This is a genomic window from Nostoc sp. S13, from assembly GCF_029379315.1.
Classification (GTDB): domain Bacteria; phylum Cyanobacteriota; class Cyanobacteriia; order Cyanobacteriales; family Nostocaceae; genus Nostoc.
Map to the genome: position 1 here is coordinate 57,378 of NZ_JAQYWQ010000010.1, position 49,552 is coordinate 106,929.

The window sequence follows — 49,552 nt, forward strand, 5'->3', positions numbered from 1 at the left end:
GATTACTCCACCATGCCCGTTTACTTTTCGCTGAATTAGGCAAAGTATCTTTTATTAAAGTTTCGATTTCAGCAAATGATAGAGTTATTTCATTTTGATCACTGCCACGTAAAAACTCAAGGATTGGCTGATATTTACTGCCCTCCTTCATGTCACTTCTTCTTCTCCTAATATCATCCGTTCTACATAAGCTTTAGCTTCAGTGAGTAAGTTTTCAGCATCCACATACAAACACTTGGCTTGTATATAAGTATCCTGCATAACTAGCGCTATATGATCTTCAGCTTTAAATAACTCCTGTAGATTTATATGGTGGCGATAGTTCTGTGGTATGTTAGCCGGATTTTGGTAAGGATTAGTGAAATCGGAGAAAGGCATGAAGTTATTGCTATGCAAGACAGGTTACACAGTAAATAAATGATATGCGATCGCGGGCAATCGCGCTTTCTCTATTAAAAAGCGAAGACAAGTTATGGAAGTTGACTTTTGCGTTGTCGATTGTGCCGTTAACCTCACAAGCTTTTTCACCATTGTTAACGGTGAAGGTCTGAAGTACGTAGAAAACGGTCGCGCTCAATTCTATGGCTTAATTGTGTTTGGGGCAGTTTTGGGCTTAGTGATTGTCTAGGAGACGAAGATGATGAGATGCGTAATTTGTCAGCATGGAGAAACTAAACCAGGTTTAGTAACTGTGACATTAGAAAGAGATGAATGTATTATTGTATTAAAAAAAGTTCCCGCAGAAATTTGTGATAACTGCGGTGAATATTATTTAAGCGATGCAGTTACGGAACAGGTTTTAGAAAAAGTAGAATCAGCTATTAATAATGGAGCAGAATTGGAGATTATTAAATATGCAGCTTAGTGTTATTATTTGCTTCTCTGTTACCATTCATGAAGCTGATGGTATAGATATTGTTTAATCAGAATTTTGAGACGGCGTTTGAAGGGAGGTGTAAAACGAACTTCTGCTATAAATCTAGGCTTCGATATCGTCCCAAAGCTCTGAAACTGGAAAAGTTTGTCCTACTGCTGCTTGTCGCATGGATTCTTGCAAATCAGCTAATATTTGTGATTTTGGCTCTTGTTCATCAATCCAAGCTAAACCACTGACGTTATCAGAATTTATGAAACTCATCATCTGTTGCCAAATTTCTACAGGGATGAGTACATCTGTTGTTTCTCCATCTACATTAGTAACATAACGAATTTGACTTTTAATTTGTGCGATTATCATAGGATTATTTCCCCTGTTATGCTTTTTTTGCACCAAATCGCTTTTTTCAACAACCACGCATATAGCATCGTGTATTTTTAGCGATGGGTTGGGCTATGCGTAGACGCGGAGCGGCTTGTCGTAGACATCGCACCGCTAAACTATAATTTTAGCGGCTTTTTTAGGGTAAATTTTTGACTTGATTGGGGGTATCACAACCCACATTACGCACCCACAAGTGTCAAAAGAGACTCTCAAGATAAAAATGGGGGATTGCGAATTTAATTAAATCAACCTAACGAGGAAGACGAAATCCCTAAAAAGCTGTTAGTTAATAACTAGTGACTTTTTGCCAAACATGATTTTGATAGCAGACGAATTGTGATGAATACAGCTAATTTTCCGTGGCTGACGACGATTATTCTGTTTCCGATAGCGGCGTCGCTACTTCTTCCCATCATCCCTGACAAAGAAGGCAAAACAGTGCGCTGGTACTCCCTCATCGTAGGGCTGATCGATTTTGCACTAATTGTTTACGCTTTTTATACTAGGTATGATTTCTCCAATCCAGGTTTGCAGTTGGTGGAGAGTTACCCCTGGGTATCCCAACTAGATTTGAATTGGTCAGTAGGGGCAGATGGCTTGTCCATGCCCCTAATCATTTTGACTGGATTCATTACCACGCTGGCGATTTTAGCAGCTTGGCCTATTACCTTCAAGCCCAAGCTATTTTACTTCTTGATTTTGGCGATGTATGGCGGTCAGATTGCCGTGTTCGCCGTCCAGGATATGCTGTTATTTTTCCTGGTGTGGGAACTGGAACTAGTGCCGATTTACTTTCTGCTGTCGATTTGGGGAGGCAAAAGGCGGCAATATGCAGCGACCAAATTCATTTTATACACCGCCGGCGGTTCGCTGTTTATTTTACTGTCTGCCCTGACAATGGGATTTTACGGCGATACGGTGACATTCGACATGCGATCGCTCGCCCTCAAAGATTTCGCCCTCAATTTCCAACTTGCACTTTATGCTGGCTTCCTAATTGCTTACGCCGTCAAGTTGCCGATTATTCCCTTGCACACTTGGCTACCTGATGCCCACGGTGAAGCTACAGCCCCCGTACACATGTTATTGGCAGGTATTCTCCTGAAAATGGGTGGTTACGCCTTAATTCGGATGAATGCCCAAATGCTCCCCGATGCCCACGCTTTTTTTGCGCCTGTATTGGTGGTTTTGGGGGTAGTTAATATCATCTACGCTGCCTTGACATCATTTGCCCAACGCAACCTGAAGCGAAAAATTGCCTACTCCTCAATTTCCCACATGGGCTTTGTGATGATTGGTATCGCCTCCTTCACCGATTTGGGATTAAGTGGGGCAGTGTTGCAAATGGTTTCTCACGGGTTAATTGGGGCGAGTTTGTTCTTCCTCGTTGGCGCAACTTATGACCGGACACACACCCTGATGCTGGATGAAATGGGTGGTGTCGGCAAGAGAATGCCGAAGGTTTTCGCCATGTTCACCACCTGTTCAATGGCTTCTTTGGCATTGCCAGGGATGAGCGGTTTCGTGGCAGAATTGATGGTATTTGTTGGCTTTGCGACTAGTGATGCTTATAGCTCTACCTTCAAAGTCATTGTGGTGTTCTTGATGGCAGTGGGAGTAATTTTAACTCCAATTTATCTGCTGTCGATGTTGCGGGAAATTTTCTACGGACAAGAGAACAAGGAATTAGTTTCTCACCAAGCTTTGATAGATGCTGAACCCCGCGAAGTATTTATTATTGCTTGTTTGTTGATACCAATTATTGGTATTGGTTTTTATCCGAAGTTGTTGACTCAAATGTATGACGCTACAACTGTACAATTGACGGCAAGATTGCGTGATTCTGTGCCGACATTAGCACAGCAAAAAGACGATGCACTAAAGGTTTCTTTGAGTGCGCCTCAAATCGGTAATTAGTTGCGATCGCTAGTTTAGTTTAGTTTAAATATTGATTACTTTGAGGGCGGGTAGAAAACCCGCCCTTTTTTTAATAACTTGTAACTTTTGATTCGTTAAAGTAAAAAAAACTCATCGAACTGAGTCCAAAAAATCCTGTATGGGGTAAGTAAGTAGATGTATTTTTTACAGATTTCATAAAAATAGATTTTAAGCTGATTGATTCGTTTGCAACCAGTTAAGTAAATCTTCCATAGCATTAAAATCTAACAAAGCTTCACCAAGGTTTTCTAATTGATTTAAAGAAAGAGATTGAATGCGCTCTTGCAATTGTGGTGATAATTCTCTCACTCGTCTTTGTAGTAACCTTAAAATAAGCGGTTGTTCACCTTCTTGTTTACCGCGCTCGTAGCCGATGCGCTCACCTGTAGTTATATATCTCATAGTCCGCTCCTGCTCAAACATCGGTCATATTTATCCAAGAGGCTGATTTTCGTCAGATTGATACGGATACCGTAATACACACTCATTTTGTCTTTGTATACCTCCTTAATTATCCATAGATTTCCTACAATCAAGGTACAATCAGATTTGGCAAAACCACTGATGTTAAACTACAATCCTCTGCATTGCTTGCCATCTTCCGAAGAACTACCCGACTCAGATGATACCTCTGTGGATAATGAACTACAAAATTTAATTCCCGGCTTGCTAAAAACGATACTGGCTTTGGTTTGGTGCGATCGCTGGGATTGGTTCTTTGGTGTTGACATGGGTATTTATTATCACCCAGACAAAGCAGCTGTTGTCTCTGATGGGTTTCTCAGCTTAGGAGTTAAACGCTTCATTGATGAGGACTTACGCCTAAGTTATGTGCTGTGGGAAGAAAATAAACTGCCAATATTAGCATTAGAAGTTGTTTCCCAAATATATCGGGAAGAATATAGCACCAAGAAAGAATTTTATGCCAAAGAATTAGGAATTTTGTACTACGTTGTATATAGTCCCTTTCGTCGTAAAAACCCACCTTTGGAGGTGCATCACTTAGTTGATGGCGAATATATTTTAATGTCAGGAAATCCCATTTGGCTACCAGAGATTGGTTTAGGAATTGGGCGAGAACGGGGAATTTATCAAGGTATCGTGCGGGAGTGGCTGTACTGGTATGACGATGAAGGGCAAAGATTGCTGACACCAGAAGAACGCATCAGGGAAGCGGAAGAACGTACAGCTTTTGAACAACAGCGACGTGTGGAAACAGAACAACAAGTGAAAATGTTGGTGGAAACGTTGAAGGCGCTTGGTGTTGATCCAGAAACTTTGTCATAGATTCACCAAATTTTGTCATGGCAAGCGATGTCTACAATGGGCTACGCCTACGCGTCTACAACTCACTGATACAGAAATTCTAAACTTCATTGATTACCTAAAGCTACAACTAACCCAAAACTGCCCAACTTAGCTTCTGTTGTGTGAGCTTTGGATAATTGCGATCGCTTGTCAGTTGCACTTAAATGTTAGGCTGGATAATTGCGATCGCACAATTTGAGTTAAATAAAAGTACCTGATATTAAAATACTTGCATGAACCCAAGGGCTGATTTGTTGACACGTATTACTCAAACTCCTGGTCAGTGTGGTGGTCGTCCTTGTATTAGAGGTATGAGAATTCGTGTGAGTGACATTTTAGAAATGTTGGCTGAGAATGTCAGTGTTTCTGAGATTTTAGAGGATTTTCCCGATCTCGAACTCGAAGATATCCAAGCCTGTTTATTGCTCGCAGCAGGGCGAACTGACTTTCCTCGACTGACAGCATGAAAATTTACAGTGATGTGCGTAGGCGTAGCCCATCGTAGACATCGCTTCTCCATTGCATTGATGTTTTAGCCTTCCACAGGTGCGATCGCACTCAAGACGAAAACGATTGACAACTGCATTCATCACAGTCTCAAATTTATACCTTCTGAATGTTCATTAGTTAGTATCTCCGGGAAAGATAAGTATAAGGTGATGCCTTGTCTTCATATTTAACCCGTAGACAAGTACTAACCAAATATTAATCACAATCAAGAGTATTTCATGATTCCACTGATTTTGGGTGCTGCGGCTTTGGCAAGCGCTGCTTTCGGAGCTGTAAAAGGTGCTGAAGGCATTGGCAATATGAATCAGGCAAAGGAAATTGGTGAACAGGCTCAACAAAAATACGAAAGTAGCTTGCAAAACTTAAAAGCAGCCTGGGAAATTACCAACCAGTCAGCAGAAGTCTATGGTCAAATGCAGCTTCGTATCAAGCAGGGTACAATTTCAAACTTTATAGATTTTATTGAGAGAATTGGTCAGCAAGCTTCCCAAAACAATCTGGACATTGTAGCTGAATTAGACATCTCCACTCAGCAAATTCAGGAGTACAAAACAGAAGTTATCAAAGCTGAACAGTGGGTGAAAGGTGGTGTGAAAGCAGCCGTTGCAGCCTCAGCAGCAGGTTCTAGTGCAATTACTTTAGCAAGGAGTGTAGGTACTGTTACTGTTTCCAGGTTCTTTGGATTGTGGGCTACTGAAGTCGGTATCTCACAACTTGGTGGTGCTGCGGCTTGGACTGGAGCCATAGGTTGGTTCGGTGGTGGTAGTATGGCGGTTGGTGGTGCTGTCTTGGGAGGTATTACACTCGGCCCGGCGTTGATGGTTGGGGGTTTTCAACTTGCTGGTAAGGGTGAGGAAGCTTTGACTAAAGCGCGAGAGTATGAAGCTAATATCAACGTAGAGATTGCCAATATTCAAGCAGCTCAAGATTTTCTCTTACAGGTTAAACGGCGAACAGTGGAACTTGCTAATTTAGTGTGTAATTTAAACAACCGTGCCAAATCCGCACTTCAAGAGCTTGAATCGCAATCTTTTAATCGCGATCGCGATGCTAGCAAATTTCAAGAGGTCGCACTTTTAATTAAAGCACTTGCAGAAATTATGAAAATTCCTATTTTAGATAATGAAGCACTGTTAAACCCTGCTACTTTAACCATCCAAGCTAAATACAAAACTCTCGGAGGTATTTAGCAATGGTTTTACCAAGTATCGGTACAGTATGTACTGCGGTTAACGCCACAAAATCGTTAGTAAGCATTGTTTCGAGTTACAAGCAAATTGGAGAGCAAGAACGGACTAAAAGACGTGAAATAGCAGCTTTGGAAAAAACCCAATGTGTTGATATAGTTGCTTCAGCTTATAGTGAATATAAGATAATTGCTGAACAGGAACAGACAAACAGACGAGAGATTGAAGCTTGGAAAAAAGAAACAATCACTAAGATTAACGCCCAGCGAGAGTTGCTGATGGCGTATCTAGATCGCTCTTTTGATGAACGTGCAGAAAACTTTCGCGCTTTGTTTGCTGTCATTGATAATGCGATCGCATCTGGCAATAATGACCAACTAGCCCTTACCTTAAACTCAATCACAGAAATAGCTAAATCTAGCCCCTTCAAAGACCTTGCAAATTTAACTTCTGTTCGCGCCGCCCTAGATGATCCAGATCACGAATGGACATTTTGATTTTATAACAGTGCGATCGCTCTCTCAAAACCTTTCAAAAAAGCTTGCCAACGCAGGCTTTTTTTATGTAGTGTGATTCTTGCAGGCGCTGTGAGAAAATAGCAATCGTCAAATGCCAGGTTAACTAATGCAGATTAATTGGCTGCGTCGTGCGCTTCCTATGACACAGCCACAAATACATTTATCAAATATCGCTTGCTTCCGGTAGCCAGTCTTCATCCAACACTAATTCTAAAGAATATGGACACTGTTGTGGAAACACGGAAATTAGCATCCCCGTTTGCTTGGCTGCTTGGCAACGTGCCCTTTGATAACTTTCCTCAAGTTGCTCTGTAGGATAGCTTTTAAGACTAGGACTATCTTCTATGGCTAACTCAATTTGGGTGCGAGAATCGGTGATAGAATCCAGCCAACTATCTGAGCGACGCTGGGATTGATATTGCCACTTGAGCAGATGCAACAGCAGGCGAGTTAATTGACTGGCAATAGCCCGCCGTTCACTTTTGCCCAAGCCTTCAACCTCTTCAATCAGATATTCTACATCAACTTCTTGCCAGCGATGCGATCGCAATAGTTGGGCTGTGTGTTCAATCCACAAATTAAAATCTGCTGTATAAGTTGCGCTCATAGCCCTTCTCGATCAGCCGCATAGCTTAGGCAAGCCAAAATATGCTCTTGTGTCAAATAAGGAAAGTCATCAAGTAGTTCCTCGTAGGTCATGCCAGAGGCAAGATAAGATAAAACATCGTATACAGTAATTCGCATTCCTCGAATACAAGGCTTACCACCTCGTTTTCCTGGTTCGATTGTAATAATGTTTTGATACTGCACAGCGATTCAAGCCTCAAAAATCTTCATCGTCAACAAAAAATTCCGCATCGTCTTCTAATCGAGAATTACCCTGCCCAATACCAGCAAGTCCCCACAGAGGTTGCAGCAGTGCCATACCAATTAACCCTACACCGGCACTAAAAGCTAGCACTAAACCCATCGGTATCTGAATCGATTGGAATGTTAAGAATTTTAACGATACGGGTGTGGCATTTTGAACTGAAATAATCGCGATCGCTATTACCCAAACTGCTACAACTAGAGATGTCAAAAAAGGAGCGAAAGTTTTCATATCTTAATAAAAGTTAGGGGTTAATAATTCTTAACTTATAACTCCTAACTCTGAATTATTAAACTGCTACTGCCTTTAGTTTAGCAATCGCCCTCTCTAACTCTTGCGCGATTTGGGTGAGTTTTTCGGGAGTGTTGGTTTCTAAATAGACGCGTACCAGTGGTTCTGTACCGGAAGGACGCAGTAAAACCCAGCTCCCCTCTTCTAAATAGAGCTTAATACCGTCTTTATGCCCCACTTCCTTGACTTTAATTCCTGCTACCTCTGTAGGTGGATTTTTAGTAAAAGAGTCGATGACGGCGGTTTTATGCGCCTCTGTGAGGTGCAAGTCAACGCGGTTGTTGTAAAGGGGGCCATCGGCTTGGGCGATTGCTTCTTTGACAAGTTGACTCAGGGGTTTACCTTCATAGGCGATCGCTTCTGCCACCAGCATATTAGCTAATATCCCGTCTTTTTCGGGAATATGCCCAATAATACTCAAACCGCCTGATTCTTCTCCACCAATTAATACAGCAGTTTCCCGCATTTTTTCGCCGATGTATTTAAAACCGACTGCTGTCTCATAAATTTGCAGCCCATTTTTAGCAGCGAAATTATCCAGCAGGTGAGTTGTAGCCACAGTGCGAACTATGGCACCAGTTTTACCTTTGTTTTTGATTAAATGACCTGCTAGAACTAACAGCACAGTATTGGGTGTGAGAACAGTTCCTTGTTCATCAACGATCCCAAAGCGATCGCCATCTCCATCCGTCGCCAAGCCCAAATCAGCGCGATCGTGAAGTACTGCTTCCACTAACTCAACTAATTGTTCTCCTTTGGGTTCTGGCATTCCACCCCCAAATAAAACATCCCTCCAATCGTGGAAACTTTCTAACTGAACGCCACTATATTGCAAAACTTCATCTAAATAGCCACGAGAGGTAGAATAGAGCGCATCGTACTTTACCTTTAAATTAGCGCTTTTGATCCGTTCTATATCAAGTAAGGTGTAGATAAATTGTAAGTAATCAGGTTTCGGATCGAAAATTGAAATTGAACCTGATGGGCTGCTCCCAGGCAACTCATCCGATGCACTTTCTATATTTGCCACAATAGTATCAGTAATCTCTAGAGTGGCAGGCCCAGCATAATCAGGTATATATTTAATTCCACAGTAGGGTGCTGGATTATGGCTAGCAGTAAACATCAACGCTCCTGCGGAATTTAGGTGACGGGCGTTGTAGGCAATTACTGGTGTGGGGCAATCTCGATCAGTAATTTTCACAGTCCAACCCAAGTCTGCCAGTACTTGAGCTGCTGTTTGGGCAAACTCCTCAGCTAAAAAGCGAGTATCGTAGGCAATAAGTACTGGTCTGTCTTTCGTATAGGCTGTTTCCAAGTAAGTGGCAATTGCCCTTGTCACTTTCCGCACATTGAGGAAAGTAAAGTCATCGGCAATAATCCCTCGCCATCCATCGGTGCCAAATTTTATCTTACTGGACATTTTTGCCACTTGCTCCCGTACATTATCAGTAGTATAAAAGCTTCGCGCAAAGCGTGTGTAGCAGCAAGTATCCCCGGAAGTTCTTTTCTAAGGAAGTCTTAGCTGAAACTTCTTCCCACCGTATTTTCTCTCACTGTTTCTGAGCAATGTTAACCCCCGATCGACCTTTTGCCAGTTATCACCTTTGGTCTCTAGTTGCCCCAGCGACTGGGCAAGAACGCTGGCATTGCCAGATGAGACGGGGGTTTATCAAAGCGCGGCAACACGAACCACAAGTCAAAGCGCTTTTAGCGCAAGCTACCGCACCCCAGCGAATTGGCATACTCGCCCAAAAAGGCGTTTATGAGTTTCATCATCACAGGCATCTGTTGAAGCAAGTAGATGGTGTAGAAAGAGTTGCACAGCTACTTAAATTAGGCAACTCCAGCGAGCAAGTCCAGCAACGCGTGCTGCAAATTTTGAAAAAATATCACGATGCTCCCTTGCTTTTGGATAAAGATATTATCCAATTAACTCCGGGCGATGAAGGCTTTCCTAAACCGATTGTAATTGAACAAGAAGATTATTGCTTTCGCTTATATGCGGCTATGGACTGCGTTTTCATTGAATCTGATAGCACTTTACATATTTTGGATTTCAAAACGGGTAAATCGGCTTTTGACCGACGACAGGCATTAGTTTATTTACTAGCTGCTCGTTATCTTTACCCTGGACGAAAAGCTGTTGCATCATTTTATAATTTGGAAATATCTAAAAAATCTGAGTTAATTAGTATTAATAATAGTGAATTAGAATCTTTAAAATTTGAGTTAGCTAATGTGGCTCACAAGCACCAGCATGATTTGCATAAATATCAGGAAGAAACTAGTAATTTCAGTAAAATTTTCCCTCCCAATCCTGGTTCGCACTGCCGCTTTTGTCCATTTAACTCAATCTGTGAGTTTGCAGATTTTAAGCAGCATCAATCATCTCCACTGCCCAGTTTAAGAGTTAATAGTTAGTGGGGAGTGGGAAGAATAACTAATGCATTTAAAATAACTAATATTTTCTGAACGCAATTTGATATTCGTGAATGAACCTTGGAGCTTCGTCAATGAACCTTAGAGCTTTGTGAATGAACCTTGGAGCTTTGTGAATGAACCTTAGAACTTTGTGAATGAGTAAATGTTATTGCAAGGTTAGGGATGCCTACGTCAAGTACTGCGTCCTACCCACCCAGCTAATTTAAACATTACAGCCCTTTCTACGCAGATAGAACACATTAATCTAGCCCCATTCCCCATAACCTGCGATACACTATTCTGGTAAATATCGCTACAGAATTGGTGAGGTTTGCAAGTGACAAAGGAAGAACTGTTGCAAATTATAGAAAAAGCTGCCAGGGAAAAGGAAACGGTGCTAAACCTCAATCACAATCAACTCAGCAGTCTGCCACCAGAAATCAGCCAACTCTCCAACTTGACTGAGCTATCCCTCTGTGGTAATGAACTCAGCAGTCTGCCACCAGAAATCAGCCAACTCTCCAACTTGACTCACCTATACCTCGATAAAAATCAACTCAGCAGCCTGCCGCCAGAAATCAGCCAACTCTCAAAATTGACTGAGCTATCCCTTGAGAACAATCAATTCAGCAGCCTGTCGCCAGAAATCAGCCAACTCTCCAACTTGACTGAGCTATCCCTCGCTAACAATCAATTCAGCAGCCTGCCGCCAGGAATCAGCCAACTTTCAAACTTAATATGGCTATCCTTCGATAACAATCAACTCAGCAGCCTGTCGCCAGAAATCAGCCAACTTTTCAACTTGACTGAGCTATTCCTCTGTGGTAATCAACTCAGCAGCCTACCGCCAGAAATCAGCCAACTTTTCAACTTGACTGAGCTATTCTTCTCTGGTAATCAATTCAGCAGCCTACCGCCAGAAATCAGCCAACTCTCAAACTTGACATTGCTAGACCTCTCTTGTAATCAACTCAGCAGTCTACCGCCAGAAATCAGCCAACTCTCAAACTTGGAATGGCTAGACCTCTCTGGCAATCAACTCAGCAACCTGCCGCCAGAAATCAGCCAACTCTCAAACTTAATATGGCTAGGCCTCTCTTACAATCAACTCAGCAGCCTGCCGCCAGAAATCAGCCAACTCTCCAAGTTTAATAAGCTAGAGCTAGACCTCAAGAACAATCCACAATTAACCTCGCCGCCGCCTGAAATTGTCAAGCAAGGAACGCAGGCAATTTTGACCTATCTTCGAGCCAGGTTAGAAGCTAAAGGATAATATCTTTCTAAGCTGCTAGTAGTTGGTGAAGGGGGTGTAAGTAAAACATCATTATTAAATGACTCGTTACAGCACTATTGCAGGGATTATAAACGTATATTTGACTAGAATTAAGGTATTATAGCGATTATTGTTTGGATACCATCTACGATAGGGCTTTTGACTCGTTCCCAGGCTCCCCCGGGAATGCATTCATTGAGTCTCTGACTCAATGTCTAACTGGAGGCAGAGCCTCTAATCAGCCATTCCCATGCAGAGCATCGGAACGAGAAAAGGATAAAACCCCTTCCCTACTAGCGTTGGAGAGCAAGAATCAAAGCCTCTGCCCCTGTGGGGGAGAAGAATGGAAGCGGGGTTCTAAGAATAAGTTGCACATCGCGTAAGTTAATATCTACCGTTTTACTGGTATTAGAAAAATGAGGTTTACAGACTGGGCGACTAGGGTGCTACTAATCTCGCTGATGTTCATGGCTTTAATTGCAGTGCTGCTAATTGGACGAGCGACAAAATTACAAAATAATCCGATAATATCCCATACATCCAATCCACAGGTTACAGCCTTGAGTCAATATCCACAGGCGCAATTCCAATCAGCGAAAGAGTCAGAGAATAAATCTCAAAATGTTATCAAGTCTCCAGTCAAGATTAACAAGCCTCTAGCAAGGTATATAACCACTCAAGCTTTTGCACGCTACAGACCTAATTATCAAGTTGCTTCGGTTGACCCAAGTAACTATGGTGAACGTTACGTCCAAGATGTTAACGGCGTTCCTGTTAACAACCAACCAATTATCGTCCTCCATGAAACTGGGTATTCTGCTTCCAGTGCCGTTAATTTCTTTCAAGTAGCCCATAACGATGAAAGTGTGCAAGCAAGTTACCACGCTTTAATCAAGTTAGACGGAACGGTGGTTTATCTAGTACCGCCAGAAAAGCGGGCTTTTGGTGCAGCTAACTCTGTATTTGATGGTTCCGAGGGAGTGGAAACTGTGCAGACTAATCCACATTTGCCTCCGTCTGTGAATAATTTTGCTTATCACGCTTCTTTGGAAACACCGCCAGATAGTTATGACAGTAGCAGCCAACAAACCCATAGCGGCTACACGGAGGCTCAATATCATTCTCTTGCTTGGTTAATTGCTCAAAGTCAAGTAAGAAACGATCGCATTACTACCCACCATCTCGTAGACCGTTCTGGTAAAAAAGTTGACCCGATAAATTTTGATGGTAATAAATTTCTGAACTTACTTAATACTTATCGTCAGGTCAGACCAATATATAGGGTAAGTAATTAATTTATAGCGGTTCCCAGATGCATGAAGTACATCAGATTAAAACCTCACCCCCAACCCCTCTCCTTACTAAGGAGAGGGGAGATGAAGCACATCTGTACCTCACGAGATTAGGAAAGGCGATAACATTATTGAAGCTATTTGCTAAAGCTATAAATTTGCTGCTTTTCCAGGCGATCGCTAATCGATGAAGGCAGTGTACCATCCGGGAATGTCTGGCGATCTAGTTGGACTTGTAAATTACTCAAAGGATCGCAACCAGAAGAAATCAGAAATTCTAGTTTCTGGATGTAAGGCAAAGTTGCGAGGTTGTCCAAAATCTGGAAGATTGCCTGTATATAAGGATGACCACTTTGGTGATACCAATCACAGCTAGCAACTTTTGGCTGATCAAAACCTAAGTGTACTGTTAAAGATGGCTCGTCAAATAAAGCGATCGCTAAGGGACGCGCTTCTTCCTGCAACAATAAATCATTAGTTCTCGCTAAGTGTCGCATTTTCTCTAAGCGTTCATAACGTTCCGTCACAGCTTCTGGGTCATCTTGCCAGTGGATTGCTACTGTCACTAGATAAGTCTGTAACAGCATATGACCCAGCTTTTTCGCCTTTGTCGCCAGGTAATAGGAATTGTAGTCGGTTGCCTCAATCAATAACGGTAGGCGATCAACTACTTCCAACCCATAGCCCTTGACCCCAGCAATTTTACGGGGATTATTGGTAATCAGGCGGATCTTTTTGATGCCCAAGTCCATGAGCATTTGTGCCCCCATCCCGTAGTCTCGCAAGTCAGCAGGAAATCCCAAGCGCTCATTGGCCTCGACTGTATCGAGTCCCATATCCTGCAATGAGTAAGCTTTCAGCTTGTTAATCAAGCCGATTCCCCGCCCTTCTTGGCGCAGGTATACAACTACACCTTGACCAGCAGCCTCAATCATTTTCAGTGCGGCTTCTAATTGCATTCGACAGTCGCAGCGCAAAGAACCCAAAGCATCACCAGTTAAGCATTCTGAGTGCATCCGCACCATCACCGGCTCATCTTTGAAGTTAGCTGGATCGCCCTTGACAATTGCAACGTGTTCTGTATTATCCAGGGTATGGCGGTAGGCATAAATTTCAAACTGACCGAATTGACTAGGCAGTTTGGTAATCACCTCACGATACACTAGGCGATCGTGCTGTAGGCGATAACTAATTAAATCCGCAATACTAATAATTTTTAAATTGTGACGTTTAGCATATTCAAATAACTGCTGCAACCGCGCCATTGAACCATCGGAGTTTTGAATTTCACAAATTACCCCGGCTGGGTATAGCCCTGCTAGTCGAGATAAGTCCACCGCAGCTTCTGTATGTCCGGCGCGTTTGAGTACGCCTCCCTGTTTAGCCCGAATCGGGAAAATATGACCAGGACGACGTAAATCGGTAGGTTTTGTGGTTGGGTTGAGAGTAACCTGGATAGTGCGGGCGCGGTCTTCTGCTGAGATGCCTGTGGTAACACCCAATTCTGGCCCGGCATCAATACTGACAGTGAAGGCAGTTTGGTTAGTATCTGTAATGTTGCTGACCATCAAGGGTAAGTCTAGCTCGTCTAGGCGATCGCCTGTCATTGCCAAACAAATCAGTCCTCTAGCTTCCACCGCCATGAAATTAATCGTGTCGGGTGTGGCAAATTGGGCAGCACAGATTAAGTCGCCTTCATTTTCCCTATTTTCATCATCTACCACTACAATGACACGACCAGATTTTAGGTCTGCTAAAGCGGCATCAATCGAATCAAATTTAAAACCTTGGGTAGTATTAGGCTGTGACACAGAAAGATTTCCAGCTACCAACGTAAATTTTTTTAACAATTTCATTTCTTCTTTTCGATTGTAGCTCCTTTACAAGTCAGAGAATTAGACTAGCAATGATTTGATAACGTGGCAAAAATTTTTGCCATTAAAATTAGGGTCAAGGGGAGTGACTGCGGTCTTCTCCCAAGGGGCGATAATGCAGCCTCAACTCTTGGAGAGGCTGCCGTCAACGAGTCCGCGTATTCCTGCAAAGAAGCCAGCCGCTATGCGCGGGTCTCCCGACTTGAGCGGACTGGTGTCAAGTGGGGTTCAAGAGTCAATTAACTGAATTTTATATAGACTTTCGACTCTTGACTTTGGACTGTTGACTCCCCAAAACAAAGTGAAGGGGTTTGAGGCGTTTTGTGCGCTGCGCTAGTCGCTGATATTGTTGATAGCTGAGAACGAATTAACTATTCATGGGATAAGGATTTCAGATCATGGGCAAATTTAGACGCGTACCCGTTGGGATTGTTGGCGCGTCGGGCTATGGCGGAGTACAGTTAGTACGATTACTGATGGATCATCCAGAAGTCGAACTGGTTTATTTAGGCGGTGAGAGCAGTATCGGGAAATCCTTTGGAGATATCTACCCACATCTGGCTCATGCAGCTAAACTGCCAATAGAGGCGGTAGAACCAGAAATAATTGCTCATCGCTGTGAAGTAGTTTTCCTGTCTTTACCAAATGGTCTGGCTTGCCAAATCGTGCCCAAACTTTTGGAAAAAGGATGTAAAGTACTAGATTTGAGTGCAGATTATCGGTTCAGTGATTTGACAACTTATACAAATTGGTATGGTACAGAGAGAAGCGATCGCACAATTGCAGCTACAGCAGTTTATGGATTACCAGAACTTTATCGCGATCGCATTGCCGAAGCTCAACTCGTTGGCTGTCCTGGTTCCTACCCGACTGCTAGTCTTTTAGCACTTTCACCACTCTTAAAGCAAGGTTTAATCGTACCGGAGACAGCTATTATCGATGCCAAATCTGGCACATCTAGTAGTGGACGACAACCTAAAACCAACTTATTACTAGCTGAGGCAGACAACTCCATAGCAGCTTTCAATGTTGGGCGTCACCATCATACCCCAGAAATTGAGGAAATTTGCAGTGACTTAGCTGGTCACGAACTCATGATCCAATTTACACCACACCTGATCCCAATGGTGCGTGGTATGTTGGCAACGGTATATGCCACACTGCGCGATCCTGGTTTAGTGCGAGATGACTTAATCACAATTTTCTCAGCCTTCTACCGCAACTCTCCTTGGGTGAAAATCTGCGGTAGCGGCGTTTACCCCCAAACCAAATGGGCTAACGGCAGCAATCTTTGTTATATCGGTGTAGAAGTTGACCCGCGCACAGGTCGCGTGATTGTCATGTCAGCAATTGACAATCTAATTAAAGGGCAGGCGGGTCAAGCGATTCAGTGTCTAAACCTGATGATGGGCTGGGATGAAACGTTGGGGTTGCCCAAGTTGGGGTTTTATCCGTGATAAATGGGGAGTGGGGAATGGGGAATGGGGAATGGGGAAAGACCTTACTCCCTACTCCCTATTCCCTACTCCCCCTCTTCTCTACTTCGGCCCTAACCCCACAGCACCAGCATAAACGGCGCGATCGCCTAGTTGATCTTCAATTCGCAGCAAGCGATTATATTTTGCTACCCGTTCGCTGCGACAGAGGGAACCTGTTTTGATTTGACCAGCACGGGTTGCTACGGCTAAATCAGCGATCGTTGTGTCTTCTGTTTCACCAGAACGATGGCTAATTATTGAACGGAAACTGTTGCGAGTTGCCAAATCAATTGTTTCTAAGGTTTCGGTAAGCGAACCAATTTGATTGAGTTTAATCAAAATGGCATTAGCGGCTTTTTCCTGGATTCCTCTTTGCAAGCGCATGGCGTTGGTAACAAACAAGTCATCTCCGACCAATTGCACCCGCGAACCTAACTTCTGGGTAAGCAATTGCCAACTTTGCCAATCTTCTTCATGCAAGCCATCCTCAATTGATACAATTGGGTATTGATCAACCAGTTGCGCGAGGTAATCAATAAACTCAGCCGGGGCGTGAGGTTTACTATCATAAACATAGTGCCCATTCTTGTAAAACTCACTAGCCGCCACATCCAATGCCAAAGCGACTTCTTCCCCTGGCTGATAACCAGCTTTCTTAATGGCAGCAACCAGCAATTCTAAAGCCACCTGATTAGACTCTAAGTTAGGGGCAAAGCCACCTTCATCGCCCACACCAGTAAGCAAACCCTTCTCATCTAATACTTGACTAAGGGTAGCAAACACCTCTGCACCCCAGCGCAATGCTTCCCGGAAGGAAGTTGCGCCAATTGGGACAATCATAAACTCTTGAAAATCTACGTTGTTTGAGGCGTGTGCCCCACCGTTAATCACATTCATCAACGGCACTGGGAGCAAATTCGCTAAAGGGCCACCCAAATAGCGATACAGAGGAATTGCCAAAGATTCAGCACCAGCTTTGGCTGCTGCTAGGGAAACCCCCAAAATCGCATTAGCTCCCAAATTAGATTTGTTAGGAGAACCATCTATAGCGATCATTGTGCGGTCTAGCAGTTCTTGGTTCAGGACATCCAAGCCTAACAATTGTGGCGCTAGTGCTTCTCTGACGTTTTGTACTGCCTTGAGTACGCCTTTGCCCCCGTAACGGCTTTTATCGCCATCACGCAGTTCGTGAGCCTCAAAAGTGCCAGTGGAGGCACCACTGGGAACTTGCGCCAGTCCGACAACACCGTTAGCTAAATGCACTTCGGCTTCAATTGTTGGTCTACCGCGTGAATCAAGAATTTCACGAGATGCGATCGCCTCAATGGCAGTATCTAGAATGTTACTCATCTGTACTTTATCCTTTATTCGAGTGTGTTACGCATACAGTCCAGCTGCCTAACCCAATCGCTAGCATAGGCGGTTAACAGACTTTGTTGGCTGAGATTAAAGAAGATTTCCATTATTTATATGGATAGGGAGCAATACCAAGAATGGATAAGGAAATGTTTATCCTGTCCTTTACCTTTTAATTACTTCTCTGATGGCATTTTTACCTTAAGACTTTCAGCTAGGTAAAATGTTGGCAGAGAATAACACTAAATCAATTACAGAGAAAAGGTCAATATGCGATTACTACACACAATGCTGCGGGTGGGCAACCTTGAAGAGTCCTTAAAGTTCTACTGTGAACTTCTAGGAATGAAACTACTGCGCCGAAAAGACTATCCAGGGGGAGAATTTACCCTAGCTTTTGTGGGCTACGGTGATGAAAGCGACAACTCGGTAATAGAACTAACCTACAACTGGGGTGTGGAAAAGTACGAATTGGGTAATGCTTATGGTCACATTGCTCTTGGCGTTGATGATATTTACGCTAAGTGTGAAGAAATCCGCAATCAGGGCGGTAAAGTCGTGCGCGAACCAGGGGCGATGAAACATGGTACGACAGTAATTGCTTTTGTGGAAGATCCAGATGGGTATAAAGTTGAACTGATTCAACTGGGAAATCAAGGGTCAGCAGTTAAACAAGAATCACAACAGCAACTTGTGAGTCAGTAATAAGAGAAGGCAGGAGTAAAACTCTATCGCAGGCAATAAAGCGATCGCAAAATCCACACTGATGTCTTGAAAAGTTGAGGCAGATGCGAGGACATTAATTATTCCCGCACACTGGTGTCTGGTGCCAGTAAACCCAGACGCGCGAGAGTTTTCGGTTTTTGCCTCCGTTTTCTAGGCGGGTTAGGGGATCTCCTGTGCGTAAATCCTATTAGGATTGCCCCCATACTGTCGTTGATGAAGCGATCGCTCCTATAGCACCATTTGGCAAAGTCCGCTCAGAAGAGTATTTTCGTTTTAAATTAGAAAATAGGTAATAGATCAAACTATCATCAATTACTAATCCCAAATTGCCACCAGAGATACACGCGGATATACGCTGAGAATGTTTGGATAATTATCTGGGTACTAAGGAGTAGGCTTACAACCACTCCCTACTCCCCACTCCCCACTCCCTTTAATAATCCCCAATCCCTAAACTAAAAATCAAAATTCCAAAATTCTAAAGATGCAACCTACAGATCCGAATAAATTTACTGATAAAGCCTGGGAAGCAATTGTTAAATCTCAGGATATAGTCCGTGCTTATCAACAACAGCAACTAGATGTTGAACATTTAATTATTGCCCTGTTAGAAGAACCCACTAGTTTAGCAATTCGTATCCTGGCTCGATCTGAGGTCGATCCAATCCGGTTGCAACAGCAACTAGAAGCCTTCACCCAACGTCAGCCGAAAGTTGGTAAAAGTGATCAGCTTTACCTTAGCCGCAATTTAGATGTTTTACTAGACCGAGCTGAGGAAGCTAGAACCAGGATGAAAGACTCCTACATTTCTGTAGAACACATACTTTTGGCCTTTACTGAAGACGATCGCATTGGACGAAAGATACTCAAAGGCTTTAACGCGGATGCAGCTAAACTAGAAGCTACTATCAAAGCCATTCGCGGTAGCCAAAAGGTGACAGATCAAACCCCAGAATCCCGCTATGAAGCCTTACAAAAATTTGGCAGAGATTTGACAGAACAGGCAAAAGCTGGAAAACTTGATCCGGTGATTGGGCGGGATGACGAAATTCGGCGGGTAATTCAAGTATTGTCTCGTCGGAGCAAAAATAACCCCGTCTTAATTGGTGAACCTGGGGTAGGTAAAACTGCGATCGCTGAAGCTTTGGCACAACGCATGGTAAATGGTGATGTTCCCGAATCCTTGAAAAACCGCAAACTCATCTCTTTAGATATGGGTAGTTTGATTGCTGGGGCAAAATTGCGAGGAGAATTTGAAGAACGCTTGAAAGCAGTCCTCAAGGAAGTTACAGAATCTAACGGTGACATCGTACTGTTTATTGACGAATTGCATACTGTAGTCGGCGCCGGTTCCACTCAACAAGGGGCAATGGATGCCGGAAATCTGCTCAAACCGATGCTGGCACGGGGAGAACTGCGTTGCATTGGCGCAACTACCTTAGATGAGTTCCGCAAACACATTGAGAAAGATGCCGCCCTAGAACGCCGCTTTCAGCAAGTATTTGTGGATCAGCCAAGTGTGGAAAATACTATTTCCATTCTGCGGGGGTTGAAAGAACGCTATGAAGTCCATCACAATGTCAAAATTTCTGATTCGGCTTTGGTAGCAGCAGCAACCCTGTCAGCGCGTTATATTAGCGATCGCTTCTTGCCAGATAAAGCCATTGATTTGGTAGATGAAGCAGCAGCACAGTTGAAAATGGAGATTACCTCTAAACCAGCAGAATTAGAAACCATTGATCGTCGCCTCATGCAGCTAGAAATGGAAAAGCTATCATTAGCTGGCGAAGAAAAGGGTACTCCCCAAACTAAAGAACGTTTACAGCGAATTGAGCAAGAAATCGCCAATTTAACGGAAAAACAGCAAATATTTAATGAGCAATGGCAAGGTGAAAAGCAGATATTGGAGGCGATAAGCGCTTTAAAGAAAGAAGAAGATGCGCTGCGAGTGCAAATTGAACAAGCGGAACGTGCTTATGATCTAAATAAAGCTGCCCAATTGAAGTATGGCAAATTGGAGGGAGTGCAGCACGAGCGCGAAGCCAAAGAAGCGAACCTTTTAGAAATTCAAAACCAAGGTTCCACGTTGCTGCGAGAACAAGTCACCGAAGCCGATATTGCCGAAATCGTCGCCAAATGGACAGGAATCCCTGTCAATCGCCTGTTGGAATCGGAACGGCAAAAATTACTACAACTAGAAAGTCATTTACATGAACGAGTCATTGGGCAAGAGGAAGCTGTAGAAGCGGTAGCAGCCGCAATTCGTCGCGCCCGTGCGGGGATGAAAGATCCCTCTCGTCCCATTGGTTCATTTATGTTCATGGGCCCCACAGGTGTGGGCAAAACCGAACTCGCCCGTGCTTTAGCTCAATTTCTCTTTGATTCTGATGATGCATTGGTGCGCTTGGATATGTCTGAGTATATGGAAAAACACTCAGTTTCTCGCCTTGTGGGAGCGCCTCCAGGATATGTAGGATATGAAGAAGGTGGTCAACTTTCCGAGGCGATTCGCCGCCGTCCCTACTCAGTGGTGCTGTTGGATGAAGTGGAAAAGGCGCACCCCGATGTGTTCAATATTTTATTGCAGGTGTTAGATGATGGGAGAATTACTGACTCTCAGGGAAGGACAGTAGATTTTCGTAATAGCGTCATTGTCATGACTAGTAATATTGGTAGCGAACATATCTTGGATATATCGGGTGATGATTCCAAGTATGAATCAATGCGGATCAGGGTAATGGAAGCCTTGCGATCGCATTTCCGCCCGGAATTTCTCAACCGCGTCGATGATATTATTCTCTTCCATACCTTAAATCGCACCCAAATGCGGCAGATCATCCGTATTCAACTCAAGCGGGTAGAAAATCTCCTGCGCGAGCAAAAAATCTTCTTTGAGATATCCCAAGCTGCCTGTGATTACCTTGTAGAATCAGGTTATGACCCTGTTTACGGTGCTCGCCCACTCAAACGGGCAATTCAGCGAGAAGTAGAAAACCCCCTCGCCACCAAGTTATTGGAAAATACTTTTATCTCTGGAGACACGATTATCATTGACAAAAATGAAAACGGTTTGTCTTTTAACAAAAAAATGCTGGTGAAGGTATCAGTACCACAGATTGCTACATAGCAGTTATTAATTGCGTGGAATACAGTCGGGGCGCACATTTATGCGCTCTTACTGGGTGTTGTATCAATTTATTTCTTACGAATTAGGAATTAGCATGAGAAACTGTAGCCGAAATCCTAATTTTTTTCTTAGGGGCAATACCCTGCGGTCAGCCGCTTCTCTTCGAGACGCACTCGCGTTTGCGTCTAGATGAATTGCCCCTAATAGCGTCTAGTTTTGCGTAAGTCCAACTGCTTTGAAAATCGGGAGTCGGGAGTAGGGAAATCCGAATCAGAAAATGGCGGCAAACAATGCTAAAAAAACAAGCGATCGCCTAAGGTATCTTTTAAAATTCTTATTGGTATCATCTCGTTCTGTGTTCTCCGGGTTTATCCTGGAAAACAGACAACTAGTACACTACGGCGTAAATAAACATACCATTTCAAATGGCGCAAGAGCTTGAAATACAGTTCTTTTGACTTTTGACTTCCGCCTTGCGGTACTAGGCTGTATTAGCTACTATCATCATTTCAGATACTAACATTGAAGATTATCAATCATGCTAGAACAAGGTACTATCAGTATTCATACTGAGAATATTTTCCCGATCATTAAGAAGTCGCTCTACTCAGACCACCAAATATTCTTGCGGGAACTGGTATCTAACGCTGTAGACGCCATCCAAAAGCTGAAAATGGTATCCCGCGCCGGAGATTATGCTGGAGATATCGGCGAACCTGAAATTGAAATTGCCATTGATAAAGATAAGAAGACTCTCTCGATCTCCGATAACGGTATCGGCATGACCGCAGATGAAGTTAAGAAATATATCAATCAGGTTGCCTTCTCAAGTGCTGAAGAATTTATTCATAAGTATGAAGACAAGTCAGATCAAGCAATTATTGGTCACTTCGGTCTTGGCTTCTATTCCTCCTTTATGGTGGCGCAAAAGGTAGAGATTGATACTCTCTCATATCAAGAAGGAGCGCAGGCGGTTCACTGGAGTTGCGATGGTTCCCCAGCATTCACCCTAGAAGATTCGCCTCGAACAACTCGCGGCACCACTATTACTCTCAGCCTGCAAGGAGAAGAGGAGGAATTTTTAGAATCAGCACGAATTAAGAATCTTGTCAAGACCTACTGCGACTTCTTGCCAGTACCGATTAAACTCGATGGCGAAGTATTAAATAAGCAAAAAGCACCGTGGCGAGACTCTCCGAGTAACCTGAGTCAAGAAGATTATTTAGAGTTTTACCGCTACCTGTATCCTTTTCAGGAAGAGCCTTTGTTGTGGGTACATCTAAATACTGACTATCCCTTTATCATCAATGGCATTCTCTATTTTCCCAAAATGAGGCCGGATGTAGATGTTACTAAAGGGCAGATCAAGCTATTTTCTAATCAAGTTTTTGTTAGCGACAACTGCGAAGAAATTATCCCGCAATTTCTGATGCCGATGCGCGGTGTGATTGATAGCACCGATATTCCTCTAAACGTATCACGTAGTGCCTTGCAAGGCGATCGCACCGTGCGGAGAATCGGTGATTACATCGCCAAAAAAGTCGGCGATCGCCTCAAAGAACTTTTCCGCGATCATCGTGAACAATACATTAGCGCCTGGAAGGATCTTGGTACTTTTGTAAAATTCGGCGTTCTCAACGACGAGAAATTCAAAAAACAAATCGAAGATATTATCGTCTTCCGCACCACCGCCAAGCTGACAGAAAAACCTGCTGCTGAAACTCCAGCAGTTGAAGTACAGTCTTCAGAGGGCGATGCTTGGCAAGATGTTACTCCTCCCTCACCCGATCCTGATTTTTCAGCACCGAGCGCTCCTTACACCACGCTCAAAGAGTATCTAGAACGCAACAAAGAACATCACGAAAACCGGGTTTTCTATACCACCGATGGAGCAACCCAAGCTACCTATATAGAACTGCACAAAAATCAAGGCTTGGAAGTCCTGTTTATGGACTCCTTCATCGACACCCACTTTATCAACTTCCTAGAGCGGGAATATCAGGATGTCAAGTTTACGCGGGTAGACTCAGATTTAGATAATACCCTGCTGGAACAAGACAAAGGTACGGAAATTGTTGATCCCAAGACGAACAAAACCCGGAGTGAGACGATCAAAGAGTTATTTGAGAAATCCCTCAACAAACCCAAACTCAACATCCGTACCGAAGCGTTGAAATCAGATGATCCTCAAGGTACACCACCTGCGATCGTGCTTTTACCAGAAATTCTCCGCCGGATGCGAGAAATGAACGCCATGATGCAGCAGCAGACAGTAGATTTTCCCGAAGATCACGTTTTGCTGGTGAATACTGCTCACCCACTGATTCAAAATCTGGCAAATCTTAACCAAGGTAGTATTATTCAAGGTGAGGGTCAATCGCCTACAGATCAGTTAGTCAACTTGATTTGCCAACACGTCTACGATTTAGCGCTAATGTCTCAGAAAGGATTTGACGCTGACGGAATGAAATCATTTGTCGAGCGATCGAATGAAGTACTCACCAAGCTGACGGAACAAGCTAGTAAATAGGAGAGACGCGATTAATCGCGTCTGTACGTTTGGAGTTTGGAGTTATTTCTCCCTCATCTCCCCACTCCCCACTCCCCACTTCCCGCTCCCCACTTCTGTTGCCTAAGACCTAGAATGGAAAGGCTGTATTAAAATAACAATCTGGAGATACTTGCTATGTCCCGTCGCTGTGAACTAACTGGTAAGAAGGCAAATAATGCCTTTGCTGTTTCCCACTCCCACCGTCGTACTAAACGCCTTCAGCACGCTAATCTACAAAACAAGCGTGTTTGGTGGGAAGGCGGAAATCGCTGGGTGAGATTAAAGCTGTCTACCAAAGCAATCAAAACCTTACAAATTAATGGGTTAGAAGCAATGGCAAAAGAAGCTGGCATTAACCTGAATCATTACTAAGTAATGTAGATTTTATAACCTGAGACTTGAGGGCAGGCAAGATGCCCGCCCCACAAGAGTCTTGGTTAAATTATTTTGGCAGTCCGCAGACCGAACAGCAGACCGACAGCCAAACCAAAGAACAAAGCTAAAAAGCCGATGTAAGCGACAATTGCAAACATTTATTTTTCTCCACAATACTTCCTAAATCTATTGAATCATTAGTTGTTGGGCATTGGGCATTGGCATTGGGCATTGGGCATAGGGTAAAACAGTTCCGAGTTCCAAGTAAAGAAGTGAGATTCCCCACTTTTAACTCCTAACTCCCACTCCCCACTCCCCACTCACAGATTGCGATACAATACAGCCCACGGGCGCTTGTTTGGGGTTGGGCAATGACTTTAATTAATGTAAATTTACCAGAGCAGTCTTATGAGATTGCGATAGCTTCTCTGCGAGACGCTACGCGAACGTTGAGCGACGCTAACGCAGCTTCGAGTTTAGATCAGCTTGGTCAACAAATGGCCAATCTCAAGCTAGGCAAAAAGGTATTGCTGGTTTCTAATCAGACGATTTTAAAACATTTTGGGGAAAGAGCGATCGCATCCCTCACATCTGCTGGATTTGAAGTTGCTAGCTGCACCCTACCACCTGGTGAACGCTACAAAACCCTCAATTCCATTCAAAAACTTTATGATATCGCCTTGGAAAACCGCCTAGAACGTTCTTCTACTATGGTGGCTTTGGGCGGAGGTGTGATTGGCGATATGACTGGTTTTGCAGCCGCAACCTGGCTGCGCGGTATTAATGTTGTGCAAGTGCCTACCTCTCTGTTGGCGATGGTGGATTCGGCAATTGGTGGCAAAACTGGGGTGAATCATCCCCACGGTAAAAACTTGATTGGGGCATTCCATCAACCGCGCTTGGTTTTGATTGACCCAGATGTGTTAAAAACTCTTCCTATGCGCGAGTTTCGGGCAGGAATGGCAGAAGTTATTAAGTACGGTGTGATTTGGGATGCCGAATTGTTTGCCCAGTTGGAAGCAAGTAAACGCCTCGACCAACTCCGCTATGTAAAACCTGAGTTAATAAACAACATATTAACGCGCTCTTGTCAAGCTAAAGCTGACGTTGTTAGCAAAGATGAAAAAGAAGGTGGATTACGAGCGATTCTTAACTATGGACATACCATCGGTCATGCAGTAGAAAGCTTGACTGGTTATCGTTTAGTAAATCACGGTGAAGCGGTAGCCATTGGCATGGTAGCAGCCGGTCAAATTGCTGTGGATTTGGGATTGTGGCAAAAGGAAGACACGGAACGTCAAAATGCTTTAATTCAAAAAGCGGGTTTACCGACTCAGTTACCAGATGGGGTGGATATTGAAGCAATTATTGAGGCGTTGCAGTTAGATAAGAAAGTCAAGGCGGGGAAAGTGCGGTTTGTTTTACCAACGGAGATTGGTGTAGTGACAGTTACCGATGAGGTGCCATCGGATATCATTCGGCAAGTGTTGCGGGGAATGTAAACAATTTGAAGAAGAATTCAGGAGTCACAATTAAAGTTAGTTGCTCTGTCCTAGAATTATGAATTACAAATTATTGAGCCATGATACTTCAAGCCAAAAATCAATTAACTTTGCAAGAGTTCCTAAATCTTCCACCAGGCGAGGGAGATATAACTTATGAGCTTGTTGATGGTCAAGCAATTCCTAAAATGTCACCCAAAAAATTCCACTCTAAACTTACCCGCGCCCTTCTCAATTTGATTGAGCAATGCTGTGAAGGAAAAGGAGAAGTTTGCCCAGAATTAGCTGTCGCATTAACTCGTCGAGGGCGAGATTGGATGCCAATCCCAGATATTTTATATATTTCTAATGAACGTTTACCCCCTGATTGGCATCAAGAAGGAGCATGTTCTGTTTCTCCTGATTTAGTGATTGAGATTATTTCGCCCGGACAAACCTTTGGACAAATGGCGGCTAAAGCCAAAGACTATTTAGATGCTAAAGTGCTGCGGGTGTGGGTGGTAGATAGTAAAGCCAGAAGCATTACTGTTTTTTATCCAGATGCTGCACCACAAACTTATATGGGAGAAGAATTACTTACAGATTCTTTATTTAAGGGACTGGAATTTACTGTTGAGCAAGTATTTCAAAAGGCGAAAATACCATTAGATACCGAATAGCACACTTTTCGGCCTGATTAACTTTTGCAATTTACCAGTTGAGTCCTTGTTATCATTTTGCGATCGCCCCACTACCAACTTCAAAATACCGTATCATCAAAAAGCTAACGATGCCTTGACTCTGAATACCAACAGATGCTTTTGGGGCGTCTGTCCTTGTACGCATCCTTAGGCAGGTTAATTGATTAAATCATTGATCAGGGCGTGTGCGGTATGCGATTCGTCTTATCAATGGCGCTATCGCCTCCATCAGCTCGACGTTTGTGTTGCTTATTGCCATTGGTCGGAAGTCGAAGTGACAAATCGTCCCGAACATCTTGCCGTCTTCATCCAGCAGTGGCACGCCGCAGTAGGATTGCACTTCTTTCCACTTTAGGTGGCCGCGAACCCGGTCGTCTTGGAGTGAGTCGGGTGTCGTGAACGTTCCGCGGCTGCTACGGACAAAAACGCAATATGAGGCCATTACCGGAATATCCGGCGTTAACTCTTGCGTCGGATTCTCCCGGTCGAAAAAGCAAACGTTATGCAGTGTTTCTTCATCGAACCGATACAGTGCCGTGAAGCGATGCTCGCTCAGTCCGTTCAGGAAGATGACGGCAGCACGGACATCTTGGCGACCGAGAATGGTTTTCAGTTCGCGCAACGAATCTGCAAAGTTAACCATATGCGTGACGCCTAACTATTTATTGGTTATTGGATTGATTTTTTCCATATAGCATCGGAATAGGGTCAACTATATTGCCAGGAGAGCAAGGGATCTCCCTCTTGAGCGTAAATACATTGCAAGCTGTTTATATAGTATACCGATAGAGGTAAATTCATAAAAACTGGGTCGTTGCACCCCAACCAGACGTTTTAACTCTCGATTCGATAACTTTTTTGTTTGCTCGTATCGCATAGGTAGATTGATTCAAGCTACAAAGTCCCCAATATTACCACAAAATAATTTTGCAAGAGGTCTATTATAGTTATTTCCCAATTTCCCAGTTACTATATCGGAACTTGAGCTTCAAAATTCGGAACTCCAAGCTCTCTAGTAGAATTATCAAGATAAATTTTACTTTGAGCTATTTACAGCAGCTTTTATTTATTTAGACCACACAATAAAGGCGCTTTTCTTTGCCTCTCTTCCTCTCAACGTCCACCGAAATTTCAATCGGCGGCTTTTGCTATTCAAACTTTTATCTGCGTGAGATTTTTATATTTTTAAATCAGCAACACCCTATTTTTGAAACTGCTGTTCTTTCTGCGGTTGCTGCTGGCTATTTGTTGGTTGCAGTTTTTGAAATAAAGCTGGTGGTGTTGCTTTGCGAAAGGCACCGCAGTAGTGCATGGTCATAACTGCTTTGAAAGCCCAATGGTCTGCTGGCACATCACTAAAGGGATTTGGTAAAGTTTCTGCTTGATTTTGGACACAAGCATTCAAAACTTGATTCGATTTTGCTGGAGTGTCGGTAGTAGGTTCTTGAGATTTAACAGGAGTAATAAAGCCAGTAATAGCTACCATTACAACTGTTGCCAGAATTTTGTACTTCATAATTTGAGTTTTCTAGGGATAAGAGTCTACCCTATGTTAGTTCCCAGGCTGTTGCCCAGGAACTATAATAATCCTGGTAAGATTAAGCGTTAGAAAACATTGTAAGCATTACTAATAGAACAACTAATGCACTGATCCAAAGGGCTAACGATCCCCAACTAACTGAATCTTTTTGTACTCTTTGCCAGAAATTGGCGACTAAGTTATTCCGAATTGCCATTTTATAACCTCCAATTTTTATGAAACCTGTACTGACTCAATGCATTCACCCTACATTGAGTAAAAAAAGTTCATCTTTGAGAGTATCAGCCTTAATTTGCTGATTCCCAGAGATTAACCAATAGAGATTTAAATTAATCCATGCAGCGATTGGCAATGCATATGTCTCAACGCATTACTGATCTAAAAAACAAACAAAAATTTACAAAAAAATATTTGTTGATGCTTAACTTGATTGTCCCATACGTAAGTGTTTACACTCAAAAATTTAGTGATTTTGAGAGAATTCTTAATGTTGTGTTAACCACGTATAAAAGTTAGTGTTTTTCAAATCACAAACTACGTAAATAGTGACTCTGTTTCACTTTCCCTTGTGATTTCTCTAGATTTGAAATAGACACAATTAACAGTGAGATTGGTAGGTAAATAATGGTGCAACAAATAAGACATAATGAACCGTAATATATCTGTATGATTCCAGTTGAGAGAATTACAGCTAACCAAGACGAAGAAATCATCACCTTTGGTGTCAGGACTTACGCAATCAAAGCTTGAAACCTCGATCCCCCCTTAAAAAAGGGGGGAACTTGAAAGCCCCCTTTTTAAGGGGGTTGGGGGATCTCTTCTGCGTAAATCCTAGGTGTATCTGCTGACGAGGCAAAAAAACAAGGCGAGGAATTATTAGCATCTACCTATGGTTGTAATTAATCGCAAGTTTTTGGGCATTGGGCATTGGGAATAGGGGACGAGTCTTTTAACTCCACTCCTCTGCCCCCCCTGCTCCTCCTGCCTATTTCTTATGCCGCATAAAAGACCAATGTCCGCAACTCGATACTCTCGCGGGGCGGGGCATCCGGTTGGCTTGTTGGGTCATCAAATGCGGTGTGGGCGGCGAACCGCGCCAAACCTTCCTGTGCTGAGTCAAAGCACTTGATGAGTAGCGCCTCATTCCGTTGCATTTGCGGAAAGTAAAACCATCGATGTTTCGGGTTGTACGTCACCGCGTAGGTTTCGCCGACGCGATCGCGATACACAAGGTCAGTAGCCACAAGGTCTGTCGGTGCGATACTTTCGGCGTCACACACTGCTAATGGAGACTCCTGCACTGGCCCCGCAATCGGTCGCCAGAGGTTGACTACACTGAATCTGTGCTGTAGAAGCTCATCCGGGTCTTCAGTACCGATTGCTTCCAGCACGGTACGGGCGCGACTATAGCCAGACTTGGCAGTGAAGTCGTTGTGTACACCCCTTACTGGCGTCTTTATGCCTTGCTCGCCTTGCTTCGCCCGTTCGGCATTACGGAGGTTGTGATCGAACACTATCACCCTTTGGGCACCTGTCAAATCCTTGAGGAATTGCTCGGCCTCTGGGTAGTAAACGCGGCGCACCTCATCTTGATCATAAAAGTCTTTAACAGTGCTGTGGTGTTCGGCCAAGGCGAATCCCTGTTCATTCAAGGACACGTCTTGTGAGATCGTCCGAGCATTATAGATCGGGAGTGTGTGTACTTCATACTTCCCACTTCGCTGTGGAATGCCTGGTGGTGGTTCGTAGGTGTAGTTGACAGGTTTTTCTGCTGTCGGGCTGAGGTAATTAAGTTCTCCCTCAACGTGCGGTAGTTCCTCGAACAATTGACTGTTTAGGCTCATGGGTTACATCTCCCAGTGAATTCAACAATGTTTTGGTAATAGTGGACATGGCACAGGGGACTGTAAGCTCTACCTGTTCCCTATTTCTTGCCCTACTTTTGAGCAGAAGCAACGGCAGTGGGCGCACCGAGAATCTTGGCAAATCTTTCAATATAGAAGCTTGCAGGATTTTCCACAGCCCGAATTGACTGGCGATCGCGCACAGTATCCCACCATTTCTGCAAGCGAGGGGTTTCTGTTGGTAAGCTGAAATTGCGGAAGTGTTCCAGGAGGGGCAAGCGTTCAAACCAAGGATAGAAGCTGATATCCACTAAACTAAACTGCTCCCCTAACCAGTAAGGGCGATCACCAGACAGCTTACCTAGTCCTTCTTGCTCAATGTATAACAGAGATTCCAAAAACTCTCTTTGTCCCTGTCCCTGTTCTTGAGCATCTTTACCACGGAGGAGTTTGTTAAAGGCGGGTACAAACCGAGTGTTGGCATAGTCGATCCAGATCCGAGCGATCGCTTTAGCACCTGGATCGCGGGGTAATAAAGGTGGTTCTGGGAAGACTTCATCGAGATATTCGTTGATGATCGCAGACTCATAAATTTCGATATCCCCATGTTTAATCGCAGGGACTTTGCCGTAACGGGAAATCTGTGTGTAGCTATCTGGTTTGTTTTGTAAGTCAATTTCGGTGGCGCTAAAGTCAATTCCTTTTTCCAGTAAAACCACACGGGTTCTTTGGGAGAAGGTGGAGGCTTTGGCAAAGTAAAGTTCTACGGTACTCATAAAATACTTTCCTTGTAAATATTGCGTAGACGTGCAGCCTTGAAGATGTCTCCATTACTCCGGGCTTGTTGCTAGACATGGCCTAGCTTGGACGCAAGAGCGCGATCGCATACTATTAAATATACTACGATTTATCGCCCGACTTACCGTACAATGTCTCAGGAGTATTTCATAGTCTTTGTAAAAATACAAGTCACAATAATTGCAGACAGCTTGGCAAAAGCAACCAAAGCCAAGTATCGATATTCTTGATAACCACTGCTAAAGTTGATACAGCACAGAACTATGATGTTATTAGTGCAAAATTTAAATCTGTAGTAACTGCAATCAAAATTAAGTCACTAAATCAGGATTTTCAAGTCAATATTATGGAGCAAATTCAGCCACAACCGCGCCGCGTCGCTGATCAGGTGTTTCAAGAATCCCTCGATCAGTTGGAGGATATCTTACAAGAAAATTCCACTGAGGAAGAAGAGATCGCCCAACTGCATACTAGCACTGGCACTGAAGTCGAACTCGATCAAGACTTGATAGATATTGATTTAGCCGCTCTTGAAGACGCAGTTGCTGATATTGAACAATTTCTCGAAGAAAAAAGAAAAACGAATTGAAGAAGAATTCAGAATTCAGAATTCAGAAGTCAGAATTCAGAAACGGAGCGTCTCTGGCTCCGCTTCTGACTCCTGAATTCTATTTCGATAAAAGTTATCAAACAGAATAAAGGTGCCAGTCGCCAGAATTCACTTGGGTATTTTGTGCGACTGGTGGATGAATAAACGGCGTTTAAGACCCCCACAAAACAAGAAAATTTGGTGGTCTTCAATCAGTGGCGGGTCTGAATCCCCCACTGATTGCATTCTGACCAATGTATTCTGACGAATGTATTCTTCTTCAAAAGCTCTAACTCCTAACTCCTAACTCCTAACTCATTTGCCGCCGTGCCTCGTACAACATTAAAGCGGCTGCGATCGCCACATTCAAAGATTCCACCCCAGGACTCAAAGGAATTCTGACTTGCTTATCTGCGATCGCTGCTAAATCTGCCGATAAACCAGCACCTTCATTTCCCAGTAAAATCAGACTGGGTTTTCGCCAGTCCACCTCCCAATAAGTTAAAGTCGCACTGGGTAAAGTTGCCACTACCTGCATTCCTGCCTGCTGACTTTGTTGCACTGTCGCTTTTAAGTCTTCGGTTACGCCCGTTGCTAGGCGAAACCATTGCCCTGCTGAAGCCCGGAGAACTTTGGGACTGTCTAAATCTACACTATCTTCACTTACCCACAATCCTGATGCTCCAGCAGCAGCAGCAGTGCGGATCATTGTACCCAAGTTGCCGGGATCTTGCACAGTTTCTAAAGCTAGCACTAAACCAGTAAATGGTAATTGAGTTTGGCGCTTGCTGCGCTTTGCCGTTGCCACCACACCATCCGGTTGAACTGTGGTAGCGATCGCATTCAAGACTTCTCTACTGACAATTTCGGCGCGATCGCATCGGCTACAAGCTTCCTCCCACAGCGAAGGATGAGCTGCTTGCCATTCTGGGGTACAACACACTGTTTCTAGTGGGTAATTCACCGCACAAGCTTCCTCTAACAGGTGCGTCCCTTCCAGCAAAAATAACTGCTGCTTGTGCCGTTCCTTTGTGGAGTGGAGTTTGCGGATTTGCTTGACTAGGGAATTTTGTAAACTGGTTAACATCAAAAAGTTAGGAGTTAGGAGTTAGGAGTTATGAGTTAATTTAGTTTTCTTTCAACTCATAACTCTTCACTTTTAACTCCTAACTTAATAATATGCGGAACCCGGGACTTGAACCCGGAAGCCTTGCGGCACTAGAACCTGAATCTAGCGCGTCTGCCATTCCGCCAGTTCCGCTGGCAATTATCTTTATTGACAATTTCCTATTATTGCCTAATTTTTGACCTTTGTCAACTTAAAACATCACGCCTCATTAAAAGTCTCAAACTGGAAACGAGTCTTTCAGGGGATTAGGTTGGATCAAAATATTAACTCAACACAACAGCATTGATTTTTAGAGAACACTTAAGTTATTTTACTGAGTATTTAATTTTGCTTAAAGATACTAATTATTTGTGATTTTTTGTTAAATTTTTCAAAAGCTCAAAAAGCCTGCTATTGCTTGTTTTCAGCCCGCATTTTTCACCCAAAAAACAATTTTTTTTTGCCAGATGTTGCCCGAAAACGTGGACAAATTCAATCTTTACTGTAGAATCAAAACCAACTTCAAACATCTAAAATACGTATTACTTTTGGAGGTAGGCTTATTAATCCTTCTACCAGCTTACCAGATGCCAAATTTGCTCCAAAAGCAGACTCCTCAGTCTTGCAAATTTGGGGTGGGCATCCTTTGCAAGGTCATGTGAAAATTAGCGGGGCAAAAAATGCAGCACTGGTAATCATGGCTGGAACCTTGCTGTGTCCTGGCGATTGTCGCATCCGCAATGTCCCGTTATTAGCGGATGTAGAGCGGATGGGTCAGGTGTTATTGGCTTTGGGTGTACGTTTAACACGGCAAGGTGACATTTTAGACATCAACGCCAGCGAAATTAAAACGTCGAAAGCTCCCTACGAACTAGTTACCCAGCTGAGGGCGAGTTTTTTCGCCATTGGTGCTATTCTGGCAAGACTGGGAGTAGCACAGATGCCCTTACCAGGCGGTTGTGCTATTGGAGCAAGACCAGTTGACTTGCATGTCCGAGGTCTGCAAGCAATGGGAGCTGAGGTGCAGATTGAGCATGGCATTTGTAATGCCTACGTCCCTGGCAGCAGCCGGAGATTAAAAGGTGCGAAGATTTACTTAGACATCGCCAGCGTCGGAGCGACAGAAAATTTGATGATGGCGGCGACCCTGGCAGAGGGCGAAACGATCATCGAAAATGCTGCCAGAGAACCGGAAGTAGTTGATTTAGCTAACTTCTGTAATGCGATGGGAGCGAAGATTAAGGGGGCGGGGACTAGCAGGATTATTATTGAAGGAGTTGCCAAGTTGCACTCTGTTGACTACAGCATTATTCCCGATCGCATTGAGGCGGGGACGTTTTTGTTAGCAGCAGCAATTACCCGCTCAGAACTTACCCTCTCGCCAGTGGCTCCAGAACATTTAGTACCAGTGATTGCCAAACTGCGGGATATTGGGGTGACAATAATTGAGGACAAGCCTGAACACTTACGCATCCTGCCTGCGGAAACCTTTAAGGCAACAGATATTGAAACTCAATACCATCCAGGTTTTCCCACAGATATGCAAGCGCCGTTCATGGCTTTGCTGACATTAGCGGAAGGCGACAGCGTGATTAATGAATCTGTCTTTGAAAATCGCTTGCGTCATGCCTCAGAGTTGAATCGCTTAGGGGCAGATATTCGTGTCAAAGGCAATGCTGCTTTCGTGCGGGGAGTACCGAAATTGTCTGGCGCACCAGTATTAGGCACAGACTTACGAGCATCGGCAGCGCTAGTCATAGCAGGACTGGCGGCAGAAGGACAAACCACAATTCAGGGATTGCAGCACCTCGATCGCGGCTATGATCGACTCGATGTAAAGTTGCAGCAATTGGGAGCTAAAATCCTGCGCGTGGGCGAAACATCAGCAGATGCAGAAATCGCTCCCACCATCAGTAGCTTATCAAGTTGAAATTGATCGGTTGAGACTGACGCACAAACAAGGGGAATAAGGGAGACAAGGTAAAAATTTTTCCCTTACTCCCCTGCTTCTTGTGCGGATATGATTAAAATCTAAATTTTTGCCTGATGCTTTAGGATTGTTCTTAATTTCTTCCCAGTAAGAGATGATTTATAAAGTAAACCTTAAATTGTAGGGTGCGTTATAGCAACGCTTAACGCACCGAGAAACATGGTGCGTTACGGCTACTTCTCACTCTCTCGAACTCCCAAATCCTTGCATAGCCGTAACACACCCTACTTAATATTTACTTTATAAATAGCCTCTAATCATGCTCATAATCCCATTGTTATTGGGTAAATTCCTGACATATTTGCAATAGTTCATCTAGGTTGCTAAAGGGTAATTTCATCCCCTGTTTATGCTGAAACTATAAAAGCATTTCCATATTTAAAGTGAGGGTAAATTATGTTTGAACATTCCGCACCATTTCGGCATAAATAGACGCTTTATATTTAGCTAAGTAGTCAGTAAATCTGCTAGAAACTATTATCTCAGCCACAACAGGCATATTAACAGGAATCTCTTGACCTTTCTTAGTTTTAATTTTGCTTTCTAAAAGTGGTTCTGAATCGGTAACTTTCAGCGCTCTTAAAAAGTCTGTTACTCTTCAAGAGTTTAGCAGTTCAGGAAATTTGTGTAGGCAATCAATAAATGTTTGAGGTGATAAATCAGGCGATCGCTCAACATCAACTTCAATAGACCTATCCACAAATAAACCTCAAAATAGCTGAAACCCTTACATAGCTGACTTTTTAGCTTATATAAAACAGGAACCTCTAAAACCCTCTCCAGAGCTAGGTTTCAGCCAAATAAAGTTCTCATTTCCGGATAAGTCTAATATAACAATTACCGCTTGCACATGCCTACACAAACAAATTATCCTTCATTTCTTCGCCTGTATCACTTGCAAACTACCACCTGCATATAAAGTTGGCTCACCTACTTCAAACCCAGTTTCAGTTAACAATCTAGGCAAATCAGTTTTCAACAATTGCCAAGCTGTTTCCGTCTCAAACAACAACAAAAATAGTGATACCCCAGGCCAAAATATCGGATTCGTAGGAGCATGAAAATCCACCAGCGTAAATACCCCTCCTGGCTTCAACACCCGATAAACTTCATTAATAATTTTTCGCAATTGCTGAGGCTGCATCTCGTGTAATGCGACACTGGTATGCACCACATCAAACAGATTATTTGGAAATGGCATCTCCTCGGCAAAAGCTTCGACATAGGAAGCTAATGGTACATTTAACCGCGCCCGTTGTAAAGACTTAGGTGAAGCGTCCAATCCTGTTACATTTTGTGAAAAATTTACCAAAAATTGGGTTGTTTGACCACTGCCACAACATAAATCTAAGACCTGACTATCTGAGTAAATTGTTAAGCCTTGCAAAGCAAGTTGCCGAAAACGAGCTTCACCACCTATACTTAAGGCTGCCAAACGAGAGATACTGTCATACAGCCACTGATAGCGGTAACTCCAATCCCTTAAAATTGTTGCCATTGCATATTTCCTTGCTATTAAGCTTTATATTTAATAAAGATATATTGTTAACATTAGTAAAAAACCTGAAAAGATTGGGGGAAAGTAACTGCTATGGGTCGTGTAGGCGTCTTATTACTCAATCTCGGTGGCCCCGATAAGCTAGAGGATGTTGGGCCGTTTTTGTACAACCTGTTTTCCGATCCGGAAATTATTCGCCTACCATTTCGTTGGTTGCAAAAGCCCCTAGCCTGGTTTATTGCCACGCGGCGAACCAGAACATCTCAAGCAAATTATAAGCAAATCGGTGGCGGTTCCCCATTGCGGCAGATCACAGAAGCGCAAGGGGAAGCTTTAAAAGAACAGTTGGGCTATTTGGGGCAAGAAGCTAAGATTTACGTAGGAATGCGTTATTGGCATCCGTATACAGAAGAGGCGATCGCACAGATCACCCAAGATAATATAGAACATCTGGTAATCTTACCACTATATCCCCAGTTTTCTATCAGTACCAGTGGTTCCAGCTTCCGGCTTTTAGAAAAGCTTTGGCAAGAAGACCCAAAACTTCAACCCATTGATTACACCGTCATTCCTTCTTGGTACAAAGAACCAGGCTACCTTCAAGCAATGGCGGAACTCGTAGCCCAAGAACTCGGACAGTTTCCTAATCCAGATCAGGTTCATATATTCTTCAGCGCTCACGGCGTTCCGAAAAGCTACGTTGAAGAGGCTGGCGACCCCTATCAGCAAGAAATTGAAGAATGTGCTGCCTTGATTATGCAGACCCTCAATCGACCCAATGTCCACACCTTAGCTTACCAAAGTCGCGTCGGCCCAGTAGAATGGCTCCAACCCTATACTGAGGATGCCCTCAAAGAACTAGGCGCACAAGGCGTGAAAGATTTGGTTGTCGTGCCTATTAGTTTTGTCTCAGAGCATATTGAGACACTACAAGAAATTGATATTGAGTATCGGGAAGTAGCAGAAGAATCAGGAATTCACAACTTCCGTCGCGTTCCTGCTCCCAATACCCATCCGGTATTTATTAATGCACTGGCAGACTTAGTGATTGATGCGCTGAAAAACCCCAGTTTCAAGCTTTCGCAAGCTGCCCAAATGAAAAAAATGGTGAAAATGTACCCCCAAGAACGTTGGGAATGGGGTCTGACTACTAGCGCCGAAGTATGGAATGGTCGGATTGCCATGCTGGGGATTATTGCCTTAATCATCGAGCTGATTACCGGTCACGGCTTCTTGCACATGATTGGAATTTTGCAGTAGAGACGCGATTAATCGCGTCTGCACAGGAGTTAGGAGTAGAGACGCGATTAATCGCGTCTGTACAGGAGTTAGGAGGAGAGACGCGATTAATCGCGTCTGTACAGGAGTTTTCAATTTTTCTCTCTAACTCTTCAGTCTTAACTTCTATGTTCATTCCTAACTTCTCACTCTTAACTCCTAACTTTTCTGCCAATACCAGTCATACCACTGCTTCGCGCTCCGAACTGCAAACCAGAGCAGAATTAAAGCAATTAATCCTCCTTGCCAGGGAGCATCAAAGGCAAAAAGTACTAGAGCAACACACAAGGTATCTTGAAGAAAGACTGCCCATAACGGTAGGCCACGTAAGCGATAGAACCAACCAACTTGGACTACCTGGAGTACTAAAGCTAACAAACCCCCAATTATGGCAATCAGCCAGTTTGGCGTTGCTGTTGCGCTAGCTACTGCTAACCCCATAATTGCGCCCACGACGGGAGACATGAATAACTGAATCAGTTGGAGCAATCTCTGCCCCCATAGCTTTTTTGAGGCTAATAATTCAATTAATGACCAACTGGTGAGGCAGCCTAATAATATTGGTGGAGAAATGTGAGATAAAATTGGAACTTGTGACCACAAGTTACTACCTTGCAATAGTCCAATAATCAGCAAAGGTATGCCTATTCTCATTCCGGCTGCCGCAGAGGCTGAAAGCGTGGCTAGGATTTCAATCATCAAAGCACTCTAAGCACTAATTAATAAGTAGATACTTGTTATTTATACTACCCAGTCTTGACAAAAATTCCAGCACCAAACTGACAGTCTTCAACAATGGAATATTAAAGATTTTTAATATTTTAATATCTTCTTTTTTGATAGCATTTGCGTATTTTTTGGATAGCAGGTTAGTAGTGAGCGCTTAAGCGCTCACTACAAGCAAATTAATCCTAAATACCCAACCTTTGGTAAACCTCTTCTAAATGCCTCAGATGCTGCTGGGGGTCGAAACAGACCTCTAGTTCTGCTGGGGACAACTTTTGAGTAACGCGAGAGTCTTTGCTAATTAAGTCCTGGAAATTACCTTCCGGCTTGTTCCAAGCGGCGTGAGCACTTTCTTGAACGATCGCATAAGCCTCTTCACGGCTACTTCCCTTGTCTATCAAAGCCAGTAGCACTTTTTGGCTGAACACAACGCCGCCGTAGCAGTTGAGATTTCGTTCCATGTTCTCAGGATAGACCAACAGGTTTTTTACCAAGTCGGTTATTTCTGTCAACATAAAATGCGTCAAAGTGCAAGCATCTGGCAAAATTACCCGTTCTACAGAACTATGGGAAATATCCCTCTCATGCCAGAGAGCAACGTTTTCCAAAGCTGCACCGGCATGACTTCTGACGAGTCGCGCCATTCCCGTCAGCCGTTCCGAACGAATGGGATTGCGCTTGTGTGGCATTGCTGAGGAACCTTTTTGACCTTTGGCGAAGAATTCTTCAACTTCCAGAACATCTGTTTTTTGCAGATTGCGAATTTCTACAGCAAAACGTTCGATGGATGCCGCTACCAAAGCTAATTGTTGCACGTAATCGGCGTGGCGATCGCGGGAAATAACTTGGGTTGAGGCCGTATCGGGTTTGAGTCCGAGTTTTTGGCAAGCGATCGCTTCTATACGAGGTTCAACATTCGCATAGGTTCCGACTGCACCAGAAATCTTACCCACAGCAATCGTTTGGCGGAGTATTCTCAGGCGTTCTTGGTGTCGCAACACTTCTGCTAACCAGCCAGCTAGCTTGAAACCAAAAGTAATCGGTTCAGCGTGAATACCATGCGATCGGCCAGCCATCACTGTATGACGATGTTCCCGTGCTTTTTGGCGAATTACCTGAATCAAATCTTCCAGACGTTGCAATAATATATCCAAACTAGCAACCAATTGCAATGCTAAAGCTGTATCCAAAACATCCGAACTAGTTAAACCCAGGTGAATATAGCGTCCGGCATCACCAACATATTCGTTGACATTTGTCAAGAAAGCGATAACATCGTGGCGGACTACAGCCTCAATTTCCAGCACCCTATCGGGGTCAAAATCTGCCTTGGCCTTAATTTCCTCAACCGCCTGAGATGGAATGTAACCCAGTTCAGCTTGAGCCTCACAAACAGCAATTTCGACTTGCAGCCAAGTTTTTAGTTTATAGGCTTCACTCCACAGATTAGCCATTTCGGGCAAAGTATAACGCTCAATCACAGTTCGGCACAGAATACAACCGTCATATTTTACAGTCTAATTAATAGACATCTCCGAAAAAGAATGTAGAGACGCGAAATTTCGCGTCTCTACAAGGGTTCTAGATAACGCATATTTAATTTCACCAGATGTCTAATAGACTTATCCACAAATAAACCTCAAAATAGCTGAAACCCTTACATAGCTGGCTTTTTAGCTTATATAAAACAGGAACCTCTAAAACCCTCTCCAGAGCTAGGTTTCAGCCAAATAAAGTTCTCATTTCCGGATAAGTCTAATGTAGATCGCTTTTTAGTATTGCTTTTTGCTCAGGGACGGGACTACTTTTGGAGTCAAAGGTGATGATACTAATGCTGCCGTCAGCCTCCATATATGCAAACTTCACATCTGCTAAAAATTCCACACCTTGCTGGCGTAATTTGCTCATCAACTCATCGTCTGTAATTAACTCTTGTTGCAAATGGCGCTGAATCATCCGACCATTTTTTACCAGCAGCAGTGGCGGCTGATTCAGAAAACGTTGGAACTGGGGTATTTTATAGCCCAACCAGTTCAGCAAGTAACTCCAAAAAATCACAGTTCCTACTAGGATAGCACCCTCAGTAATCGATGTATAATTACTTGCCATAGCATTTTGGGCAGCTTCAGCAAATAGCACAACGACGAGTAAATCAGTAATTCCTAGTGTTCCTAATTGTCGGCTAGGAAGCAGGCGTAGTACTGAGAACAGTGCTAAATAGACCAGCGACCCACGGATAATCAACTCAAAGACGCTGATGCTAGGAATAAAGATTGCCTGCCAATCGATGAAAAACCATTTTTCCATTAGCACTGATTTTCTCTCTTTTTCAAAATATTTCTGGCTAGAATCTGGGATTAAGATTATTTAACAGTTATCCTATTTAGATCGTGAATATAGATTTTCAAAAAGACACGACTTAGGCAACTGGTATTAAGACCGATTGTGCCAGTTGCGTAAGTCTTGAAATCATGTCAAAGGCAGTTGTAGTAATTTTAGTGAGTAAGGTGTCAATCTCAAAACTTAGCTAAAGAGCCGAAAACAGCATGGTATAAGCTTTTGAACTATAAAATATTTTTATATATGTAAAACATCCATAGGTTAACACCGAATAAAAAGATGTGCTGAAAACTAAGCACTACCATTTGCTATTGTTTTCATTAAAAGATGCTATCTTTAAGCGATACATTGGCGATGTTTCAGGTCGATAATCACCAGTTGTCATTGAAGTTATATATTGCGCTGTCTGAGCATCAACAACTGCAAGCTGTGTAGCATTATCAAAGAATCCTCCTCTAGTACTAATACCATCTGGATAAGCGACTTTTACTACCCATACCATTCGCTCTTGCGAGACATCATGTAAGTGTGTGTCATGTAGAACTTCCTGTTCATACTGTCCCCAAGACTTTATATCTGCGGAGATCAGCCGAGCAGTTTTTGGAAGTTTTCCAATTACGTTTTGCCTAGAAATAAAACGATCTAATGACAAATCTTTATTTCCAGCAAGTGTAGGAGTTGGCTTGTTGTTGGATTGTTGCAGTTTATTCAAATCTACAATTGCTGGTATTGAACGCGCTGGTAGTAGAGCGATGTCTACGACGGGCTACGCCTACGCCTAAAAGGGAGGCGCAGAGTATAACTCAGCATTTAGAGATTAAAATCACTGATTTTCTTTTTTCTATTTTAATCGGTTTGGCTTTTTGAAATACTTAAGTAAGCGATTAATAAAGCGAGAAGATGGCTTTTTATTAGTGGACGATCGCGCCGTTGGATTCGTGCCATTATATTTTGTATTATCAGACAGAGGTACGGCATTCTTGGTGGGGGTTATGCCGCTTCCGTACCTTCTGGCATAAACTTGGGTAAACTCTGCACCGAAGAAAAGAATCTGTGCGGCATAGTTAACCCAAGCTAAAATTACTACCAGTGAACCAGCTGCACCATAGGTTGAACCAAAACTGCCATTACCTAGATATTGTCCTAATAAAAACCTACCGATAGAGAACAAAAATGAGGTAATAACAGATCCAATAAAAACATCATTCCAAGTAATTTTGACATCTGGCAGAACTTTGAAAATTAACCCAAATAGTGCTGTAGTGATCGAAAAAGATAAAACAAAGTTAACTATTCGCCAGAGGAAATCAACACCAGGTAGGATGTTGCCAAAGTATGTTACTAATGCTGCTAACCCCGTACTAATTACCAGAGAAACTAAAAGTAAAAAGCCAATCCCGATCACCATTGCAAAGGACAAAAAGCGTAGGCGAATGATGTTATCTATGCCGCGTCCAGGTTTCGCTTTCACTTCCCAAATCGTGTTGAGGGAATCTTGCAACTCGGTAAATAAACCAGTAGCACCCACTAGCAAAACTACAACACTAATAATGGAAGCGATCGCTCCTGTTTGTGGTTTGTTAGCATTCTGAATGGCTGTTTGGATAAATGCTGCGCCATCTTTGCCGACTAAACCTTGAATTTGTCCAACGATTTGACCCCTTGCCGCCTCTTCTCCAAATACTGCTCCTGCGATCGCAATTACAATAATCAGCAACGGTGCAATGGAAAAAATCGTGTAATAAGCTAACGCCGCTGCTAACCGTGAGGCTTTATCCTCACTCCATTCTTTGAATGTCTCTTGTAACAACTTCCAAATCGTCTGCAAATTCATCCAATCAATCTCCTTATAGGATGCCGCTTACTTCCTGATATATTGGATACTTATTTCCTAAGTAACCACATCCACCCAAGGGAGTTTGTGCAGTGTTCTTGAGGAGGAATTTAGCAGAGTTGATAATTTCCTTGAGGGGCATATCTATAAATAATTTGCTTTTTGGTAAATAATAGGTAGTGCGATCGCTTTAGTACATATAATCCAGTATGAGCGATCAAATAATCCCTTGATTGATTCTCTTAAATATCATTTCGCTAAAATTCCGGCTTTCTTCATCGGTTAAGTATCTAAAGCATCGGAGTTAAAATTTATACTTACTCATATAACGGTTCCGATTCAGTAATCGATTCTCCTGCCTGTTCTAAATTACCTAGGGTGTTTAACGATAGAAAACCAAACCCGACTTTAGAGGCAATATCTAGTAGCGTATAACCCATTGTTTCCCCACCTTGACCCAAAGCGTTAAACCCTTCTGGACTAAGAATCCACACAATTGGATAGAGTGTCCACAGCACCAGATGCACAGTTACCAGCTTGCGGAATGCTTGCTTGGATCTGGGATGTTTGCGTTCTGCTTCGATCCGGTAGGGCTTCACTAATAAGTAGAAAACCGCCACGTAAGCACCACAACTCACAATATACCAGATATAGCTGATCGGCTTAGGTGTAACTGTGGCCAGGAAGCCAGTAGCAAGCATATAGGCGTTTGCTCCTAACAAGCTACCTGTAATCAGCAGGCTCGTTCTTCCCAAGAAAGTCAGATCCAACAACAACAACGGCGTTGAGCAAAACCAAGTGACAAATCGCACCCAATAAGTTGGACGATCATTGATGATGTTAACTCCTTGACCGAGTGCCATTGCTAAGTACAGCCCACTAGCAATCAAGCAAATGAAAAAATTAAGTGTATACAGTATTTTCCAACGTTCATTTTTACCATTGTGTGCGCCTACTCCGAAAAAAGCACAACCCAGTGTCATACTGATGACACCAATCCACAGCCAAGTTTGAACCATAAGTATTTTCCAGCTTTTTGGTAACTATTAATGATAAATTGCTAATGAGAAATTTCACTAATTAACTTTATTTGTTTTTGCTTGCAGAGAAACTATTATTTTTATTTCTTATTCTACTAGTTTTAATCATTAAAAAAATGTTTCTTAATGGAGATTTTAGATTAATAAAAAATCTGATTGAAATACAATCATAAATTAGACTTTAGTAACTTGCACTTTAGTACAGTACAAGCAGTTTTCTCTAAACCCTTGTCTTTAGGGTAGACTCATATAGAATAGTCTACGATGGTCACTGAGCTTGCCGTACCCCTACTCAAAAGCTAAGCTACGCGCAGCCTCTCCTAGAGAAGTGCGGGCTATTCGGTGACGCGCCAATTGGCGATAATAAAGATGTGCTGAAGTTGACAATATAACAAAGCAACTGTTACCTAAAAGCAATGACACAGACGGCAGCAATTACAGAAGCGATTACCACTCTTCAGGATGCAGAAAATCGATTCGGTTTTGTCCGTGTTGAAGACGAGGAGTTTTTCCCAGAGTGGTATGAGGGATTGTCTGAAATTACGGAAGCGGAAAAAGCATGTATGGATGTCGTGCGGCGCAGGTATCTCTATCACCGTGCCGGAGGTAATTTACTAGAAGGGACAGTCATATTGTTGTTGGTGTCACCAATACTTGCACTCTCAGGATTTTACGATCCTCCTTTCAGAATTAAGGCTGAATCATCCGTGGAACTAGTGCTGGATGATGGCGAAGAAATACTGCGCGGACGGATTGACGTTTTAGTGCTACAAGAGCAGTTGTGGGTGATGGTGTTAGAGTCGAAAAAAACCACGCTGTCAGTTTGGTCGGCTGTACCGCAAGCCCTAGCTTATATGATAGCTAACCCCAACCCCAGTAAACCTGTGTTTGGGATGGTGACGAATGGAGACGATATTTTATTTGTGAAAGTGACGCAAACAAGTACACCAGAATACGATTTGTCAAGGGTCTTCGCTCCGTTTGCATCCGCGAAGGAATTGTATGCCGTTTTGCAAATTCTCAAGCGTATTGGTCAGTTAATCTCTCCTGCCTCTACGGCTTTATAAAGTCCAATTATCCAAAACTAGATTTGGTACTTGACAAAAGTCTCGGTTGTTTCGTGTAACCAAAATTCCACTTACCGAAAGAGCGATTGCAGTAATCCGTAAATCTTGCCGACCAGCTTTAATCTTTTGATTGATTAGATTCGTATATAATTCTTGTGGTTCAGGAGTAAATCTTAAAACATTCAAGCTTTTGAAACTATCAAATGTCACCTGTAGTTTCTCATAAGCCGAAACAAAATCATTAGCAGATGCTCGTCGAATGACTTGAAATCGCCTACGAAGTTGTTCCTCGACAGTGACAATTGTAATCGCTACTTCGCTAGCGTCAACAATGTTTAGGCGACGAGCAATTTCTAAATTTCCTTTGTGGAAAAGAGAAACGCTATCAGTATCGAGAATCCAAAGACTCAACTTGCTTCCCCCTGCCTACCAGAGCCAGTTATGGAGTAAGAGCAGCCAGAGCCGACTTAATTTCGTCTTCAGATGCAAGGCTTTCATCAACTGCCAAGAACGAAACTAAAATCAGGGGCGCATTTTGCTGTGCTGCGGCATACATTTTATGGTAGCCATCAAGGAGATAGTGAGCCAACTTAAGCCATCATCATAAGATTTCTACTGCATTCTATCGATTGTGCGATACTGAATCGCTTCCGCGACATGATTGGTTTTTAGCTCATCTTCTGCCGCTAAATCTGCAATCGTCCGCCCTACTTTGAGAACGCGATCGCTTGCTCTTGCGGATAAACCTAATTTTCTAATTGCTACTTCTAATAAATTGCGACTAGCATCATCTAGCTTGCACCATTTCTGGAGATGAGGACTCTGCATGTGGGCATTGCAGCGCAGATTTGGTTCTTCTTGAAAGCGGGTAATTGCGCGATCGCTTGCTTGTTGCACCCGTTCCCGTACTGATGTTGATGCTTCTCCGGTAGGTTGTTGAGTAATTTCTTCTGGTTTTAAGCGATTTACCGCAACTTGTAAATCAATTCGATCCATCAACGGCCCAGAAAGTTTTGCCCAATATTGCTCACGTTGACGGGGAGAACAAGTACATTGTTGAATGGTATCGCCATAGTAACCGCAGGGACAGGGATTGGTACTCGCCACTAAAGTAAACTGTGCGGGAAACATTACCGATAGTTTGGTGCGGGAAATCGTTACATACCCATCTTCTAAAGGTTGACGCAGAAATTCTAAAACATCTCGTTTAAATTCCGTGAGTTCATCCAAAAAAAGCACGCCTCTGTGAGATAATGATATTTCTCCAGGACGAGGGAAGCTACCACCACCGACAAGAGAAGGCCCAGATGCCGAGTGGTGGGGACTGCGAAAAGGGCGATCGCGTACCAATGAACCCCGATTTTTCAATAAACCAGCCACCGAATGGATGCGAGTCACTTCTAAAGATTCGGCAAAACTCAGGGGCGGCAAAATTCCTGGTAAGCGCCGCGCTAACATGGTTTTCCCACTACCAGGCGGCCCGACAAAAATTAAATTATGCCCACCAGCAGCAGCAATTTCTAAAGCCCGACGGGCATGAGCTTGTCCTTTGACATCATGCAAATCTGCGCCAGGGTAGGATACTGTTGCTATCTCCGTTGTGCCATCCATCTGCACAGGTTTGTAACGCCCCGGATTATTTAAAAAATCCACCACATCAGACAGATGTTTGCAGCCGTAAACAGCCAAGCCTTCAACCACTGCCGCTTCTTGGGCATTATCAGCAGGGATAACTAAACCTGCAATTCCCATCTTTTGGGCTGCTGCTGCGATCGGTAAGACACCAGCCACCGGACGCAAACTGCCATCCAGAGAGACTTCGCCCAAAAATAGATAATCCCCCAACAAATCAGCGCTAACTTGCTCAGAAGCCGCCAAAATTCCCACACTAATAGGTAAATCAAAACAGGGGCCTTCTTTGCGTAAATCTGCTGGGGTTAAATTGATCACAATTTTTCGCATGGGAAAGGCAAAACCTGCATTCTTCAGCGTTGCTTTGACTCTTTCTCTTGATTCTTGAATCGCTGAATCTGGCAGTCCCAAGACAACAATTCCCGGCAATCCCCCTGACACATCGACTTCTACACCTACTTTGACGGCATCGATGCCCACAATTGATGCACTCCAGACTCTAGCAAGCATTTCTTATATAACAGTAAACCTTTCAAATCTTTAGCAGATGAGTCGGTAAATTGGCATTAGTGAAACCACAGAGACGATTTTTGGATCAAATTATCTGGTTCTTGTTTGTTGGAAAAGTTAATAAGCCTTTTTAAGGAGGGTTAGGGAGGATGAAGCATAAAAAGTAATAATTAAGCAACAACAATATTTTTCAACAAAATTGCCAAATTAATAAAACTTATTTCCGTAATATTACAGAAGCTATAAATACAAACAAGCATATAAAATAACAGGCAGATTAATAAATAACAGCAAAAAATTTTACATTTATAATATTATTCATACCTCAAGATTTTTTCGTAAAAATTAATGGCAGTACTGACTCTGAACACATTTTCGCATTGTTACTTTCACAAATTCAAATTAACAAACATCGACCTCCAGAATATGCTTTACGTATCACATTATTAACGCTTTTAGAGATGGCAAAACGCTATCAAGTAGAAGCCTCACTCAATATAATTTTTAGTGAAGGACATTGTTTAATAGCCTCTCGTTTTGCTACCACTTCACCGCCTCCATCTCTTTACTGGATTCGAGATGATCCGACTTTCCCAAAATCCATAATTATTGCATCCGAACCTCTATTTATAGGTAATTGGATTGCTTGCCCAGAAAATAGCATCATTAGTGTGGCAGCAGACTGTGAGATCCAAATTGAACAAATCTAGTGTGAAAGAGGTTAGCAATAGTACTTAAGCGCTTACTTGCTGTCATTTGAATAGGTAAATTCCTAAAAATAGCTCTAAAGCTTGAGCAATATTGCTCAGGCATGATTTTATTAGCTATGACTATGTGTTTCACTGATTGGGGTAAAGGTCTGCCATCAAAGGTAGCCTATTACGCCAAGCAAACGGAGGTTTCATGTCGATATCTAAAGCTGTTACCAGCAATCTTACTTCTCAAAACAGCGTTGAAAAACGCTTGCAGATAGAGCGTTTGCTAGGAGCAACTCAAGTAGTTGCAGCTAGTGCTGGGAGCGATGTGATTAAGGGATTAACTCAAATACCTAAATCTCTACCCCCCTGTTACTTTTATGATGACCGTGGTTCTAATTTGTTTGAGCAAATCTGTGATTTACCAGAATATTACCTTACACGCACAGAAACAAGCATTTTACAGCAGTTTGCTAGTGAAATTGCCAAGATAACTGGTGCTTGTGAATTGGTAGAACTTGGTAGTGGCAGTTCTAGCAAAACCCGCATTTTACTAGATGCCTACCAACAGCTAGGCTATCCCCTGCACTACTTACCAATTGATGTGTCTGCAGGTATGTTGGAAAGTAGCGCCAAACAGTTATTGGAAGATTATCCCTCACTGCAAGTTTATGCACTAGCGGGAACTTATGAATTGGCCCTTGCACAACTCTTACCAACGCAATTACCCAGTCGGATGATTTGTTTTATTGGTAGCACTTTAGGTAATCTTACACCTGATGAGTGTGATGTGTTCTTCTCTCAAATTACAGAAGCCCTACAAATAGGTGAGTATTTCTTGTTGGGAATAGATTTACGAAAGCCAAAACAGATTTTTGAACCAGCTTATAACGACAGCCAAGGAGTGACGGCAGCATTTAACCTAAATATGCTGGAGCATTTAAATCAGCAGTTTGAGGGTAATTTTGACACCACGCAGTTTGAACACTGGGCATTTTACAATGAAAGTGAGCATCAAATAGAAATGCATTTACGCAGCCTGCGATCGCAAATTGTAGAATTACGCGCTCTTAACCTCAAGGTTAATTTTGGACTAGGTGAGACTATCCTCACCGAAATTTCTCGCAAATTTCACCTTAATACTATCAAGCAGCAACTCACCGCAGAGGGTTTATTACCTCTTCATGTGTGGACAGATCCAAATCAATGGTTTGGTTTACTGCTCTGCCAACTGCAAGCATAAATCAAATCAGGGTATGTCTCACATATATAGTGGTTCTCAGTTGAGTCCAATATAGACGTAACAAAAACAAGCCCTTTACGCCAGTTCCTCATAGGGAAACCCCCTCTGAGCGACTGGCTCGCCTACAACCGTTGGGGAGTAACACTCAAAGCCTCTCTCCTAAAAGGAGAGAGATCAAAGTATATTGCATACAAAGGAGAACCGCTATAGATGATATTCGTCCCACCACAAAAAGAGAGAACAATTAGGATCTCTCTAACTGGGGTAGTATTTTCACTAAGTAATGTCGTATATCATGTATTGATGCAGATCCCTATTAGCGTAAGCAACTAAACTAAATGTTTAGCAGCGAATTATTGCCGCATCGAAGGTGTAGGAAAAATTCTGCTAAATATAGGAATCCTTGACTGAGGCTTAGTTGCAGTTATATTGGCATTAGCAGCAGAAGAGTTCTTAGCTGCTTCAGCGAGAATAGGTGGTTTGCTATTAGTAGTATTGGCAAAATCACTCAATTGGATAGTAGAAGGTGAATTTGAAGATAGAGAACTAATATTATCAGTATTTTGACTGTTGGTTTTTACCGGAGTTTCAGCTTGACATGGAGTAACGATGAAAGTCAAACTTGTTCCTAATACCACTATGAGCAAACGAGAAATATATTGTTGCATGGCGATTGGTAATGATAAAATGGGTTGAGAAATATTCAAATCTTAAAGAAGTTGTGTTTGTTCTAAGTTGTAAATAAAACCGCAATTTCCCAAGATAAATCATGACGCTGTTGTCCAATAAAACCTGATAACAGCGATTTATAAATCAATAGACTACTAAGGCTTAGTACATCAATTCACTAACAGCAACCGAACTTACTCAATCACTTTTCCTACAAGGCAAGGAGAATGTAAACTTCTCTTTCGTAAAAAGATAGCGGTTATTTTAAGACTACTGAATCACTCTTCTAGAGAGATGGAAAATAGATATACCTGGAAGAATTGAGGTTTTTTCATCGACTAAGCCAGTACAACTATTAATATTTTATTTATATTTAACTTGTTATTAAAAGAGGGATCTTACTGAACTATATTTAACGAACTAAAGCAGAAAGTATATGAAATTTTAATAAAACCTGAGTTTGATGAAGTCGCTTCTGTAAATAAATAGGTGTATATGTTCAGCAATAAATATTAATCTGACTATGTTAGGTAAATACTGAGAATATAAACCTATAAGTAGGTCAACTTAATTAAATATAAGATAGAGATACTCTTCCCGTTGTATGTC

The 49,552-nt window shown here is 42.9% G+C and carries 49 protein-coding genes, 1 tRNA gene and 3 pseudogenes (1 of these 53 running past the window's edge); 23 read left to right on the forward strand and 30 right to left on the reverse strand.

Features of this window, described 5'->3' with window-relative positions:
• A protein-coding gene (locus PUQ00_RS05660; RefSeq protein WP_300413998.1) for a helix-turn-helix domain-containing protein crosses the window boundary here: on the reverse strand, positions 1-151 show its 5' portion. The gene continues 335 nt to the left of window position 1, outside the view; only the first 151 of its 486 coding nucleotides appear in the window; its start codon is at positions 149-151; its stop codon lies off the left edge, out of view.
• Positions 148-378, reverse strand: coding sequence for a hypothetical protein (locus PUQ00_RS05665; protein ID WP_300414000.1), 231 nt, complete (start codon positions 376-378; stop codon positions 148-150). The genes PUQ00_RS05660 and PUQ00_RS05665 overlap by 4 nt, the downstream gene beginning before the upstream one ends.
• Before the next feature lie 94 nt (positions 379-472).
• On the opposite strand from PUQ00_RS05665, the gene PUQ00_RS05670 reads away from it, so the two are divergent.
• Both PUQ00_RS05670 and PUQ00_RS05675 read left to right on the forward strand, forming a co-directional pair.
• On the forward strand, positions 473-628 hold the full coding sequence (locus PUQ00_RS05670; protein WP_300414002.1) for a hypothetical protein: 156 nt from the start codon (positions 473-475) through the stop codon (positions 626-628).
• Between the two features lie 9 nt (positions 629-637).
• The gene (locus PUQ00_RS05675) at positions 638-865 is read left to right on the forward strand and encodes a type II toxin-antitoxin system MqsA family antitoxin (RefSeq protein ID WP_300414005.1); all 228 of its coding nucleotides are present in this window, start codon (positions 638-640) and stop codon (positions 863-865) included.
• Positions 866-979: 114 nt separating this feature from the next.
• Here the strand turns inward: PUQ00_RS05675 and PUQ00_RS05680 are convergent, their stop codons facing one another.
• Positions 980-1,237: a hypothetical protein gene (locus PUQ00_RS05680; RefSeq protein ID WP_300414007.1), complete on the reverse strand. Its 258-nt coding sequence runs from the start codon at positions 1,235-1,237 to the stop codon at positions 980-982.
• Positions 1,238-1,600: 363 nt separating this feature from the next.
• Here PUQ00_RS05680 and PUQ00_RS05685 point away from each other — a divergent pair, with 363 nt between their 5' ends.
• On the forward strand, positions 1,601-3,178 hold the full coding sequence (locus tag PUQ00_RS05685; protein WP_300414009.1) for an NAD(P)H-quinone oxidoreductase subunit 4: 1,578 nt from the start codon (positions 1,601-1,603) through the stop codon (positions 3,176-3,178).
• A 189-nt stretch (positions 3,179-3,367) separates the two neighbouring features.
• Here PUQ00_RS05685 and PUQ00_RS05690 read toward each other — a convergent pair.
• A pseudogene (locus tag PUQ00_RS05690) lies at positions 3,368-3,619 on the reverse strand (DUF4351 domain-containing protein); the annotation flags it as partial.
• Between the two features lie 144 nt (positions 3,620-3,763).
• Between PUQ00_RS05690 and PUQ00_RS05695 the strand changes: the two are divergent.
• From PUQ00_RS05695 to PUQ00_RS05710, 4 genes are all read left to right on the forward strand, one after another.
• Positions 3,764-4,486, forward strand: a complete 723-nt coding sequence (locus PUQ00_RS05695; RefSeq protein ID WP_300414011.1) for a Uma2 family endonuclease — start codon at positions 3,764-3,766, stop codon at positions 4,484-4,486.
• Positions 4,487-4,740: 254 nt separating this feature from the next.
• On the forward strand, positions 4,741-4,974 hold the full coding sequence (locus PUQ00_RS05700) for a DUF433 domain-containing protein (protein WP_300414013.1): 234 nt from the start codon (positions 4,741-4,743) through the stop codon (positions 4,972-4,974).
• A gap of 261 nt (positions 4,975-5,235) precedes the next feature.
• The gene (locus tag PUQ00_RS05705) at positions 5,236-6,207 is read left to right on the forward strand and encodes a hypothetical protein (protein WP_300414015.1); all 972 of its coding nucleotides are present in this window, start codon (positions 5,236-5,238) and stop codon (positions 6,205-6,207) included.
• A gap of 2 nt (positions 6,208-6,209) precedes the next feature.
• Positions 6,210-6,701, forward strand: a complete 492-nt coding sequence (locus tag PUQ00_RS05710) for a hypothetical protein (RefSeq protein WP_300414019.1) — start codon at positions 6,210-6,212, stop codon at positions 6,699-6,701.
• A 184-nt stretch (positions 6,702-6,885) separates the two neighbouring features.
• On the opposite strand, the gene PUQ00_RS05715 is transcribed toward PUQ00_RS05710, so the two are convergent.
• From PUQ00_RS05715 to PUQ00_RS05730, 4 genes are read right to left on the reverse strand one after another with little or no spacing between them, the layout of a single operon-like run.
• Positions 6,886-7,329, reverse strand: coding sequence for a DUF29 domain-containing protein (locus tag PUQ00_RS05715; protein WP_300414023.1), 444 nt, complete (start codon positions 7,327-7,329; stop codon positions 6,886-6,888).
• The gene (locus tag PUQ00_RS05720; RefSeq protein WP_300414025.1) at positions 7,326-7,532 is read right to left on the reverse strand and encodes a DUF433 domain-containing protein; all 207 of its coding nucleotides are present in this window, start codon (positions 7,530-7,532) and stop codon (positions 7,326-7,328) included. Before PUQ00_RS05720 ends, PUQ00_RS05715 begins: the two co-directional genes overlap by 4 nt.
• A gap of 13 nt (positions 7,533-7,545) precedes the next feature.
• Positions 7,546-7,824: a LapA family protein gene (locus PUQ00_RS05725; protein ID WP_300414027.1), complete on the reverse strand. Its 279-nt coding sequence runs from the start codon at positions 7,822-7,824 to the stop codon at positions 7,546-7,548.
• A gap of 58 nt (positions 7,825-7,882) precedes the next feature.
• A complete protein-coding gene (locus PUQ00_RS05730; RefSeq protein ID WP_300414029.1) occupies positions 7,883-9,307 on the reverse strand; it encodes a phosphoglucomutase/phosphomannomutase family protein in 1,425 nt (474 codons plus the stop codon).
• A gap of 146 nt (positions 9,308-9,453) precedes the next feature.
• Between PUQ00_RS05730 and PUQ00_RS05735 the strand changes: the two genes are divergently transcribed.
• The 3 genes from PUQ00_RS05735 (at position 9,454) to PUQ00_RS05745 (ending at position 12,876) form a co-directional block, all read left to right on the forward strand.
• The gene (locus tag PUQ00_RS05735) at positions 9,454-10,308 is read left to right on the forward strand and encodes a PD-(D/E)XK nuclease family protein (protein WP_300414031.1); all 855 of its coding nucleotides are present in this window, start codon (positions 9,454-9,456) and stop codon (positions 10,306-10,308) included.
• A gap of 337 nt (positions 10,309-10,645) precedes the next feature.
• Entirely contained in the window at positions 10,646-11,581 is a 936-nt protein-coding gene (locus PUQ00_RS05740; RefSeq protein ID WP_300414033.1) for a leucine-rich repeat domain-containing protein, read from the forward strand.
• A gap of 416 nt (positions 11,582-11,997) precedes the next feature.
• Positions 11,998-12,876, forward strand: a complete 879-nt coding sequence (locus PUQ00_RS05745) for a peptidoglycan recognition family protein (protein WP_300414035.1) — start codon at positions 11,998-12,000, stop codon at positions 12,874-12,876.
• Between the two features lie 134 nt (positions 12,877-13,010).
• On the opposite strand, the gene ribBA is transcribed toward PUQ00_RS05745, so the two are convergent.
• The gene (gene ribBA / locus PUQ00_RS05750) at positions 13,011-14,684 is read right to left on the reverse strand and encodes a bifunctional 3,4-dihydroxy-2-butanone-4-phosphate synthase/GTP cyclohydrolase II (protein WP_300414037.1); all 1,674 of its coding nucleotides are present in this window, start codon (positions 14,682-14,684) and stop codon (positions 13,011-13,013) included.
• A gap of 461 nt (positions 14,685-15,145) precedes the next feature.
• Between ribBA and argC the strand changes: the two genes are divergently transcribed.
• A complete protein-coding gene (gene argC, locus PUQ00_RS05755) occupies positions 15,146-16,204 on the forward strand; it encodes an N-acetyl-gamma-glutamyl-phosphate reductase (protein WP_300414039.1) in 1,059 nt (352 codons plus the stop codon).
• An 81-nt stretch (positions 16,205-16,285) separates the two neighbouring features.
• Here argC and eno read toward each other — a convergent pair whose 3' ends face one another.
• Positions 16,286-17,575 carry a phosphopyruvate hydratase gene (gene eno / locus PUQ00_RS05760; protein WP_300414041.1) on the reverse strand — a complete coding sequence of 430 codons (1,290 nt, stop codon included), beginning with the start codon at positions 17,573-17,575 and terminating at the stop codon, positions 16,286-16,288.
• Positions 17,576-17,851: 276 nt separating this feature from the next.
• On the opposite strand from eno, the gene gloA reads away from it, so the two are divergent.
• The 4 genes from gloA to rpmB all read left to right on the forward strand — a co-directional run bounded on the left by gloA (position 17,852) and on the right by rpmB (position 24,357).
• Positions 17,852-18,286, forward strand: coding sequence for a lactoylglutathione lyase (gene gloA, locus PUQ00_RS05765; protein WP_300414043.1), 435 nt, complete (start codon positions 17,852-17,854; stop codon positions 18,284-18,286).
• A 505-nt stretch (positions 18,287-18,791) separates the two neighbouring features.
• Complete coding sequence (clpB, locus tag PUQ00_RS05770) at positions 18,792-21,434, forward strand: ATP-dependent chaperone ClpB (protein WP_300414047.1); 2,643 nt, start codon at positions 18,792-18,794, stop codon at positions 21,432-21,434.
• A gap of 538 nt (positions 21,435-21,972) precedes the next feature.
• Entirely contained in the window at positions 21,973-23,964 is a 1,992-nt protein-coding gene (gene htpG / locus PUQ00_RS05775; protein ID WP_300414049.1) for a molecular chaperone HtpG, read from the forward strand.
• A gap of 156 nt (positions 23,965-24,120) precedes the next feature.
• Positions 24,121-24,357 carry a 50S ribosomal protein L28 gene (rpmB, locus tag PUQ00_RS05780; protein ID WP_104906789.1) on the forward strand — a complete coding sequence of 79 codons (237 nt, stop codon included), beginning with the start codon at positions 24,121-24,123 and terminating at the stop codon, positions 24,355-24,357.
• 65 nt (positions 24,358-24,422) lie between these two features.
• Here rpmB and petL read toward each other — a convergent pair whose 3' ends face one another.
• Entirely contained in the window at positions 24,423-24,518 is a 96-nt protein-coding gene (gene petL / locus PUQ00_RS05785) for a cytochrome b6-f complex subunit PetL (protein ID WP_100899295.1), read from the reverse strand.
• A 39-nt stretch (positions 24,519-24,557) separates the two neighbouring features.
• Positions 24,558-24,680, reverse strand: a complete 123-nt coding sequence (locus PUQ00_RS05790; RefSeq protein ID WP_300414053.1) for a hypothetical protein — start codon at positions 24,678-24,680, stop codon at positions 24,558-24,560.
• 51 nt (positions 24,681-24,731) lie between these two features.
• On the opposite strand from PUQ00_RS05790, the gene aroB reads away from it, so the two are divergent.
• Positions 24,732-25,862 (forward strand): 3-dehydroquinate synthase, encoded by a 1,131-nt coding sequence (gene aroB / locus PUQ00_RS05795; protein ID WP_300414055.1) that lies wholly within the window; start codon positions 24,732-24,734, stop codon positions 25,860-25,862.
• An 80-nt stretch (positions 25,863-25,942) separates the two neighbouring features.
• Positions 25,943-26,521: a Uma2 family endonuclease gene (locus tag PUQ00_RS05800; RefSeq protein WP_300414057.1), complete on the forward strand. Its 579-nt coding sequence runs from the start codon at positions 25,943-25,945 to the stop codon at positions 26,519-26,521.
• A gap of 190 nt (positions 26,522-26,711) precedes the next feature.
• Here the strand turns inward: PUQ00_RS05800 and PUQ00_RS05805 are convergent, their stop codons facing one another.
• The 4 genes from PUQ00_RS05805 to PUQ00_RS05820 form a co-directional block, all read right to left on the reverse strand.
• Positions 26,712-27,185: a GAF domain-containing protein gene (locus tag PUQ00_RS05805; RefSeq protein WP_300414059.1), complete on the reverse strand. Its 474-nt coding sequence runs from the start codon at positions 27,183-27,185 to the stop codon at positions 26,712-26,714.
• A gap of 558 nt (positions 27,186-27,743) precedes the next feature.
• Positions 27,744-28,058, reverse strand: coding sequence for an S-layer protein (locus PUQ00_RS05810; protein WP_300414061.1), 315 nt, complete (start codon positions 28,056-28,058; stop codon positions 27,744-27,746).
• Between the two features lie 1,016 nt (positions 28,059-29,074).
• A complete protein-coding gene (locus PUQ00_RS05815; protein WP_300414063.1) occupies positions 29,075-29,926 on the reverse strand; it encodes a CmcJ/NvfI family oxidoreductase in 852 nt (283 codons plus the stop codon).
• 92 nt (positions 29,927-30,018) lie between these two features.
• The gene (locus tag PUQ00_RS05820; RefSeq protein ID WP_300414065.1) at positions 30,019-30,702 is read right to left on the reverse strand and encodes a glutathione S-transferase family protein; all 684 of its coding nucleotides are present in this window, start codon (positions 30,700-30,702) and stop codon (positions 30,019-30,021) included.
• 248 nt (positions 30,703-30,950) lie between these two features.
• Between PUQ00_RS05820 and PUQ00_RS05825 the strand changes: the two genes are divergently transcribed.
• A complete protein-coding gene (locus PUQ00_RS05825; RefSeq protein ID WP_334741126.1) occupies positions 30,951-31,313 on the forward strand; it encodes a hypothetical protein in 363 nt (120 codons plus the stop codon).
• Positions 31,314-31,623: 310 nt separating this feature from the next.
• On the opposite strand, the gene PUQ00_RS05830 is transcribed toward PUQ00_RS05825, so the two are convergent.
• Both PUQ00_RS05830 and PUQ00_RS05835 read right to left on the reverse strand, forming a co-directional pair.
• Positions 31,624-32,400, reverse strand: coding sequence for an RNA methyltransferase (locus PUQ00_RS05830; protein WP_300414070.1), 777 nt, complete (start codon positions 32,398-32,400; stop codon positions 31,624-31,626).
• Between the two features lie 93 nt (positions 32,401-32,493).
• A tRNA-Leu gene (locus PUQ00_RS05835) sits at positions 32,494-32,574 on the reverse strand.
• A 409-nt stretch (positions 32,575-32,983) separates the two neighbouring features.
• On the opposite strand from PUQ00_RS05835, the gene murA reads away from it, so the two are divergent.
• Entirely contained in the window at positions 32,984-34,351 is a 1,368-nt protein-coding gene (gene murA / locus PUQ00_RS05840; RefSeq protein WP_300414112.1) for a UDP-N-acetylglucosamine 1-carboxyvinyltransferase, read from the forward strand.
• Between the two features lie 340 nt (positions 34,352-34,691).
• Here the strand turns inward: murA and PUQ00_RS32725 are convergent.
• Positions 34,692-35,003: pseudogene (locus PUQ00_RS32725) on the reverse strand (type III-A CRISPR-associated RAMP protein Csm5); the annotation flags it as partial.
• Between the two features lie 282 nt (positions 35,004-35,285).
• Positions 35,286-35,909, reverse strand: coding sequence for a class I SAM-dependent methyltransferase (locus PUQ00_RS05845; protein WP_300414071.1), 624 nt, complete (start codon positions 35,907-35,909; stop codon positions 35,286-35,288).
• A gap of 93 nt (positions 35,910-36,002) precedes the next feature.
• Here PUQ00_RS05845 and hemH point away from each other — a divergent pair, with 93 nt between their 5' ends.
• Positions 36,003-37,169: a ferrochelatase gene (gene hemH / locus PUQ00_RS05850; RefSeq protein ID WP_300414072.1), complete on the forward strand. Its 1,167-nt coding sequence runs from the start codon at positions 36,003-36,005 to the stop codon at positions 37,167-37,169.
• Between the two features lie 177 nt (positions 37,170-37,346).
• On the opposite strand, the gene PUQ00_RS05855 is transcribed toward hemH, so the two are convergent.
• From PUQ00_RS05855 to PUQ00_RS05880, 6 genes are all read right to left on the reverse strand, one after another.
• Complete coding sequence (locus PUQ00_RS05855) at positions 37,347-37,886, reverse strand: DUF4126 domain-containing protein (protein WP_300414074.1); 540 nt, start codon at positions 37,884-37,886, stop codon at positions 37,347-37,349.
• 212 nt (positions 37,887-38,098) lie between these two features.
• A complete protein-coding gene (gene purB, locus PUQ00_RS05860) occupies positions 38,099-39,394 on the reverse strand; it encodes an adenylosuccinate lyase (RefSeq protein WP_300414076.1) in 1,296 nt (431 codons plus the stop codon).
• 274 nt (positions 39,395-39,668) lie between these two features.
• Positions 39,669-40,220, reverse strand: coding sequence for a DUF421 domain-containing protein (locus PUQ00_RS05865; protein WP_300414078.1), 552 nt, complete (start codon positions 40,218-40,220; stop codon positions 39,669-39,671).
• 331 nt (positions 40,221-40,551) lie between these two features.
• Entirely contained in the window at positions 40,552-40,965 is a 414-nt protein-coding gene (locus PUQ00_RS05870; protein ID WP_300414080.1) for a hypothetical protein, read from the reverse strand.
• Positions 40,966-41,094: 129 nt separating this feature from the next.
• Positions 41,095-42,087, reverse strand: coding sequence for a YihY/virulence factor BrkB family protein (locus PUQ00_RS05875; protein ID WP_300414082.1), 993 nt, complete (start codon positions 42,085-42,087; stop codon positions 41,095-41,097).
• Positions 42,088-42,404: 317 nt separating this feature from the next.
• Positions 42,405-43,106, reverse strand: a complete 702-nt coding sequence (locus tag PUQ00_RS05880; protein WP_300414084.1) for a microbial rhodopsin family protein — start codon at positions 43,104-43,106, stop codon at positions 42,405-42,407.
• Between the two features lie 437 nt (positions 43,107-43,543).
• On the opposite strand from PUQ00_RS05880, the gene PUQ00_RS05885 reads away from it, so the two are divergent.
• Entirely contained in the window at positions 43,544-44,194 is a 651-nt protein-coding gene (locus tag PUQ00_RS05885; protein ID WP_300414086.1) for a type I restriction endonuclease, read from the forward strand.
• On the opposite strand, the gene PUQ00_RS05890 is transcribed toward PUQ00_RS05885, so the two are convergent.
• Genes PUQ00_RS05890 through PUQ00_RS05900 form a run of 3 tightly spaced genes read right to left on the reverse strand, consistent with a single transcriptional unit; the run spans position 44,189 to position 46,336 of the window.
• On the reverse strand, positions 44,189-44,605 hold the full coding sequence (locus PUQ00_RS05890) for a type II toxin-antitoxin system VapC family toxin (protein WP_300414088.1): 417 nt from the start codon (positions 44,603-44,605) through the stop codon (positions 44,189-44,191). The genes PUQ00_RS05885 and PUQ00_RS05890 overlap by 6 nt on opposite strands.
• Before the next feature lie 28 nt (positions 44,606-44,633).
• The gene (locus PUQ00_RS05895; protein ID WP_300414090.1) at positions 44,634-44,783 is read right to left on the reverse strand and encodes a hypothetical protein; all 150 of its coding nucleotides are present in this window, start codon (positions 44,781-44,783) and stop codon (positions 44,634-44,636) included.
• Between the two features lie 23 nt (positions 44,784-44,806).
• The gene (locus tag PUQ00_RS05900) at positions 44,807-46,336 is read right to left on the reverse strand and encodes a YifB family Mg chelatase-like AAA ATPase (RefSeq protein WP_300414092.1); all 1,530 of its coding nucleotides are present in this window, start codon (positions 46,334-46,336) and stop codon (positions 44,807-44,809) included.
• Between the two features lie 329 nt (positions 46,337-46,665).
• Between PUQ00_RS05900 and PUQ00_RS05905 the strand changes: the two are divergent.
• Both PUQ00_RS05905 and egtD read left to right on the forward strand, forming a co-directional pair.
• Positions 46,666-47,046, forward strand: a pseudogene (locus tag PUQ00_RS05905) (class II glutamine amidotransferase); the annotation flags it as partial.
• Positions 47,047-47,239: 193 nt separating this feature from the next.
• Positions 47,240-48,274 carry an L-histidine N(alpha)-methyltransferase gene (gene egtD / locus PUQ00_RS05910; RefSeq protein WP_300414096.1) on the forward strand — a complete coding sequence of 345 codons (1,035 nt, stop codon included), beginning with the start codon at positions 47,240-47,242 and terminating at the stop codon, positions 48,272-48,274.
• Positions 48,275-48,627: 353 nt separating this feature from the next.
• On the opposite strand, the gene PUQ00_RS05915 is transcribed toward egtD, so the two are convergent.
• Complete coding sequence (locus PUQ00_RS05915; protein WP_300414101.1) at positions 48,628-48,981, reverse strand: hypothetical protein; 354 nt, start codon at positions 48,979-48,981, stop codon at positions 48,628-48,630.
• Positions 48,982-49,552 lie beyond the last annotated feature (571 nt).

What these genes read in the sequence shown, in the direction of transcription:
- gloA (WP_300414043.1), top strand. Translation starts at nt 17,852, where the DNA reads ATGCGATTACTACACACAATGCTGCGGGTGGGCAACCTTGAAGAGTCC.
- PUQ00_RS05805 (WP_300414059.1), bottom strand. Translation starts at nt 27,185, where the DNA reads ATGGTTAACTTTGCAGATTCGTTGCGCGAACTGAAAACCATTCTCGGT.
- PUQ00_RS05875 (WP_300414082.1), bottom strand. Translation starts at nt 42,087, where the DNA reads ATGAATTTGCAGACGATTTGGAAGTTGTTACAAGAGACATTCAAAGAA.
- PUQ00_RS05810 (WP_300414061.1), bottom strand. Translation starts at nt 28,058, where the DNA reads ATGAAGTACAAAATTCTGGCAACAGTTGTAATGGTAGCTATTACTGGC.
- PUQ00_RS05675 (WP_300414005.1), top strand. Translation starts at nt 638, where the DNA reads ATGATGAGATGCGTAATTTGTCAGCATGGAGAAACTAAACCAGGTTTA.
- PUQ00_RS05715 (WP_300414023.1), bottom strand. Translation starts at nt 7,329, where the DNA reads ATGAGCGCAACTTATACAGCAGATTTTAATTTGTGGATTGAACACACA.
- PUQ00_RS05700 (WP_300414013.1), top strand. Translation starts at nt 4,741, where the DNA reads ATGAACCCAAGGGCTGATTTGTTGACACGTATTACTCAAACTCCTGGT.
- PUQ00_RS05670 (WP_300414002.1), top strand. Translation starts at nt 473, where the DNA reads ATGGAAGTTGACTTTTGCGTTGTCGATTGTGCCGTTAACCTCACAAGC.
- PUQ00_RS05885 (WP_300414086.1), top strand. Translation starts at nt 43,544, where the DNA reads ATGACACAGACGGCAGCAATTACAGAAGCGATTACCACTCTTCAGGAT.
- eno (WP_300414041.1), bottom strand. Translation starts at nt 17,575, where the DNA reads ATGAGTAACATTCTAGATACTGCCATTGAGGCGATCGCATCTCGTGAA.
- PUQ00_RS05745 (WP_300414035.1), top strand. Translation starts at nt 11,998, where the DNA reads ATGAGGTTTACAGACTGGGCGACTAGGGTGCTACTAATCTCGCTGATG.
- PUQ00_RS05880 (WP_300414084.1), bottom strand. Translation starts at nt 43,106, where the DNA reads ATGGTTCAAACTTGGCTGTGGATTGGTGTCATCAGTATGACACTGGGT.
- petL (WP_100899295.1), bottom strand. Translation starts at nt 24,518, where the DNA reads ATGTTTGCAATTGTCGCTTACATCGGCTTTTTAGCTTTGTTCTTTGGT.
- PUQ00_RS05820 (WP_300414065.1), bottom strand. Translation starts at nt 30,702, where the DNA reads ATGAGTACCGTAGAACTTTACTTTGCCAAAGCCTCCACCTTCTCCCAA.
- PUQ00_RS05855 (WP_300414074.1), bottom strand. Translation starts at nt 37,886, where the DNA reads ATGATTGAAATCCTAGCCACGCTTTCAGCCTCTGCGGCAGCCGGAATG.
- aroB (WP_300414055.1), top strand. Translation starts at nt 24,732, where the DNA reads ATGACTTTAATTAATGTAAATTTACCAGAGCAGTCTTATGAGATTGCG.
- PUQ00_RS05735 (WP_300414031.1), top strand. Translation starts at nt 9,454, where the DNA reads ATGTTAACCCCCGATCGACCTTTTGCCAGTTATCACCTTTGGTCTCTA.
- PUQ00_RS05730 (WP_300414029.1), bottom strand. Translation starts at nt 9,307, where the DNA reads ATGTCCAGTAAGATAAAATTTGGCACCGATGGATGGCGAGGGATTATT.
- clpB (WP_300414047.1), top strand. Translation starts at nt 18,792, where the DNA reads ATGCAACCTACAGATCCGAATAAATTTACTGATAAAGCCTGGGAAGCA.
- PUQ00_RS05725 (WP_300414027.1), bottom strand. Translation starts at nt 7,824, where the DNA reads ATGAAAACTTTCGCTCCTTTTTTGACATCTCTAGTTGTAGCAGTTTGG.
- PUQ00_RS05710 (WP_300414019.1), top strand. Translation starts at nt 6,210, where the DNA reads ATGGTTTTACCAAGTATCGGTACAGTATGTACTGCGGTTAACGCCACA.
- PUQ00_RS05845 (WP_300414071.1), bottom strand. Translation starts at nt 35,909, where the DNA reads ATGGCAACAATTTTAAGGGATTGGAGTTACCGCTATCAGTGGCTGTAT.
- PUQ00_RS05815 (WP_300414063.1), bottom strand. Translation starts at nt 29,926, where the DNA reads ATGAGCCTAAACAGTCAATTGTTCGAGGAACTACCGCACGTTGAGGGA.
- egtD (WP_300414096.1), top strand. Translation starts at nt 47,240, where the DNA reads ATGTCGATATCTAAAGCTGTTACCAGCAATCTTACTTCTCAAAACAGC.
- PUQ00_RS05705 (WP_300414015.1), top strand. Translation starts at nt 5,236, where the DNA reads ATGATTCCACTGATTTTGGGTGCTGCGGCTTTGGCAAGCGCTGCTTTC.
- PUQ00_RS05830 (WP_300414070.1), bottom strand. Translation starts at nt 32,400, where the DNA reads ATGTTAACCAGTTTACAAAATTCCCTAGTCAAGCAAATCCGCAAACTC.
- PUQ00_RS05680 (WP_300414007.1), bottom strand. Translation starts at nt 1,237, where the DNA reads ATGATAATCGCACAAATTAAAAGTCAAATTCGTTATGTTACTAATGTA.
- PUQ00_RS05695 (WP_300414011.1), top strand. Translation starts at nt 3,764, where the DNA reads ATGTTAAACTACAATCCTCTGCATTGCTTGCCATCTTCCGAAGAACTA.
- PUQ00_RS05865 (WP_300414078.1), bottom strand. Translation starts at nt 40,220, where the DNA reads ATGGAAAAATGGTTTTTCATCGATTGGCAGGCAATCTTTATTCCTAGC.
- rpmB (WP_104906789.1), top strand. Translation starts at nt 24,121, where the DNA reads ATGTCCCGTCGCTGTGAACTAACTGGTAAGAAGGCAAATAATGCCTTT.
- PUQ00_RS05685 (WP_300414009.1), top strand. Translation starts at nt 1,601, where the DNA reads ATGAATACAGCTAATTTTCCGTGGCTGACGACGATTATTCTGTTTCCG.
- hemH (WP_300414072.1), top strand. Translation starts at nt 36,003, where the DNA reads ATGGGTCGTGTAGGCGTCTTATTACTCAATCTCGGTGGCCCCGATAAG.
- PUQ00_RS05800 (WP_300414057.1), top strand. Translation starts at nt 25,943, where the DNA reads ATGATACTTCAAGCCAAAAATCAATTAACTTTGCAAGAGTTCCTAAAT.
- PUQ00_RS05665 (WP_300414000.1), bottom strand. Translation starts at nt 378, where the DNA reads ATGCCTTTCTCCGATTTCACTAATCCTTACCAAAATCCGGCTAACATA.
- PUQ00_RS05900 (WP_300414092.1), bottom strand. Translation starts at nt 46,336, where the DNA reads ATGCTTGCTAGAGTCTGGAGTGCATCAATTGTGGGCATCGATGCCGTC.
- argC (WP_300414039.1), top strand. Translation starts at nt 15,146, where the DNA reads ATGGGCAAATTTAGACGCGTACCCGTTGGGATTGTTGGCGCGTCGGGC.
- htpG (WP_300414049.1), top strand. Translation starts at nt 21,973, where the DNA reads ATGCTAGAACAAGGTACTATCAGTATTCATACTGAGAATATTTTCCCG.